We start from the raw sequence: 57,537 nt of genomic DNA, 5'->3' as shown, positions 1-57,537 counted from the left end.
CGGTGCCGAGGCATCTTGCTGATTGAATTACAATTAAGATGCCTCGGCACCGGCCGCCCGGCTGCGTCGGCATGACAAAAAATCACTCCTCCTCTGCTTCCGGCAGGAACGTCAGGTAACTCAACTGGCTCTCGTCGAACATCTCCTGGGCGATGTCCTGGAGCTCACTTGCTTTGACCGCCCGTATTTCGTTGAAGATGTCCGGGAGCGACTCCACTTTATTGATATCGAGCAGGCTTTTGGCCAGCATCAGCATGAAGCTCTGGTTACCTTCCTCCGCCATCGCCATCTGACCCATCAGTTGCTCTTTGGTATTGTGCAGTTGCAGGTTCGTCAGCGTTTTTTCGCGCAACTGCTTCAACTCCTTCAGAATGAGCGTATGGCTGCGGTCGAGATGTTTCTGATCGGTACCAAAGTAGATACCCAGAAACCCCGTGTCCAGGTATGGCGTGTAGCTGGCGTCGATGGAGTACACCAGGCCGTAGCGCTCGCGGAGGTTCATGTTTAGCCGGGAGTTCATGCCCGGTCCACCCAGCAGGTTAACGAGCATAAAGAACGGCAACCGCTTTGGGTCCGTGAGCGCGTAGGCTGGGCGGCCAATCGCCGACTGTGCCTGCGTAATGGGCCGTGTCACCTCAAGCCGCTGCGGCACATAGCCATTGGGTGCCTGGCGCAGTCGAGTCGTAGTCCGGTGCGGAACGTCCTTCAGGTACTTTTCAGCCACCTTAATTACTTTCTTGAACGGCCAATTGCTGACCGACGCAAATACCACCCGCTCGGTATCGAGGTTATCGTTGATAAACTGCTGCAGGTAGTCCCGGTTAAAAGACCGCACGGTTTCGGGCGTACCCAGGATATTACCGCCTAGGGGATGATTCTTAAAAACCACTTCGTCGAAGTCATCCTGAATGGCGTCTTCAGGCGAGTCGTAGTACATCGCCATCTCTTCCAGAATAACGCCCCGCTCCCGTTCGATCTGCTTTTCCGGAAATACGGAATGAAACGCTATATCGGCTAGGAGTTCCGTGGCCTTTTCAAAGTGGATTCCCAGCAGTGATGCGTGGAAGCAGATTTTCTCTTTCGTCGTATAGGCGTTCAGTTCGCCACCAACGGTTTCCAGCCGGTTTATAATGTGGTGTGATTTGCGTTTTTGAGTGCCTTTAAAGGCCATGTGCTCCCAAAAATGCGCCAGTCCCTGCTGGTGTGGCTGCTCATCGCGGCTGCCGATGTCCAGCATAAGGCCGCAATGTGCAATCTGGGTGTGTAGTATTTGTTTATGAGCAATGCGTATGCCGTTGGGCAACGTATGTAATTCGTACTCCTCCATTCTATCGTTACGACGAACCGTAAAATTACGCAACTTTGCGTACTTATGATAACCACAAGTTTTTACCGCCGGTTCCTTATCATTCAAACGGCTTTTATCGGCGATGTGATACTCGCTACCGCCCTGCTTGAAGAGGTCCGGCACCAGTTTCCCGAGGCAGTCATTGACATGATGGTGCGCAAGGGAAACGAAAGCCTGCTGGCCAATCATCCCCACCTGAATGATGTCCTGATTTGGCACAAAAAAGAAGGAAAATACAGAAGTTTATACCGGCTGCTGCGCACGGTCCGGCACCGGCAATACGATGCTATCATCAACCTGCAGCGCTTCGGCGCGACCGGCCTGCTGACCGCCCTATCGAAAGCAAACGTCACCATTGGTTTTGACAAAAACCCCTTTTCGCGATTCTATACCCATGCGGTACCGCACCGGATCGAACCGGGCGTTCACGAAGTAGACCGGAATGCCGCGCTGATGCGCCCGTTAGGAAATACACCCCAGCAGACACGGCCAAAACTATACCCCTCTCCGACCGATTACGAGGCTGTGCGGTATTACCAGCAGCAGTCCTACGTTTGTATCGCTCCCACATCAGTCTGGTTTACCAAGCAGTACCCGGAGGAGAAGTGGGTCGATCTGATTCAGCAGTTACCCGCCCACCACAACATTTATCTGCTGGGAGCGCCAAATGACAGCGCAGCCTGCGCGCGCATTGCTGCGCAGGCAAATCGTCCTAATATAGTTAATCTGGCCGGTAAATTATCGCTGCTCCAGTCGGCGGCTTTGATGCAGGGAGCCGCCATGAACTACGTTAACGACTCGGCGCCAATGCATATGGCGTCGGCCATGAACGCACCGACTACGGCTATCTTCTGCTCTACCGTACCCCAGTTTGGCTTTGGACCGCTGGCGGACCATTCCCGCACCGTAGAAATCAGCGAGCAACTGGATTGTAAACCCTGCAACCTGCACGGCCGCAAAGCCTGTCCCCTGGGTCATTTTCGCTGCGCCCACGGCATCCGGACGGAGCAATTGCTGGCATAACAAAAGCAAAAGGTCACCGCCTAAACGATGACCTTTCTGCCTCCTGCAAACTGGAGACTGCCTACTCCTTATACATGCTTTCGGAGATTACCTCCTTGATGTCCGAAATGATCTTATTCGCCAGGTAATCGGCGGTTGATTGGGTATCTGATTCGGAATAGATGCGAATAATGGGTTCAGTATTCGATTTGCGCAGGTGAACCCACTCCTTATCAAATTCAATCTTTACGCCATCGATGGTGTTGATGGGATTCCTGGCATACCGGATTTTGATGCGCTCCAGTACGGCATCGACATCAATATCCGGGGTTAGCTCTATTTTGTTCTTGGAGATATAATAACTCGGATACATCCGGCGCATAATGGACGCCAGTTTACCAAACCTGGCCAGGTGGCTCAGGAACAGCGCAATGCCAACCAGCGCATCGCGGCCATAGTGCAGGTCAGGATAGATGATTCCTCCGTTGCCTTCGCCCCCGATAACGGCATCCTTCTCCTTCATCATCTCCACCACGTTGACCTCACCCACCGCTGAGGCATAATGCTGGCCACCGGCCTTTTGGGTCACATCGCGCAGGGCAATCGTCGATGACAGATTGGATACGGTATTATTGGGCTTTCCATCCTGAGGCCGGTTCTTCAGCACGTAATCGGCTACGGCAACCAGCGTATATTCTTCGCCGAACGGCGAAGCATCCTCGCTGATGAGCGCCAGCCGGTCTACGTCAGGGTCAACCACAATGCCCAGGTCGTAATCGGATTTCTCCATCTCATTGATGATGTCACGGAGGTTCTCCGGAAGCGGCTCGGGGTTGTGGGCGAAGTTACCGGTCGGTTCGCAGTGTAATTTCGTAATGCGCTCTACCCCCAAAGCCTCCAGCAGCATGGGCACGGCAATCCCACCGGTAGAGTTGACGGCATCCACGACAATCCGGAAGTTCTTACGGGCAATAGCCTCCCGGTCGACCAGCGGGAGCGCCAGAATCATCTCAATATGTTTGCGTAACCAGGTATCGTCGGTGCTGTACTGCCCCAGTTTCTTGACATCAGCAAACTGGAAGCGTTCCTCCTCAGCGATGGCCAAAACCTCCGCGCCATCTTCGGCGGTTATGAACTCGCCCTGCTCATTTAACAGTTTCAGGGCGTTCCACTGTATGGGGTTATGACTGGCGGTCAGAATGATTCCCCCGGCGGCATTCTCGCCTACCACGGCCAGTTCAACCGTCGGTGTTGTCGATAGCCCCAGATCGAGAACATTCAGGCCCAGGCCCTGCAGCGTGGCCGATACCAGCCGGGATACCATCTCGCCCGACAGACGGCCGTCGCGCCCAATCACCACCGTCCGGTTGGCCGGCTGCCGCTGGAGCAGCCACTGTCCGAAGGCCGCCGAAAACTTCACTACATCTAAAGGCGTCAGCCCTTCTCCGCTGCGCCCGCCAATTGTTCCCCGTATGCCGGAAATAGACTTAATTAATGCCACGTGAATGGGTCAGGTAAACTTTTTTCGATACGCACAAAGATAAGCGCCCCCGTGAATTTCCTATAGGGCGCAGGCGTATTTAAGATAACTATTTAGCTAAAGCGTTAACATATGTCAGGAGATACCCAGGCTGGCTGGCGACCATATATCGACATGAGCGCGCAGGGACGACTGCGCCTTACCCAAAAACGTACCCGTTGCCGGGGCTGTCAGCTCCGGGCGGGCAGAAGAAGCCAGAAAGATATGTTTGTTAACCACCACCAGGTTTTCGGTAGGGTCGAATCCGCGCCAGCCGGCACCGGGCAGGTACACTTCGGCCCAGGCGTGTAGTTCGTGCTCCTGCTGGTGGCTACCGTACAGGTATCCGCTGACAAACCGGGCGGCTAACCCCAGGCTGCGGCAGGCAGCCATGAACAGGGTAGCATAGTCACGGCAGGAGCCACTGCGATTGAAAAGCGTCTGCTCGGGTGGGTAGGGTGCCCCATCTTCGCGAATTTCGTATTTAAACTGGCGAATGGTCTGGTTCAGGTACGTCAGAAACGCCACCGTCTGCCATTGTGCGGCAGCCGCCATCTGCCGCGCCCAGTGTTCAATGGGCTCGGTTACGCCGTCGCGCACCAGGTAGGGCAGCAGCAGTTGATGCACTGGGTCGGGATACCGGAAGGGCACCCGCTGCGTCTCGAACGGAAACAGCACAAAGTCCAGGGAGTTAAACTCCTCCGACTCCAGTTGTATTTCCGCCGTAATACTCAGGTAGTCTGTGGTGCCGCTAAAGTAAAGCAACTGCTGAATATTCCCTTCCACATCGATGTTCCGCACGATTTTGGCCGGTACCGGGTCAATGACCAGGCGGTAGTCGACCAACCGCTGGTAAGGAAACGTGCGGGGGTACAGATACAGCGTATGGGGATTCAGGGTGACAGCCTGATCATAGTCGTACTGAAGCTGATGCTTTACTTCCAGGATCATGCCGGTGATTTGTTTGCGTGTAGTTTATCGAAAATAGGGTCCATCCAGTATGTAGGCAGCTTCCTGACCGAATTATTGAGCAGTGCACTCCACTGGTACGAAATCTCGTCCATATCCTCTTTTTCGAGCCGGTACTCGGTCATGTGGAAGCTGTCTTTCTGATAGAGCAACACATCCAGCGGATAGTCGACATCGTTGGCGCTCACACGGGTTGCATCGTAGGCCAGAAAACCTATCTTTAAAGCCTCCTGCAAACTGCTTTCAAACGTCAGGTTCCGGTACAAAAGAGGTTTGCCATAGCCCGAATTACCAATGATAAAGAACGGGGAACCGGTGCCTACCTCCACCCAATTACCTTCCGGATACAGCAGATACAGTTTATGCTCCTCATCATGCTGCAATTGTCCACCCACAATGGCGTTCAGGTTAAAGTGCATGCCGCTGGCCTCTAGCGAGGCTTTGTCTTCCTGCGCTACCCGCTTCACCTGCTGCCCAAAGGCGTTAACGGCCTTATAGAGTTTATCGAACGACTGATCCTGTTCGGCAATAACCTCCTTGAAATAAGTAATCGCCTTGTCCCTCACCGACCGTAGGCCGGACGTCATGATGAAGAGGGAGTGATTTTCAACTTCGTGTACCGAAATCTTGCGATTCGAGGAAACTTCAGTGCCGGAGGTCAGACGGGTATCGGCGATCGCCACCAGGCCGGCGGCAATCTTTATGCCCAAACAAAAAGTCATTCGCGTAGTGGGGTAGTCAACGTGTATCTTAACAAATATAAGCGAAGAAAGCTATTATGTGCTATAGCCCCGGTAATTTACCCTGACCCCCTCTCTGCGTCGGTTTATTCCGGCGTTCGGGTCGGACCATGGCCAGCGTGCCGCGACCGCAAATTGAAGAACTCAAAACTCCGGCGCCCCAACTCCTTTTCCATATCGCTCAACTCTATTTTGAGTGCATTGATGGATATTGATATTTCAAAGACGGATAAGATGAGCGCCAGAATCTGCATCAGCAGCGCCGACCCGAATAACCACCGGGCGGAGGTCTGATTGCCCTGGAAGATGACCAGCATACAAATGGCGCTCAGCAGCAGGCTGATTACGCTCGAAATCTGAATGTTACGGATGATGAGCAGCCGCCGGTGCAGGTTCTGAATCTGGGCGACATACACCGTATCGGGTTTGGTCCGGAATTTCTCGTGCAAATCGCGAATCAGGCTGGCAATAGCCAGAAAGCGATTGGTAAAGGCAATCATCAGCAGCGATACGGTCGAAAACAGCAGGGCGGGCGTACTTATGGTCAGTTCCATGCTTCCACAGGAGGTCAACTTACTCCTGCAATATAGGACAAACGTGAACCCAACTGACCATAGCCAGGCAGATTACCGGATTAATCCACCAATGCGGAAGCTGTCTTTCTGAACTTGCGGAACAGGTGACCGAAGAACGTAAGCTCATCGGCAATGACCTCGCCATTCCCGCGCATACCGATGCGCAGCCTGTCTTTCATAGTTCCGGAGTCGGTTAATTGCACCTGCACGTTGAATAGTCCTTTCTCGTCCGGCGTGAGCGACACATGGCTGACCTGACCGTGGGCGGGTCCCCACTCGTAGACCGGATACGCATCCAGCTTCAGCACCACGGGCTGGCCCTCTGTGAGCTTCCCGATCTGGGAAGAGGTTACCTGGGTGTAGGCATACAGCGGAGTCTCCTCGTTGGTCATCCGGAGCAGTATTGTGCCGGCCGGCACCTCTTTTTCACCGTCGAACAGGAAGGAGATGGTGCCATTACGCTCCGCTTTCAGCAGCAGGTGGTTGTTTTCGGTAACGGAAAATGCGCCGTACATACCCTGAATGCGCTTTTGCCCGGTAACTAACTGACTGTTCAGGCGCTCTTTCTCCTGCATAAGCTCGGTGTTGCTCTTGGCAATTTTCGTTTCCAATGAAGTGATGGCCAGACGCTGTGCCACAATCTGTTGGTTCAGGGCGTTGCGCTGATCGAGGTAGTTCTGCTGAGCCTGCTCTTGAGCCGTTCTGGCTCGCATGTAGGTACCCTCCAGTTGCTTCAGGTCATTCCTGCTGATGTCGCCATTTTTGAACAGTTCAGTATTAGTCTGCCAGATTCGTTTAGCCTCCTGCTCATCGTAAGACAACCTGGCAGATTCCGATGCCCACTTGCGCTCCACAATCTCCAGTTGCGTTTGTTTCAGCGCAATATCTTCCTGGATCTGCCGGATATTCACTTCGGTCATTTTGCGTTCATTAGCCGCCGAAGCAGTCCGGAAGCGTTCAAAATTAGTGAGGCTGTGCCGGGCGGTTACCAGTTCATTGCTGATGGCCGCAATATCCGGGGCGCTGATTTCGAGCAGCACATCGCCGGCTTTCACCGCCTGACCGTTTTTAACGTGCATTTTTTCGATATACACATTGGAGGGAAACCGGTAAATAGCCTCCGCCCCTTCTGATTTCAGCACGAAGGGCGTTGTAATGGTATCGGGCAGCACAATCGCGAAGCCGGCTACAATCCCCACTAGCACCAGGGCTACAGCCCACCAGCCCGCCCGACTCAGGGCCTTCAGGCGCAGGTCGGCAATGGGTGCATCATCTACGTGATACAGATCCGTGTATTGAATTTCGTCAAGTTCCTGTAACAGCGTGTTCATGGCTTAGTAGTCAACGTAGGTTTTCATGAAATCATGGTAAATGCCTTTCTGCGCCAGCAGGTCGGCGTGTTTGCCCTGTTCGGCAATGGTGCCTTCGTCGAAAACCAGAATCCGGTCGGCGTTTTTCAGGGTGTGTAGTCGGTGCGCAATGGAAATAATGGTCTTGCCTTTGTAGCGTTCGTAAATATTCGCCAGGATTTTCTTCTCGGTCTCCACATCCAGCGCGCTGCTGGCCTCGTCCAGAATAATGACGTCCGGCTCAGGGCTGGTCACAAACAGCCGCGCAAAGCCAATCTTCAGCACCTGGCCACCCGAGAGGTTACTGCCGAAATTGCCGACCATATGGTTATACCCAAGGTGGTTGTTCTTCACAAAATTGTGCAGGTCGGCCAGTTGGGCGGCTTCCACAATCTGCTCCGTAGAAGCCGACAGGTTAGCAACCCGAATGTTTTCTTTTATGGTGTCGTTGAACACATAGGTATCCTGCGGGAACATGTGCACGTGCTTGCGCAACGTCTTCGGGTGAATGTCGCGCAGTTCGCTACCGTCGAACCAGATTTTCCCTTCGTACTCCGGATACAGGTTAACCAGCAGTTTCACGAAGGTCGACTTACCGGCCCCGTTGCGGCCTACGATCCCGATTCGTTCGCCCTTGCGGATTTCGCAGTTCAGGTTACGCAGGATGTATTTCTCGTCGCGGGCGTTATAGCGGAACGATACATTGTCGAACCGGATGACATCGGCGGAGAACGATGTTTTCTTCTCCTGGTAGTTGGTATCCTCCCGCTCCTCCATAAAGATTTCGTTTACCTTCTCGAAGCTCACGCTGGCCTGCGTAATCATCATCCATAGGCCGCTTACGCTGTTGACGGCGTTCATCACCGTCATGAAGATAGACGTAAAGGCCATGTACTGTCCAATGCTCAGGCTGCCGGTAAACACTTCATACGCCCCCACCCAGAAAATGGCTACCTGGCTGAAGATAAAGATGAGCCGCTGCACAGAGTTGATCAGAATCTGCCGCTGTTCGTCCTGCATCACCGAGTTGATCGATTCACGGTGCAGGTGCTTCCAGCGGACCAGCTTATATTTTTCGAGGGAAAGCAGCTTGACGGTCTTGATACCGAGCAGGGCATCCAGAAAACCGCCCATCGATGCCTGATTCTTGTGGTATACCTTGGCCCGCAGGTTCTTGACGATGGGGATGAAGTAAATGGTGGTAACACAGTAGGCCACAAAGCACACCAGCGCAATACTCCCCAGCGGCAGGCTGTAGGCCAGCAGCACCGGGAAATAGATGAGCATAAACGCAATATCGAGGAAGTTCTGGATGATGATCGGGTTGGTTACCTGCCGGATGCCCACGCTCTCCTGAAACCGGGCCATAAACTCCTCGCGCTTGCGGCTGTCGTAATATTTCTGCTTCAGGGAGATAAACCGGTCGAAGAATTTCGACATGAAATCCATCTCGAACCGGAAGCGGTAATGCACCATCAGCATACTGCGCGTGTAGGTCAGCACTACCTGCACCACAAATACCAGCATTAGCCCCGCCAGAATGCCCATTAGCAGCTTTTTGTTTTGATTCACCAGCACGTTGTCGAGCATGGTCTGCGTAAACAGCGGCAGCACCAGGCCCACCAACTCCAGGATGAGCGAGAACATAAAAATTTCCATCAGCACCCGCTTGTTCTCCCGGATAATGGGCAGGTATAGCTGCTTAAAAATGGATTGTTTCTCTTTTTTGTGTTCCTGAACAGCCTCTTTCAGCTCGGTGTTTTGGTAAAACTCCTCGGTCGGCTTCAGTTCCAGCACCACCCCGCTCCACTTGTTGGTAAACTCATCTTTGGTATAGCGCGTTTTGCCAAAGGCCGGGTCCGATACCCGCACATAGGTGTCGGTTGCTTCGTATACGACCACAAAGTGCTGGCCTTCGTAGTGAGCAATACAGGGCAACTGGATCTGCTGCAGATACGGATAGTCCAGTTCGTATCCCTCCGCTTTGAAGCCAAAACTTTCGGAGACTTCCAGCAGGGTATACAGGCTGGTTCCCTCCTGGGTAATATCCGCCAGTTTGGTGAGCAGGTGCCGGGTATCCGCTGCGCCATAGTGCCGGAAAATCATGGCCAGGCAGGTGGGGCCACAGTCCATCATAGCTCCCTGCTGGATATGCGGGAATCGGTCGATCAGGGCGTACGGGCTCATTTTGCCGCCCATTACAGTTTTCAACAAGTTTTTCATGAGTGGTGTGGCATTACGAGGGGCATTCGTATGTTGCTAGTGTGGAGAAGGAGAGTGGTCGGGTTGGCAATATTTTGAAGTAGCACAAACAAGTTGCGCCGGACTGGTGGCCCGGCGCAACGCGTTATTCAGCTTCTATTTCCGTCGGAACGACTCACGCGCCGATGTTGCGGATAACTGATTTTGCGCCTTTAACCTGGTCCATCTGAAGCGTGTTCAGCTTAGCGATTTTGGTTGTCTTGATGCCGGATTTTGCAGTTACCTTTTTCATGGTGTGTTTATTTGGTTTGTTTTTGTGTGCCTACTCTGGTCGGTTTTCGGCTGCCCCGTTGTCGGTTGACAGGTCAAAATTGGGGAGACAAACACCGTAACCAAAGCACAGCCTGCACCACTCGTAGAAATTCACACCTGATTTAACCAAATGCCGTACTGACTCGCTACTGATCACTTCCGGTAAAACGAAACTGCCACGTTTTACCGGAAGTGATTCTTTAGGTATTTACAGCGTTGTTTGCAGCCAGGTAATGACGCGCTGCCGGGCAGCCTGCTTAGCGGTCCAGTCGGCACCGTTGGCTGCCGATTTGGCTTCGTCGAACGAGTGATTGGCGTTGGCGTAGATTTCCATCTGAATGCTGGTACCGGCACCGTTGTAAACCGCCCGGTCATATTGTACCTGTGTACCGGCCGTCAGCTTGTCTTTTTCGGCCGCCAGAATCAGAAGTGGGGCGTAGTTGATGTATTTGCCGTCTTTGTAGTTGGTCAGGCTGCCGTAGTAGCTGAACAGATTACCACCGGGATAATAGGCCACAGCCGTTTTAAAGCCGCCCTGCGCCGGACGGGCAACCGGTCCCGGCACAATATACGATGTACCATCACTCCATACTTTCCACTGTGACCGGGTTACCAGGTCGGTATTCACCAGGGCAGACAGAACGGTGCTGCCGCCATGCGAGAGGCCTAATGCTCCGATACGGTTGCTAACAATTTCGGACCGGGTGCGCAGGTAGGCCAAAGCCGCGTAGGCATCGTACGTGCGCTCATAGGCGGGTGACAGTTTCGCATCCTGCGGTGGCGTTTTGTCACAGAACTCTTTTTCGTTGCGGGGCGTAAAGCTGTCGACAAACAGCGTTGCTATGTTCTGGTTTCTAAGCAGGGCAGACCATTCGTGCAGGCTGGCCTTGATACTGTCCAACTGTACGCTATCCTTGTACCACATGCCTCCGCAGCCGTGCATGATCACAACCGCCGGTACGCTTTCGCCCGATTGGCGGGCGGGCAGAAACAACTTGGCATTGAGGGTAATGCCTTTAGCGTTCTGGAAGGATACGTTCTCAACACTGGCGGCTATCAGCTGGCCGCCGGTTGTAGTCTGCGTGGTATTGGGATTGTCCTGTGAGGTGATCGATTCGGCCGGCACAAGATCCAGCGAACGGTCGCAGGCGGGTAACGTCAGCAGAGTAGCCAGGCCAAACAGGATAGCCGTATATTTTAAAGAGGATTGAACGCGTACTACATTTTTCATGATACTGATCGTGTGTTCTGATGGTGTGGAATTTAAAAGATTGCCTTACTCTGTTAACCGGTTTTCGGCAGCCCCGTATAATCAGCGCTTATTGAAGAATAATAGGCTTTTGCACAATAATTGGTACTCCGCCCGTTACGTTGTTCATCCGTGCCTTGCTAATCGGAGTTTTCGTCGGTTTGTCTGACTTAATAGTTACCTTTTTCATGGTGTGTTTATTTGGTTTATTTTTGTGTGCCTACTCTGATCAGTTTTCGGCGTCCCTGTTGTCGGTTGACACATCAAAGTTGCAACATGAGAGCGGGGGTTTACAAAAAAACACCGGCGAATGGTAGCCGAAATCGAAAGAACTGTAGGCAATCCGTGCTGAACGGCCTTACGGCTGGCCGGTGGAAAATGAACGCTCCCTGACGCTACTACCACAGAAAATAAAAGATCCCGCGCCGGGTAGGATGCGGGATCTGAATAAGATCTGTTTATACACAGGTATAGGCGTTTATGCGGCAACCAAGTAGCCCGAATCTGCGTTGACTGGTGCTGCATACCCAGCACGGGCACCGGCTATAAGCTCCAGACTTTCCAGTTTATGGGCAGGCTCTTCGGCCATATTCATAAAGATGAATTCATCGACATCGTATATTTCTTTAAGCGCCGACAACTCATCAAAAATATAAGTGGGTGAGCCAATAAGTTCATGTTCTATTCGGGACGGTTCTCGTAAACCAGCACGTATGCGTTGCGCTTCCTGTGTGGTTTCAGCACACACACCAGCAACTGAAATCGTAATTTCGGGCTCGCGCTGATGATGTTCGTAAAACTCAATCCGATACTGCGCCAGTTTCTCAGCCTCTCGTTTGTGGTCGTCAATCCTGTTATGAAAAACCGATCGGCAAAGCGAGGTATTCAACCGGGCCAGCGCCGAAACATTTTGCAGGCTGACCGTTAAAGACCACAGGGTGGGAACGGAGCCGTTTACCGGAATGACCTTATCGGCGTTGGTACCGCCATTCAAATAGTTGTGCAGAGCCGTACTATTTCGTTTGAAGGCCTCTGCCCATGCGGCTTGCCCGGATAAATCTATATCAGGCTGTAGCAAGGCGCTAAAATCGGCCGGAACACTCCCTTTGGCAACGCCCAGGTCGATCCGGTCCGGAAAAAGGCTGCTCAGTACTTTAAAGGCCGAGGCTACCCGGTACGGATTGTGATAAGCCATTAATACCCCCGCTACACCTACCCTGATCTGACTGGTCAGGCCGGCAATAATCGGCACCAGCACTTCCGGACTGCCGTAGGCGGCATAATTTACATAGTTCTCGGCCAGCCAAAAGCGGGTGAACCCTAACTCATCTGCGCGTTCGGCATAATTCAGCACATTTTCGACAATATCCAGCGGACTTTCACATCCTGATCCAAACTCAAGAAGACCGATTTTCATGACTGGTTTACGTTAATGGTGCCGATTTACTCAGCAGCCTGGTGTGAGATAGATTTTTGGGTTAAAAAAGTCCCACACCGCAATGATGTGGGACTCAAAAGAGGTCTGAATACAAGCTTAGCTTTTATATGTTTGCCTTAATCAATAACAAAAGGCTTGTGCATGCGTCCGCCAGCCAGGCTCTTAATTTGGCTTTTCGGCAGTGCGACCATTTTATCGGTCTTAATAGTCAATTTGTTCACTTGCTTTTTCATGGTGTGAATTGTTTTAATGGTTTGTTTTTGAGTGCCTACTCTGGTCAGTTTTCGGCGTCCCTGTTGTCGGTTGACACATCAAAGTTGCAACATTGGGGCAGCGGTTTGCAAAAAAACGCAGGTGAGTAGTAGACAGAATCAAAAGAGCCGTAGGCAATTGGCGTTAAACGGTCCAACTCTCTACGGCTCAACGGCTGAGCCCTGTGGTGTAAAACAACTACCAGGCTTATAACAGAGGCAGTTTCACGATAAACTGATCTTCCTCTTCAGCAATACTAATGGGCCGGTCGCTGAGGTAACTATACAGCGATTTCAGGCTGTCGAGGCCCTGCTGGTTGGAGGTTTCCACAAAATGCTTCTTCTGTAGGGTATTGGCTACACACAGATACTCATTGTCTATATACACCCGGATTACCAGCGGATTCTCATCGTCAATGATGTTGTGCTTGATCGCATTTTCAAATAAGTTCTGAAGCGTAACAGGAACAATATGACTAGACATGTACTGCTCAGGAACATCAATATTGATTTGCAACCCTTCTTCAAACCTGGATTTCTGCAAATCAATATAATGGTTGACAAATGTGAGCTCGTGCTCCAGGCTGACTGTTTCTTTCTCTTTATTCTGGAGAATATACCGGTAAATAGCCGATAGTTTCTGTAAAAAGCGGGAAGCCTGTTTCGGTTCGGTTATAATCAGGCTATTGAGCGACGTAAGGCTATTGAACAGGAAATGCGGATTCAGGTGATTGATCAGATTCTGGTACTGCATGGCCGTTTTATCCCGTTCCAGCCGGGTAGCCTGCACTTGCAGGTGATGCACTTGCTTCGTCTGCTGCGTCCGGTAGCGGTAGAACAGAATGATGAGGCCAACTAAACCCAACCCTAACAAGGCCCGAAACCAGAACATGTTGTAAAACTCAGTATTGACGTGAACAGCCAGCGTCGTTTCAGGAGTCTCTACCTCAGCCGCGACCGCTTTTACCCGAAACGTATAGTTCCCACCGGGTATTCTGGTGTAATTAGCCACCGTACGTGAACCGGCCTCTATCCACTTATCATCATACCCGTCCAGTTTATATAGATACTTATAGTTGCGCTGCGGCACCGTCATGACCGAATAATTAATACTAAAGGTGCGATCGTCAACATCCAGATCCACCGTAGGCATTCCGGCATAAACAAGCCGGTGAGTGTCGGGCAGGACCAGGCTACTGATCAGCACCTTGGCCGGTGGTGATTTAGCGTTGATCCGGTCCGGCATAAACTCAACCACATAGCCTTTCAGGGTGCTTAGAATATTGCCATTGCGCAACGAAAACATATAGTTCTCGTAGTAGGAACCTTCCGGAAAAACAGGTATGCTGAAATTCCGAAACTGGTTATTGACCGGATTAAACACTGAGAATTTATTATAGGCACTAATCCAGATTTTCCCGTACCGATCAGGGCACACCGCCTGCACCATATTTGCACCCAAACCATCATGCTCGGTCCAGAGCCGGTATGTGTTTGTCCGTGGATCATATCGCACCAGACCATAGCCGTTTACCGGCATCCACAGCTGATTATGCCGGTCTATTTTAAAAAAGAAAAAATTCTCTTCGTATTCGATTGCATTTCTGGGCGTAACAGCCAGAAACTTTCCTTCCTGACTGGAAAACCGGGCGAAACCGTCCGGAAATACATCCAGCCACAGGGTATTAGACGTATCAGTCATAACGGTGCGAACAAACGCCTTGGTCTGATCTTTGGACTTGTATGGCATGGGAACCTCTTTCCAGGTACTGGAGGGTATATGGTACCGAATGCTGCCTAGCTGCCGACTGCCAAATAGCCATAGATCGTCATCCTGCACCAGCATCGCACTCACCCCATTCAACCGCTTGATAAGGGTACCTGCGGAGGGCAACTGTGAGAATGTCAGGGACTTTTTATCGAAGACCCATAGCTCGGTACTCATCGCTACAAACAGCTTACGGCGGTCTTTTGAAAAACCCAGAACAGGATGCCCGAAGCCGCCTTCATCCGGTTGTGCCGATGGTATTTTGTACACCTTTAGCTGAGCGGTAGCAGGGTAATAATGCATTACCTCCTGGCTGGCGGTACTCAACCACCAGGAGCCGTCTTCGTCTTCAACAATACAATTAATGCCGCGATTGGCATTTACACCCGGAAAAAGGGCTCCAATATTATGGATGCGGTAAAAAGCCTTTTCGGGGTTTGTATAGGATATACCGTTGGTGGTGCCCAGCCAAACCGAGCCGTCGGGGTGCTGCCAGGCGGCTATAAAGTATTTGTCAGCCGGCGATGTCTTGTGATCTTCATTATAGGCAATTTCAGTTGTCCGGTGGGTTCTGGCGTCCCTATAATAAATGGCCCGGTTGCGCGAACTTACCCACAAATTTCCGCTGCGGTCCATCAGCAGAGCTGCGATCGGGAACGGCGATGTGCCAGTGGGAGTACGCAACCCAATGGTATCAGCAATAGTCCGGTTTTTGGTGTCGAACAGAACAATCCGTTCATCGTAATTGTCGGCATACATCACCCTACCCTGTTGGTCTACGCCCAAAGAGGAAGTGAAGTGGTTGTTAAAAATCGGGAGCTTGTCGGGATTATAGCGGGCGTTGTGAAACCGGCCGGTCGCTTTGTCGTAATAGTGTATACCCCGGTCCAGGGTAGTCATCCATATACCGTTGCGGTGCGGATCTTCGACCAGGCCGACCCTTGAGATATAGTTGGAGGCCAACCCCCATGCACGGCTTGTATCCGCTTTAAAATCAGCAAATCGCTTCGCTGTAACCTGATACCGGCACAAGCCGCGCCCCCGCTGAGAAAACCAGATGTCGCCGGTACGATCGCAAAGAATATTGACGCACTCCTCCAACAATTGTCCGTTTACCCGCTTAAAATTTATGAATCGGCCCGACTCATGATTAAACTGGCTGATACCTTTGCCTGTTCCCAGCCATATATGCCCTTCCCGATCCTGGCAAATGGAATAAACACTATTGTGACCAATTGAATTTGAATCAGCCGGATTATGCTTAAAAACAGTAAACGAGTTCCCGTCGAAGCGGTTTAGCCCGTTCATGGTTCCGACCCAAAAGTAGCCGTCGCGGTCCTGAAAAAAACAATTGATCTGGTTAAAAGATAATCCCTGCTGCTCCTGGATATGGTTGAATTCAAACGGCAGCCGGGCCGGCTGTGCCCATAGGCAGCTACTGATCAGCCCCCCGGCCACCAGCAGCATAAAGAAGGTTCTCAAACGCACCGTCATAGGGTTTAACGGTCCAGCCAGCGTTTAAAGGCAGGCGCTTTCTGCCGGCTGATATCCACGTCGATGGCATGATGAGGAGATTTCAGCTTTAAGATCAGCTTCGAGTTCTCCAGACTCTTGACGCTCTGGATGACATCGTTATTGACGATAAACTGGCGGTTGGCCCGGTAAAACTGACTGGGGTCCAGCAGTTCTTCAATCTGGTCCATGGTTTCGTAATCGACCGGATACCGATCATTCGTCTTGGTGACCATGAAATTGACGGCATCGTACTGGAAAAACGCAATGTCATTTACTTTAATGGGTACCCATCCGCTGCGCGAATTACCCAGAAACGTTTCTTTGTAGTTGGGCTTAAGCACTGTTCCCGGCTGCTGCAGCGCCTGCATAAGCTTTTGCAGATCAACGGGCATAGCGTTCTTTGCCTTGTTCAGCATACGCGCCTTGCCGATGGCTTTGCTCAGGTCATCGGTATCAACCGGTTTCAGGAGGTAGTCGATACCGTTGACTTTAAACGCTTGAATGGCGTATTCGTTGTAGGAAGTAACAAAGATGATGGGGCAGGATAGCTGAAACTTTTGAAAGATCTCAAAGCTCACCCCGTCGGCCAGTTGAATGTCGGCAAACACTACATCGGGCTCGGCATTCTCGCCAAACCACCGCAGTGCCGTCTTTACGCTCGGCAACGTTTCTACAATACGTACCTCGGCATCTACTTCGGCAATTTTATAGGCAAACTCGCGGGCCACCAGTTTCTCGTCTTCGATAATGACAGCATTCATAATCCGGCTCTTTTTAGGTAAGAATTAGCTCACTGGCAAAACTTACCGAAAGTAAAGAGAAGTGCAACTATTCCTGGTTAAATGGTAGCTAAACAGGAACGAATTGTAGCAAAAACCGGTCAATAAAAAGAGCTTGATAATTTGGGTTTCGCAGCTTAAACGGCAATCGTACACAATTCAACTGCCGGTTTTAACCAGTCAATTCGAAATTTTTGGCGACCTGTCCCGCTTTTCCGACATTCGTAGAAGGAAAATCCCGACTAACTTATATGATGACTGAGGAACAAATTGTGCTGGTGAAGAAGACCTGGAGGCTGCTGAGGGATGTTGATCCGGTGCTGGTAGGCAATGTGTTTTATTCCAGATTGTTTTTGATTGATCCTTCGCTGCGAAGTTTATTTAAATCACCGATGGAAGCGCAGTATACCAAACTGATGGCTACGCTCAGCCTGATTGTGGCTAGGCTGGACCGGCTGGATCAACTGACTGCCGACATTGCAGCTCTGGCGCAGCGGCATGCCGGTTATGGCGTAAAGCCCCAGCATTACGAAACTGTCGGTAAAGCCCTGCTCTGGATGCTGCAGCAAGGCCTTGGCCGCGACTGGAACCCGACCGTGGAGGAAGCCTGGAAGCAATGTTACACCCTATTATCCCAAACTATGCTGCAAAGTTTAAATCCGAGCCAGTCTGTGAGGACCTGATTTTCTACACTACTATCAACTGAAAATGCCTGCCATAGCTCTCGCGTGGCGGGCATTTTGCGTTAAGGTGCCAACGACTAAACGGGCGTAGGCTACGCTTAAACGGAGATTCAGGCCCGTTCAAATCAGAAAAATTGGCAACCTAAACGGGTACCCACAATTTTGCTGCATCACAATCTATTCACACAACTAGTATGAACGCAATGAAAATCAATTCGCTATCTGCCTTACAGACTCTGGCACTACGCATGCCGGGTGCCCTCACCGATTCGGACCGGGACTTACTGGAAGAACTGTATGAGCAGTCACTGGAGAACCTGGACGACTCGGCTAATCTGTTTACCTATATGCTCGTTACAGCCATGCGCCGTCGGCTGACAGGCGTACAGGCGGCAGAGCATATCTATCTGCAACGCTTCGAAATCCCGCAGATCCGGCTGTTTGAACTCCTGATTCAGCAGTTTCCGCTGGCCAATCTGAGCCAGCAATGCACCAACGCCCTGCTGATCGACGGCCTGAGCCGGCACCAGGAGCCGGTGCTGATGGACATCGGTGTTGGTACGGGTATGCAGGTCGTCAATATTCTAAACGGCCTCGCTCAGCACCCCACCAGTGCTATCCGGCATTTAACCATAGTGGGCATTGAGCCTTTTGAAGACGCTCTGGCAAGCGCCCAGGAAACCATTTCCGGCCTAGGGGCCAGCCTACCATTTACCATCAGTTTTGTGGCCAAACAGGCCTTCATCGAACAAGTAAGCCTTGCCGATCTACAGCAGTCGTTGCCCTCCAGGCACGACGGCGTATATGCCAATGCGTCGTTTGCCCTTCACCATATTCAGCGTGCAGAGGCCCGGAAGCAGGTGTTTACCAATCTGAAAGAACTACCCGTACAGGCGCTAGTCCTGAGCGAACCTAACTCCGATCACTACGAGCCAAATTATGGCAAGCGCTTCCGGAACTGCGTTAACCACTATGGCGCACTCTTCAACCTGATCGACCAACTGTCTATTGCCGATAAGGAAAGAGCCGCGCTGAAGCTTTTCTTTGGCCGGGAGATTAATGATGTACTTGGCAATCCGGAGGGTCAGCGGGTTGAGAAACATTACGCAACGCAACAATGGGTTGACCTGTTCCGGGAAACAGGCTTTCAACTGCACAAGCGCCCGGTACACCTGCCAGCCCTGGCGCTAAACGGCGCCCATATCTTCACCAATTTGCCTGATCGCTACGCTACGGCCTTTCAGGGCGAAGAAATTACCAGCCTGTTCTGGGCTGAATAATATAGTATCTCATCATCTATCCACATCCACACAACCATGCACGCTATTGAACTACTACCGACCGATCTGACCGCGGTCGAAACCTCTTTATGGCATGAATTAGGCACTAGTCAATCCATCCGGCTGGACCTGAACGAAATGCCGTTTGATTTACCCCAGGAGCTGAAGCAGCACATTGCCAACAAGCTGATCAGCCTGAACTGGAACCGCTACCCCGACTTTTACAACTGGGAACTCACCAGCCTGATTGCGGCCTCCGCCGGCGTGACCACCGATAGCGTGATTCTGGGTAATGGCTCCTCGGCCTTAATTCAGCAGCTTGTCAGTTGCTTCTCGAAGGTCTACGGGCAGGCCGTCCTCGAAAAACCTACTTTTGGTTTTTACCATCAGGTATGTGCCCAGGAGCGGCTGCCGTACCAGGAGTGGGTATTGGCCGAAGACGGTACCTACGAAATCGAGAACTTTCCCCGGCTGGCGGAGCCTACGCTGGTGATGCTCACCTCGCCCAACAACCCCATGGGCACCCTGCTGCCGCTAAAAGACCTGCGCCTGCTGCTGGCGGCCTACCCCGATTCGGTATTTGTGTTGGACGAAGCCTATTCCGAATTCAGCAATCAGTCGGCGCTTAGTCTGGTTCACGAGTTCGCCAACCTGATGGTACTTAAAACGTTTTCCAAAGGGTATGGTCTACCCGGTCTGCGCCTGGGGTATTTGGTGGGCAGTCCGTCGCTGGTTCGGTTGCTGAAAGCCAATACGGTTCCGTTTACGATCAACATCTTCACGGAATTGGTGGTGAAAGAGTTGCTCGCGAATCCGGCCTTTGCGCAGGCGGTCCGGATCAACCGGGAGCGGGTAAAAGGGCTGCGGGATTTCAGCCTGTACCTGTTGCAGGAACTGGCCGGCGAAGATCGCTTTATTGTCCAGCCCTCCGGCACCAACTTTCTCATGCTGCGCTTCCGTAATTCGGAACTCCATCAGTCGCTGAAGGACCTGTTTGCCCAACGAGGCATTCGGGTTAGTTATCCTATGCCGCTGACGATGCGCATCACCATTGGCACCGAGCCGCAGATGCACCAGCTGGTACGCCTGATTAAACATGTGGTTAATGTCAGCAAACCGGCTGCCTTAGCTGTATAAAATTGTGGTTGTTCTACTAAGAACGTAGTACGTTCAGCAAAAAAGCGGGCAATTGCCCGCTTTTTTCTTTTTTGTTCTCTTTACCGCCACCCGATATGCCGTTTCAGATCGCGAACGGAGCTGTTGGAGCTGAAAGTGTCGAACACGACGTAGTAGTTCTGCCGATCGGTTACGATTTCCCAGCCAGTTTTAGCAGCTTCCAGCCGGTATCTGTCGAAGGAGAACTGGCGGAGCAGTTCGGCCATCTGCGTGGCGGTGACCGGACGGTCGGGCAGTACATTGCGCAGGAACTCAAACTTCTCCTCGTCGAATGATTTGCGGCTCATTGTCAGGCGAATCCGCTCCAGTTCCTGGGGGGCAATTCCCAGCGGGGCCCGGCCATACGCATCGCGACCGTCTTCGTACTGTCCCGAACCACCCCGTCCGCCGGCGTACGGTCCCTCCCGGAACGGTCCTCTGCGGAAGTTGCTGTCCCAGTCGTAAGCCGCACTGGTGTTGGCGGTCAGCGGCACGGTGTTGATGATCCGGAAGCCGGCACGGGGTTCAAACTCCGCCACAATCCGGCTGTTGTTCCGAAAATCGACTATCTGCTGGAATACCTGCCGGTTGTTGAGGGCAATGGTCAGCCGGGCGCGACCCGCCGGCAGATCGAAGAACCGGAACCGGCCGTTGGTGACGGTGATCGACTGATCTTCGAGCTGCACGGTGTAGCGGCCGTTGTCGGCTATACGCAGGAAGAGTTCAGACTGGGCAAAAGCAGCGGTAAACGAAATCAGAAAAAGGGTGATGGTGTGGATAAGATACTGCGTTTTCATGATGGTGTGAATATTTATTTGTCAAAAGTATCGGTAAGACAGCGGAAGCCGCAGAGGGTTTAGTGACCACATAAAAAAAGTTCGCCTGCACAAAAAAAAAGCCGGATAATTTATCCGGCTCTACTGGGCAGTGAATGGATGGAATCAATTCGGGAACATTTTAGCCCCTTTCCAGCGCATACCCAATGTCGCAATAAATACCATCGTGGCCGAGCTGAGTGGCATCAGAATAGCAGCTACCACCGGTGACAGATTACCCGTGACGGCAAAGGACAGACCGATGCAATTGTAGATGAGCGAAACGGCAAAACTGAACCGGATCAGCCGCATCCCAAAATGACTGTAGTTCAGAAAATCGGGCAGACGGCGCAGCGCACTAGCTTCCAGAATGGCATCGCTCGACGGGGTAAATTGAATCGTGTCGTCCGTTACGGCAATACCCACATCGGCCTGTTTCAGCCCTCCGGCATCATTCAGTCCATCGCCGACCATCAGCACCCGGCGTCCTTCGGCCTGTAGCGATCGAATAACGTCCAGCTTCTCCTGCGGATGGCAGTCGAACACCATTTGCTCCTTGCCAGAAAACCACTTCTTCAGGTCTTTACTGGCCGGGCTGCGCAGAATGGCATCGTTATCGCCGGAGAGCAGGTATAGCGTATGGTTCTCTTTCAGACTCGCCAGCATGGTATCAATGCCGTTGCGGAACTGGTTGGGGAAGCGGAAGCAGCCGCGGTAGATATGGTCGATGCTGATGTGTACCACTGAGCCTTCAACCTCATTCGCACCATTGCCGGGCGACGGATGCACAAAGGCGCGGGAGCCAATCTTCACAAACTGCCCGTACACCAACCCTTTAATACCCTGACCCGTTACTTCCGTAAAGTTCTCGACCGGCAACGTCATGGCATCGGTGAGGTGGGTAAACAGCTTCCTGCTGAGCGGGTGCGCCGATTGCTGCACCAGCGAAGCCACCAGGGATCGATCCATTTCGTCGAGCGGTACGCTGAAGTCCTCAACCGGCTGGGTAGCCGTAGCGGAGGTCAGGGTACCGGTTTTATCGAACACAATGGTATCACAGGCAGCTATCTGCTCCAGCACATCGGCATTTTTCAGGTAAAACTTCTGCTTACCGAATATGCGCATACCATTACCCAGCGCAAAGGGATACGACAGCGACAGCACGCACGGGCAAGCCACAATCAGAATGGCCGTAAAGGCGTTGACCGCTTTGGTCGCATCGTTCAGGTACCAGTAGGTGCCGACCAGAAACGCCAGCGTCAATACCGTAATCGTAAAGTATTTACCAACGGCATCGGCAAAGGTACGAATACGACTCTGGGCACCTTTCCGGAACGCATCGTTATTCCACAACTGCGTCAGGTAGCTTTGCGATACTTCCCGCACCACTTCAAGCTCAATGGCTTCACCGATCTGCTTGCCACCGGCGTACAGTAAGGTACCCGGCTTTTTGCTTTCCGGCTCCGACTCACCCGTCACGAAGCTATAGTCAATTGTAGCATTGCCCTTATACAGGATACCATCCGCCGGAATCAACTCCTGGTTCCGTATCCGAATCCGGTCACCCTTTTTCAACGATGCAACGGGCACCGACTCTTCGCGAGTGGCTGAGTTCCCGGAACCATTCGCCAGGCGCGTAGCCGCCAGCGGGAAGTAGGATTTGTAATCACGCTCGAACGACAGGAAGTCGTAGGTGCGCTGCTGAAACCATTTACCGATCAGCAGAAAGAAGATCAGACCCGTGACGGAATCGGCAAAGCCGGCACCGGTCTGGGAGAGTACCTCGTACACCGTCCGGCCGTAGGCGGTAAGGATACCCACCAGAATCGGCAGGTCGATATTGATCATTTTTCGGCGCAGAGCCGCCCATACGGACTCAAAGTAACCCCAGCCGGAGTAAAAAACCACCGGTGTAGCCAGCAGCAGGTTCAGGTACCCGAACAGCTTCTGGAAAGCCGGATCATCCAGTCCCAGGTATTCCGGGAAGCTGAACAGCATGATGTTACCCGCGCAGAAACCCGCCACGGCCAGTTTGTACAGCAACGGCCGGTACGAAGGCTTCTCGGTCTCTTTTACTACATCGTTCAGGCTGATGAGCGGCTCATAGCCCAGTGAGGTCAGCAGTTCGGCCACCTGGCGCAGGCTGATGTCGTTATGGAAAAAGGTAACGTGAACGTGTTTTTTCAGAAAATCGACGCGGGAGGTCCGGATAGCCGGGCTAATCCGGTATAGGTGCTCCAGCAAGTACAGACAGGAACTGCAGTGGATAGACGGCACATAAAAGGTCACGTTGGATACCGTACCGTCGGTAAATTCAAGCAGTTGGTTGATGATATCGGGATGATCCAGAAACTCCAGCCGCGCAATCCGGGGTGATTGGCCGGGTGCCTGGGTCAGATCATAATACTGACAGAGCTGATTGGCATTCAGGACTTCATATACAGCCTTGCAGCCGTCACAGCAAAACGATTTTTCATCGAACACGATCGGGTGCTCGGGGCAGTCGTTACCGCAGTGATAGCAAGTCGTTTGGGTTAATGTCGCCGTACTCATGAGGAGAAATTTTGTGCAAGTTCGCCGGTTACCTGCCCATAACGCATGACGAACGTCAGCCGGGGGGCTGATACTTATTAGAAAGGTGGTGGGGGAATATCAGGGTACGGCGGAAAGTAAACCGGCAACTTTGTGGGGAGAACAGCCAATCGTATGAACACAACGCTTATCCAGAAATATAACGTACCCGGTCCGCGCTACACCAGCTACCCCACCGTGCCCTTCTGGGACAACACGACTTTTAGCGAGACCGCCTGGATCACCAACCTGCAACGGGCCTTCCGGAGTACCAATACCACGCAGGGTATCAGCCTGTACATTCACCTGCCCTACTGCGAAAGCCTGTGTACGTTCTGCGGCTGCAACAAGCGTATCACCCGCAACCACTCCGTGGAAGAGCCGTATATCGACGCCCTGATCCGGGAGTGGATGCTGTATTGCGACCTGCTGCCGGAGCGCCCCCGCATTGCCGAGTTACACCTGGGCGGTGGCACCCCCAGCTTTTTCAAGCCTGAGAATCTGGCGAAGCTGATGAAGGGGCTGTTCCTATTTGCCGATCAGGCCGATACCATCGAATATGGCTGGGAAGGTCACCCCAATAATACCACCCGTGCGCACCTGCAAACCTTATACGATTATGGCTTCCGGCGGGTGAGCTTTGGCGTCCAGGATTACGATCCTGTGGTGCAAAAGGCGATTCACCGTTTCCAGCCGTTCCAGAACGTGAAGAACGTAACGGAGTGGGCGCGGGAGATCGGTTATACCTCTGTTAGCCACGACCTGGTGTTCGGCTTACCGTTTCAGCACCCGGAGTCAATCCGAAACACTGTAGCCAAAACGCTGGAGCTTCGCCCCGACCGCATTGCCTTCTACTCCTACGCCCACGTGCCCTGGATCAAAGGCAACGGCCAGCGCGGCTTCCGCGACGAGGATTTACCATCGGGAGAAGAAAAGCGCATGCTCTATGAAATTGGCTTAGCCATGCTGGAAACCGGTGGTTACCACGAAATTGGCATGGATCATTTTGCTCTGCCGCATGATACCATGTACCAGGCCATGCAGACCAGCACCCTGCACCGGAACTTCATGGGCTACACCACCACCCGCACTCAGGTGCTGCTGGGGCTGGGCGCTTCTTCCATTGGCGATGTCTGGAGTGCTTTTGCCCAAAACGAAAAAGACGTTGACACCTACATAGAACGTGTTCAGGCCGGTGAACTGCCCCTCACGCGTGGACACGTGCTTAACCCCGAGGACCAGTGGGTACGGCGGCAGATCCTGAACATCATGTGCGGCTACGGCACCCAATGGGAGCTATCCGATTGGACACCCGACGAGTGGGAGCAGTTAGAAGCAAAACTCGAAGGCTTCCGGCAGGATGGTCTTATCGTGTACGACGAACAGGCCCTGCGGGTATTACCCGCCGGTATGCCGTTCCTCCGCAACATCTGCATGGCTTTCGACAAGCGTCTGCTCCGCTCCCAAACCCGCGAACGTCTGTTTTCGCAGACGGTTTAATGTACCGACCAGCGGGACGCGGGCCGGTACATTGGCCGCTACTTACTAAACCGCGCTACCCAGCCACCACCGGCCGCCATTGGGATAGTAACCGTTTCGCCTTTGCGAACGGTTTTTACTTCACGCACATAGTCGCTGCCGACGCGCTCGGCGTTGGGGCCGTCGCGGAAAACATCCATCTGGTAGGTACCGTCGACCAAAAAGTCGAGTTTGACGGAGAGGTCGCGGGCGGTCCAGTCGGTCATGGAGCCGAGGTACCAGGTATCGCCTTTGCGCCGGGCGATGGTTACGTAATCGGCTACTTTGCTGTCCAGCGGTACGACTTCATCCCAAGTGACGGGTACCGTGGTGAGGAACTTTAGCACATCCGGTTCGCGCTCGTAGGCGGTTGGGGCATCGGCCAGCATCTGCAACGGTGCGTGGTAGACCACAAACATGGCTAGCTGATGGGCGCGGGTGCCCTGGCTCATCGGCTGCTCAAAGATCATGCGCCAGTTATCTTTGTTCATGTTGGTCATCGCCCCCGGCGTGTAATCCATCGAGCCGGCCAGCATCCGGATGAACGGCAGCGTCACATCATGTTCCGGGGTAATGCCCTGCGGATTAAACTTGTTCCACTCCAGTCCTTTTACGCTCTCCCGGTTGATGTTGTTGGGAAACGTACGTTGCAGACCGGTGGGTTTATAGGCACCATGGTAGTTCACCAGCATCTTCCGCTTGGCCGCTTCGCGCAGCAACCGCTCGTAAAAGTTGACCACCACCTGGTCGTCGCGGTCCATAAAATCGACTTTTACACCCGCTATCCCCCATTTGGCGAACTGGTCGAGGGCGGGCAGCATCTGCCGGTCCAGTGTATGCCAGACGCACCACAGAATAAGGCCCACGTTCTTTTGTTTAGCGTAGCGGACCACCTCGTCCATATCCAGCTTACTCGCCGACTTCAGCAGGTCGAACTGATCCGACCAACCTTCATCCAGGTTTACATACTCAATGCCGTTGCGGGCGGCAAAGTCGATAAAGTATTTATATGTCTCGGTATTGAAACCTGATGTAAACGGCACGCCGGTCAGGTTATTTGCGCTCCACCAGTCCCAGGCCACTTTGCCGGGCTTCACCCACGACACGTCGCCCAGCTTGTTCTCCGACGCCAGCAGGTACACCAGTTGGTTGTTCAGCAGTTCTCTGTCATTCTGCGCCACCACCACCACCCGCCAGGGAAAGGCCCGCGTACCCACAGTACGGGCCAGGTAAGGCTCCCGCTCACGCACCAGCATATTAAATTTCATATGCCCGCCCTGCTCTACCCGTTTCGGGTAAGCCGGCAGCAAACCCATCAGGGTATTTGCCTGCGTCGAGTCACGCTTCAGGTATAAACCAGGGTAATCCAGCAAATCGGATTCCAGAAAGGCCAGCCGTACACCGTTGGGCACTTCAGCCAATAGCGGCAAACTACTCTGCTGCGTCTGCTGCGACAGGGGTTTGTACAGGTAATCCGATTCAAACGAGCCCAGAAAATCACTGGGGTGAAAATAGGCCGGCCAATCGCCCGCCAGCCGGTACTGCACCTCCTCACGCTGCACCCGGATGGAGTCCCGCAGATTGGTAACAAAGCGGTACGCCACCCCTTCATTATACGCCCGGAAAATGATCGAAAAGTTCTCGCGAAAATCCAGCCGCAGCTCATTATACCGCTCGGGAATGGTTTGGGTGATTCCGTAGAGCGGAGTCACCGCCCGGTTCGCATTGGCTACTGTCTGCTTCCGGAAGGTACTGTTCCGGCCCAGCGTACGGCCGTCGGTCAGGGTCATGGACAGCGCCGAGGGCTGGAGCAGGTCGAGACCGTTATGACTGACTCGGTAGCGAACCTGAGTTCCGACCTCAACTGTTATACGCAATTGCTGATTGGGCGATTGTACCTGGAACGTCCGGTCGGCACCGAGCAGGGATGGGACTGTTAGCCAGCATCCGAGAAAAGTCAACACAGTCAGGCGATACCGCATAAGAGCATGGAGAAATGAAAAAAGAGTTTGATTTGTTAAATTAAATAGGCACGCTTTTGTTCTTACTAAAGCAGGGCTTGATTTAAAAGCCTCATCAGAGCCGGTATTACCCAATGGCTATACGATCACAAGCAAACATTGTATTGGACAAAGGTACAGCGGCTTTCATTAGACAAGGTATTGGATAAAAACAGGAAAAATAATGTATGTCCTTCGGCAATCATCTTATAACTTTGTCGGTTAAACAACGCGACGCGTCTTTTTATGGATAAGTATTCGTATATAGCTAATTCTGACGCGGCTTACATCGACCAATTGTACCAGTCTTACAGACAAGACCCGGGTTCGGTGGATGAAAGCTGGCAGAAATTTTTTGAAGGCTTTGAGTTCTCTCAAACCTATAGTGAATCCACCAATGGCAATGGGAACGGCGCACCGACACCAACCAATGGTGTAGCTGCGGCTAAAGGCGCTCCGACCGAACTGGACAAAAACCACGTCGATAAAGAACTGCGGGTTCGGAATCTGATTCTGGGCTACCGGTCAAGAGGTCACCTGCTCTCCCTGACCAATCCGATCCGGAAACGCAAAGATCGTCAGCCGCTGCTCGACCTGAGCGATTTCGGCTTGTCGGAAGCCGATCTGGATACCGTTTTTGAGTGCGGGAATGAGTTAAAGATGGGACCGGCTACGCTCCGCGACATCCTCGACAAGCTGAAGAAGGTCTATACCAACTGCATCGGCTTCGAGTATATGTACATTCGGGAGCCGGCTATTCTGGAATGGTTCAAGGCTAAAGTGGAGAAGGAGATGCCGGAGTATAAGCCCTCACATGAGGAGAAAACCCGCATCCTGTCTAAACTGAACGAAGCTGTCGTATTCGAGAACTTCCTGCACACTAAGTACCTGGGTCAGAAGCGCTTTTCGCTGGAAGGTGGCGAAACGACCATTCCGGCCCTGGACGCCATGATTACCGCTGCCGCTGATCTGGGCGTCGAGGAAATCATGATCGGTATGGCCCACCGGGGTCGCCTGAACGTGCTGGCCAATATTCTGGGCAAGACCTACGATGCCATCTTCAACGAATTTGAAGGTAACCTGCCCGAAGAGATTTACGGCGACGGTGACGTAAAATACCACATCGGCTATTCCAGCCAGGTAGAGACGCCCACCGGCAAGCAGGTAAGCCTGAAGCTGGCTCCGAACCCCTCGCACCTGGAAGCGGTTAATCCGGTGGTCGAAGGCTTTGTGCGCGCCCGCGCCGACGGGTTATTCGACAGCGATTACGACAAAGTAATGCCGGTGCTGATCCACGGCGACGCAGCCGTAGCCGGACAGGGCATTGTGTATGAAGTAGCGCAGATGTCGAAACTGGCCGGTTACCATACCGGAGGTACCTTCCACTTTGTGATCAACAATCAGGTTGGCTTTACCACCGACTTCGAAGATGCACGCTCGTCGATCTACTGTACCGACGTGGCCAAAATCATTGATGCACCGGTGCTGCACGTCAACGGTGATGATCCGGAGTCTGTGGTATTCTGTATGAAGCTGGCCGTGGAGTTCCGGGAGAAATTCAACCGGGATATTTTCGTGGATATGGTTTGCTACCGCCGGCACGGCCACAACGAATCAGACGAGCCGAAGTTCACGCAGCCGACCATGTACACGGCCATTGCCAAGCACCCAAACCCCCGTGAAATTTACAACCGGGCGCTGATTGAGCGGGGCGAAGTTGACGCCGAGCTCGCCAGTAAAATGGATGCTGAGTTTAAGGCCAGTCTTCAGGAGCGGCTCGATATGGTGAAGCAGAAGGCGCTGCCCTACAAATACCCGAAGATGGAGCAGGAGTGGCGTAGCCTCCGCCGGTCGACACCCGAAGATTTCGACCAGTCGCCGGAAACTGGTGTGCCGCTGGAGCAACTCGAAAAAGTTGGTCAGGCGCTGGTGAAGATCCCGGAGGGTTTTAAACCAATCAAGCAGATTGATAAGTTGCTCAAAGACCGGCAGCAGATGCTGTTTGAGTCCCGGCAGGTCAACTGGGGTACCGCCGAACTGCTGGCTTATGGATCTATTTTAAGTGAAGATAAAGTTGTCCGGCTGAGCGGTCAGGACGTGCAGCGGGGTACATTTTCGCACCGCCATGCCGTGCTGCACGACAGCGAGACCAACGAATCATACAACAGTCTGAACTACATCCAGGACAACCAGCAACCGTTCCGAGTGTATAACTCGCTCCTGTCGGAATACGGCGTTCTGGGCTTTGAGTTCGGCTATTCACTGGCTAATCCGAACGCGCTGGTGATCTGGGAAGCCCAGTTTGGAGATTTCGCCAACGGCGCTCAGGTAATGATCGACCAGTTTGTGTCATGCTGCGAAACCAAGTGGAACCGCATGAACGGCGTCGTGCTGCTGCTGCCCCATGGCTACGAAGGCCAGGGACCCGAGCACTCCAACGCCCGCCCGGAGCGCTTTCTGCAGCTGTCGGCCGAGTACAATTGGGTGGTGGCTAATGTAACCACTCCCGCCAACCTGTTCCACATGCTACGCCGGCAACTGGCGTGGCCGTTCCGCAAGCCGCTGGTGGTGATGTCGCCGAAGTCGCTGCTGCGTCATCCGCAGGTAATTTCGCCCGTAGATGAGCTGGTCAATGGCCGTTTCCGGGAGGTGATTGGCGACAGCTACGCCGAGGCCAAAAAGGTAAAACGCGCGCTGCTTTGTACGGGTAAAATCTATTACGAACTCCTCGAAAGACAGCAGGCCGACAAGCGCGACGATGTAGCCATTGTACGCGTTGAGCAATTGCACCCGCTACCGAAGAAGCAATTGGATGAGGTACTGGGTCAATACAAAAAGGCGGAGGTGGTATGGGTTCAGGAAGAGCCGGAGAACATGGGCTACTGGACCTATATGTTGCGGGCAATGCCGGAGGTGAAGCTGCGGGTAATCGCCCGGGAAGCCTCGGCCTCACCCGCGACGGGCTACTCCAAAGTTCACGCCAAAGAACAAGCCGAACTTATCCAGAAAGCGTTTGAATAAAAGAGCAGGCAGTTTGCAATTGGGATCTGCCTATTGCAAACTGCCTGCTGTAAACTAAAAAAGAATGGCTGTCGAAATGAAAGTCCCCGCTGTAGGGGAGTCAATCACCGAAGTAACGGTCGGAACCTGGTACAAGAAAGAGGGCGATACAGTGAAAATGGATGAGGTACTCTGCGGCCTCGATTCCGATAAAGCAACGTTCGAGTTAACCGCCGAAGCCGACGGCGTCCTGCACATTCTGGCGCAGGAAGGCGACGTGCTGCCCATTGGGGCGGCTATCTGCTCGATTGAATCCAATGGAGCCGCCACTGGTGCTGCGCCGGCCCCGGCTGCACAGCCGGTCAAAGCCGAAGCACCGAAAGCCGCCGAAGCCGAGCCCCAGGCCGCTAAACCGACCATGCAGGCCGTTGCCGAACCAGCTACCGCTCCCGCATCGGCCCCGGCTGCTTCGACTATCGAAATGAAGGTACCGTCTGTAGGCGAGTCCATTACGGAAGTAACCATCGCATCCTGGAGCAAGAAAGACGGCGATCAGGTTCAGCTTGATGAAGTGTTGTGCGAACTGGAATCTGATAAAGCAACGTTTGAGCTGCCCGCCGAAGCGGCTGGTACGTTGCGCATTGTAGCGCAGGCCGGTGAAACGCTGCCCATCGGTGCGGTCATCGCCCGCATCGAAACCGGAGCCGCAGCTGTGCAACCATCGGCACCAGCTCAGCCGGCTCAGGCCGCCCAACCGGCCGAAGCCCCCGCCAATGGTCAGACCGGCTACGCAGCCAGTCATCCGTCACCGGCAGCCGCCAAAATACTGTCTGAAAAGGGCGTTGATCCACAGCAGGTACAAGGCTCCGGCGTGGGTGGCCGCATCACCAAAGAAGATGCTGTAAATGCGCAGGCTGCCGCTAAACCAGCTCCTGCACCTGCCCAATCGGCCCCGGCTCCCCAGCCAGCGGCCAAACCTGCTGCGCCATCACCGGCAGCTTCGGCACCCGCTCCGTCTGGCGAACGCAGCCAGCGTCGGGAGAAGATGACGTCGCTGCGGAAGACCATTGCGCGTCGTCTGGTAGCGGTGAAGAACGAAACGGCGATGCTGACTACCTTCAACGAGGTAGACATGAAGCCGATCATGGACCTGCGGGCCAAGTACAAAGACAAGTTCAAGGACAAACATGCCGTTGGCCTGGGCTTTATGTCGTTCTTCACCCGAGCCATTTGTATCGCGCTGAAGGAGTTCCCGGCCGTAAACGCGATGATTGATGGTGACAATATCGTCTATAACGACTACTGCGATATTTCCATAGCCGTTTCAACCGAGCGTGGTCTGGTGGTACCGGTGATCCGGAATGCCGAGCAGATGAGCTTCCCGCAGATCGAAAAAGAAATTATCCGTCTGGCTGGTCTGGCCCGTGACAACAAACTGACCATCGACCAGATGCAGGGCGGTACGTTCACGATCACCAACGGCGGTATCTTCGGCTCTATGCTTTCGACGCCGATTATCAACGCTCCGCAGTCGGCTATTCTTGGTATGCACAATATCGTAGAGCGGCCGGTGGTGGTGAACGGAGAAATTGTGGTCCGGCCGATTATGTACGTAGCACTTTCGTACGATCACCGGATTATCGACGGGAAAGAATCGGTCAGCTTCCTGGTTCGTGTGAAGCAACTGCTGGAAGATCCGACCCGAATTCTGCTTGATGTATAAGTAAAACGGTTTTGTAAACTGGTTTCCTGACGTTGCCCAGCTCAACCGCTATAAGGCAGCGCGAGGAAACGGTTTACAAAACCGTTTTACTTAAAATGCAAAAATTATACAACCTCTATGCAATACGATGTAATTGTGATCGGCTCGGGTCCGGGCGGCTATGTAGCGGCAATCCGTTGTGCTCAGTTAGGCTTAAAAACGGCCATTGTTGAGAAATATAAGACGCTGGGCGGGACCTGCCTTAATGTGGGCTGTATTCCGTCGAAGGCACTGCTCGACTCATCAGAACACTTTCATAACGCGGCTCATACGTTTGCCGAACACGGTATTCAACTGGCAGAGCTGAAAGTGGACCTCCCGCAGATGATTAAGCGGAAGCAGGGGGTAGTCGACGCTAACGTACAGGGCGTGCAGTTCCTGATGAAAAAGAACAAGATCGATGTTCATCAGGGGCTCGGCTCGTTCGTGGACGCCAATACGCTGAAGGTGAAGAAAGACGACGGCAGCGAAGAGCAGCTCACGACGAAGAATTTTATCATTGCCACCGGCTCCAAGCCGATGTCGTTTCCGTCGATGCAAATCGATAAGAAACGCATCATCAGCTCAACCGAAGCCCTGACGCTCACCGAAGTCCCCAAGCATTTGATCATCATTGGTGCCGGTGTTATCGGTGCGGAATTAGGCTCGGTATACGCCCGCATCGGCGCTAAAGTTTCCTTCGTAGAATATGCCGACTCCATGATTCCAACCATGGACAAAACTATGGGCAAAGAATTGCAGAAGGCCGTGAAGAAACTTGGTGTGGACTTTTACTTCAGCCACAAGGTGACCAGTGTCGTTAACAAAGGAGACCAAGTAGAGGTGATTGCCGACACGCCTAAAGGCGATCAGATTACCCTCACCGGTGACTACTGCCTGGTATCCGTCGGGCGCCGGCCTTACACCGACGGTCTGAACCTGGAAGCAGCCGGACTAAGCACAAACCCCAAAGGCCAGATTGAGGTAGACAACCACCTGCGAACCCAGGTCTCCAATATCTACGCCATCGGCGATGTAATTCGGGGGGCTATGCTGGCCCACAAAGCCGAAGAAGAAGGCGTCTTTGTGGCCGAAACAATTGCCGGGCAGAAGCCGCACATTAACTACCGGCTCATTCCGGGAGTCGTTTATACCTGGCCGGAGGTAGCCAGCGTCGGGTACACGGAAGAAGAAGTAAAGAAAGAGGGCATTCCGTATAAAGTCGGCTCGTTTCCGTTCAAAGCCTTGGGCCGTGCGCGGGCCAGTATGGACCTGGATGGCCTGGTAAAAGTGCTGGCGCATAAGGATACCGACGAGATACTCGGTGTCCACATCATCGGTGCCCGTGCCGCCGACATGATTGCCGAGGCCGTAGTAGCGATGGAGTACCGGGCTTCTGCCGAAGATGTTGCACGAATGTCCCACGCCCACCCGACGTACACGGAGGCTATGAAAGAAGCGTGTATGGCCGCCACTGAAAACCGGGCTATTCACATGTAATCTGGCTAAATTGACGTATAAAACCAGAAGCGGTGTCAGCAAAGGCTGGCACCGCTTCTGGTTTTAAAGCTGCTTATGCAAACACACCGGGGCAGATGCCCCATTTAGGTTTGAATAACGCCTACGTTGAATGGTCGGGTGATGGGTGCGTGGTTGGCGGCTTCAATACCCATCGAGAGGACCGTTCGGGTCTCCAGCGGATCAATTATGGCGTCGACCCACAACCGGGCGGCAGCGTAGTACGGCGACAATTGGGCGTTATACTGGTCGGTGATCTTCTGCAACTGGGCCTGCTCCTGTTCCGGCGTCAGTGGCTGACCTTTCGCTTTCATAGTAGCCACCTGAATCTGGAGCAGCGTCCGGGCTGCCGAGTTGCCGCTCATCACCGCCATCTGCGCGGTAGGCCAGGAAACGATCAGCCGGGGATCATAGGCTTTGCCGCACATGGCATAATTACCGGCTCCATAGGAGTTACCCACGACTACTGTAAACTTGGGCACTACCGAATTGGCCATAGCATTGACCATCTTGGCTCCGTCTTTTATGATACCCCCCTGCTCGGCCCGGCTGCCAACCATAAAACCCGTAACATCCTGCAGAAACACCAGGGGAATGCGCTTCTGGTTGCAGTTCATGATGAAGCGGGCAGCTTTGTCGGCAGCATCGCCGTAGATCACCCCGCCCATCTGCATCTCGGTAGGGGTGCCGGTGCGGCCTTTGGCTTTGACTACCTTCCGCTGGTTGGCTACGATCCCCACAGCCCAGCCATCGATCCGGGCGTAGCCGCACAGCAGCGACTTACCATACAGTTCTTTATACTCGTCAAACTCGGACTTATCCACCATCCGTTCGATAAGCTCCCGCATATCATACGGTTTTACACGATCGATGGGTAAAATATGGTAGATATCCTCCGGGTTTTTGGTGGGAGCGGCCGGGGCTACCCGGTCAAAACCGGCGGTTTCGCGGTGACCGGTCTTATCCATAATACGTTTAATAGCATCGAGACAGCTTTTGTCATCGGGGTATTTGTTGTCGGTCACGCCCGAAATTTCGCAGTGGGTGCTGGCTCCGCCTAAGGTTTCAGCGTCAACATCTTCGCCGATAGACGCTTTTACCAGATACGGTCCGGCCAGGAAGATGGAGCCGGTACCTTCTACAATCAGGGCTTCGTCGGACATGATGGGCAGATACGCGCCACCGGCAACGCAACTCCCCATAATAGCCGCAACCTGCAAAATACCCATGGACGACATATGGGCGTTATTACGAAACATCCGGCCGAAATGTTCTTTATCAGCAAAGACCTCATCCTGCAGCGGCAGATACACCCCGGCACTATCAACCAGGTAAATAATCGGCAGGCGGTTTTCCATCGCAATCTCCTGCGCCCGGAGATTCTTCTTCGCCGTGATCGGGAACCAGGCACCGGCTTTTACCGTAGCATCATTGGCCACAATCATACACTGCCGCCCCGACACATAGCCGATGCCGGCAACTACACCACCCGAAGGACAGCCGCCATGCTCGGCATACAGCCCCTCGCCGACAAACAGACCGATTTCCAGAAACGTCGTATCGGGATCGGTCAGGTAATCGATGCGTTCACGGGCGGTGAGTTTGCCTTTGCGGTGCTGGTCTTCGATCTTTTTCGGACCTCCTCCCAGTTTGGTCTGCCGACTCCGGTGGTGCAGTTCGTCCAGAAGTGGAGACATGGGTGTGTTTGTCGTTACCATGAAATCAGTTCGTTATGTATCGATGAAGTAGCCCCGAAATAGGGCATGAATTCCGAAAAAACAAAACCCCAGCCTAAGCCGGGGATTCGTCTTATAAGCGTGCCTTTGGCAACCGTTCTTTACTGGTCGGCTGTTTTGCCGGTAGAATCAACCCGGATGGATGTTGTAGTCGTTACCGTTGTCGTAGACGAAACCGGTGGTACGGGTGGTGCCGCCTTCTTTTTGTCCTTTCCACCAAACAAAGAGAAGTGGACATACCGCTTCGGATTCTCGCGCAGGTCAGTCAGCAGCCGGTCCAGACTGGCCGTGCTATTGGTCAGGTTCACATAAAGCGCCTGGTCATTGGCCAGCCGGCCCAGGGTTCCCTGGCCGCGTTCAATATCGGCCAGCATACCTTTCATGTTGTTAATGGTTCCGTTGAGGTTGTTCAGCGTCTGCCGCAGTTGCAGGGCATTCAGCGAATCCACAAAGGTGGTCGTCCGCGCCAGCAGCGGCCGGACCTGCCGGTCGGTTTCGACCAAATCGGCCGACAACCGGTTCATCGTTGCCAGCAGTGCCCGGATATTCGCCCGGTTTTCGGCAATGGTTAGCTGCACGGTACCGGTAGCCGTTTCGGCAGCTTTTAAGGTACGGTTCAGGACCAGACCCGTCTGGTCAAATTGCAGAAGTATGCGATTCATGTTGTGTGTCATCGAATCGATATTGTTCAGCACCGGTAATGTTTTTTCCCGGACCATTTCTGCAATTCCCGACTCCTGAGTACCCCGGAGTGTGTCGCCATTTTCCAGTTCGCGGCCGGTTTGGCTTACATCCAGCCGGATGACCTTCCCCCCTAATATTCCCCCATCCGCCAGAATCGCTTTGGTGCCTTCATTCAGCCTGATCTTGTTTTGGATGTCGAGGGTCACCAACAGCTTGTTACCCTGGTTCTGCAGGATCTCTATTTTTTTGACCCGCCCCACCGAGAGGCCATTTATAAGAACGGAGTTAGACGGTGCCAGTCCATCAATGCTATCGTATAAAACTACATATTGCCGGTTTCCGGAGAAGAAGTCAGAGCCTTTCAGGTAGTTAAAACCGAAATAAAGCATCGCCAGCGTCACAACCGCCAGTATGCCAACTTTGGATTCCCTTGATAATTTCATGTAAACGTGTGCGGAAAAACTTCGGCCTACCGACTACCACAGTCGTGCCAGTTATTGCTTATAACTATTATTCAGACCTGTTTGTCCCGCGAAACTACAACATTCAGTTCAATTGGCCGCTTCAATCTCCTGTTTGTACTGCCGAAAGGCCTTGACAATGGCTGTAGATATCTGATCCTGACCCGTTTCGGAGAGCAGGTACTGCTCTTCGGCGGGGTTGGTCAGGTACCCCGATTCAATCAGGACACTAGGCATGGTGGTCCGCCAAAGGACCAGAAAACCCGCTTGTTTTACCCCATTGCTGAGCCGGTCCGCGTTGGTTCGGAAACTACGCTCCACTTTTTGGGCAAAATTGATACTGCTACCCATAAACGCGTGCTGGTAGTTGGCCAGCATAATATGCGCCAGCGGAGAGTCCGGATTAAAGCCTTTGTACGTCTGCTGGTAGTTGGCTTCCTGCAGAATAACGGCGTTTTCGCGCTTGGCGACTTCCAGATTCCCTTCCGTTTTGTGCAGACCCATGGTGTAGGTCTCGGTGCCGTAAATGCGGGATGAGCGTGGGTTGGCGTTACAGTGAATGGATATAAATAGATCCGCCTTACTGCGGTTAGCTATGCTCGACCGTTCGGCCAGCTCAATAAACCGGTCAGTAGTGCGCGTGTATATGACGCGCACCTCGGGCATTTGGCTTTTGATTTTCTGCCCCACCAGCAGTGCCAGTTGAAGATTAATTCTCGCTTCACGGGAGCGACGGCCCATTGCCCCCGGATCTTTTCCCCCATGACCGGCATCAAGCACAACCGTCCGCAGCCGGTTCGGCGACTCCCCGTGGCCCGTGGCGGTGGTGTCTTGCACAACATCCTGGAAGGTGGGTTGCGGTAGAAATGTGAGCGCCAGCAGGGGCAGCAGCGCAACCAGTTGAACAAGTCGACCTAAGCGCGTTGTCTTCAAGGATTTAATAATTTTTAACAAGGAATTACGTTTCAAGGCAGTAATCGGTAAAAAGTTAGAAATAACTTTGTATATCCGGCCACAGCCGCTTATCCACAAATGTAATTTTTTGATAAAACTGGAAAATATCAAGTTTATTTTACGGAATATATTCATTCGGGCATTTATCCTACGGGTTGGCGCGAATATATTGCTTTTCTGCTTGTTAGCGGTACCGGTACTGGCTCAGCGGCCTACCCCCCGTACGATTCCGATAGCGCCCAACACGCAGTTTGGCCCCGGCCGGTCTAACAGTAATCCGGCTTCTACCCAGCCGAATGCCCCCCGGACCAACCAAACCGCACCGGTAAATGCCCCGGCAACGGTCGGAGCTAGTCGGGATACCATTACCCGCGATTCGCTACAGGCTGCCAGTGATTTCCGCACCACGGTTAAATACTCATCAAAAGACTCCAGTTTTTTTGACAACAACACCCAAACGCTGGAGCTTTTCGGGGATGCCGAGGTAAACTACGGCGACATTTCGCTGAAAGCCGACTATATCCGGCTCAACTACACCACCAACGAGGTGTACGCTAAGGGGCGCTACGACTCGACAACGAAAAAGATGGTGGGCCAGCCAGTGTTTAAAGACGGCGAAGGCCAGTATGACACGAAGGAGATTCGCTACAACTTTAAATCGAAGAAAGGGCTGATTCAGGGCGTGGTTACCAGTCAGGGAGAAGGCAACATCCGGGGTACCAACGTAAAGAAAGATGAAGAAGATAACCTCTACATCCGGGGGGCTATCTATACGACCTGTAACCTGGCAACTCCGCACTTTCACATCAACGCCAGCAAGATTAAGGTCGTGCATAATAAACAGGTAGTGGCCGGCCCCTTTAATCTTGTCATTAACCAGGTTCCATTACCGATTGGTTTGCCGTTTGGTTTTTTTCCTTTTCCCAAGAAAAAAGACATTGGCGTGTCAGGCGTCCTGATGCCGCAGTACGGCGAAGAGCCCAATGGCCGTGGCTATTACCTGCGCGACGGAGGCTACTACTGGGCCGTCAGCGAGAACCTGGGCTTACAGTTTAAGGGACAAATCTACTCACGCGGAAGTTGGGGACTAGGGGTTACGTCCGCTTATAACAAACGCTACCGCTTTAGCGGGAATATCGATCTGCGCTTTAACCGCAACCGCTCGGGCGACCGGATCGATACCACCCAAACGCCACGTAATGACTTCGCGGTCATCTGGTCGCACGCGCCCCAGTCGGTCGGCAAGCGGGGTACATTCTCGGCGAACGTAAACGTCAGCAGCAACAGCTATAACCAGTTCAACTCCTTCGATCAGCAGCGGTATGTCTCCAACGTGGCCGGGTCGTCGGTGCAGTACAGCCGCTCGTTTGGGCAGTACGTCAGGGCGAGTGCCAACGCCAGGGTCAACCAGCAGTTTGGTCAGGTAAACCGGGTTACCAACGTGCGCGAGAATGGGCGCACCGATGCATCGACCAACTTCAACCTGGGGGTCAACCAGATTGCGCCGTTTGCGCTCAAAGGTGGTAGCGGCCGCTGGTACGAGAGTTTCCGGGTTGGCTTTGATTTCAGCGGCTCAGCAGGGGTTAGCAACACCATCCGGAACCGGCTGGACACCACAGGTCTGGGTTTCCGGGTTGTGGGCCGCCAATCGATTAGCCGGGTTCAGTTGATTCGGGACAGTATTGCACGGGCGGAACGAATCCGCCGGGGCGAAACCGTTGCCGATCCCAATCTGATCGCCTTCAACATGGCTAACCTGCCAACTATTCTACGGAACGCGCAAATAGAAGGCCGGTACAGTATCCCCATTGGACTACCTAACCTGAAACTGCTCCGATACATCAACCTGACGCCGGGCTTTTCCTTCTCCGGCGACCTTTACACCAAGCGGCTGAATTATAGCTATCTGGGTGGCGATTCCGTTCGCGTTGATACGACCAAAGGGCTTTATACAGTATATAACTTTGCCGTCAGCGCCAGCATGAATACCCGGATGTACGGAACTGTTTTTCTGCGCGGTAAACGACTGGAGGCTATTCGTCACACCTTCGCACCCTCTGTTTCGTTCAGTTACGTACCAAACTTTTCAGATCCAAGCTTTGGGTTCTTCCAGGATTTATCGATGATACCGGGCCTGCGGACTACGCAACAGCGTGTTTCCCGCTTTCGGGGATTAGGCGGATCGGCCGGCAGCAGCCTGCCGGGTGCGTCGGCGTTTATTTCGTTTGGTATTGTCAACCAGCTGGAGATGAAGGTCCGCACCCGCGACGATACCTCGGGGCAGGAGTTCCGGAAAGTTCCGCTATTTGATAACATCAGTTTAACCGGCAGCTACAATATGCTGGCTCAGGAGTACCCGCTGTCGCCCCTGCAGTTGAGCGCCAACACCCAGATTTTCAAGAACATCAGCTTCAACTTTTCGTCGACATTCGATCCATATGCCTATCGGCTCTACGGCGGCAATTACACGTTCCTGTTTCCGGGCAGTGTTGTTCCCGAATACGTACAGGCACCGGTTGTCTCACAGCAGAACTTCACGCGTGTCAACTACTATGCCATTCAGGCCGGGCAGGGCTTATTGCGCATGACCAATATGCAGGCATACCTGAGTACCCGGCTGGCCCCTAAGAGTGCCAATAAGCCGAAACAAAGCCCCAATGCTTCAGATAATACGATGCGGGCAATTAATGCCAATCCGGAACTGTATGTCGACTTTAACGTACCCTGGACCCTGAACGTCAGCTACACGCTGGGTATCAACAAATTTACCCCGACAGAAAGCAGCGTCATTCAGGCGCTGACGCTCACTGGCGATTTCAGCCTGACACCCAAATGGAAATTTACGTTTAACTCCGGTTATGATTTCCAGGCTAAATCGCCATCACTCACGACCATCGGCATCAGCCGGGACCTGCACTGCTGGGAAATGAACTTCAACTGGACCCCCTTTGCCGGCAGCTCATTCCGGGCCAGCAACTACTCCTTCGACCTGCGTGCCCGTTCGGCCATTTTACAGGAACTTAAACTAAGCCGTCGGCGGACCTTCTACGACCGGGGCGGCTTCTAAACAAAAAAGCGCAGGCTTTAGGGCCTGCGCTTTTTTGTTTGAAATAGTCATTATTATACCGTTCCGCTCATCGGGTCCACGTAGGGCATGCCAGGCTGATTCAGCGAGGGCTCCTGAAGCCCCTGATCGGCCAGAGCCGTTGCCGGTTCCTGTGGTCGGCTGCTCGTCGACTGTGGCTGAGTCCCTGACTGCTGGTAGGCTGCCGGCTGAGATTTAATGCTGTTGACAGGCACTTCGCCGGTTTCCATATAGCGTTTGAAGCGACGAATATCCTCTCTGACCATCTCCTTAAAGAGTGGGTTGAACAACTTCGCGACGGCTCCACCCAAGGCACCAGCCGGCGGCTGGTAGCGGATGGTAGCATGTACTTCGGTCCCCCGGTTGTTGGGTGCATCGGTGAAGCGTACCTCACCGGCGTTGTCTACGGTAGCCCCCGGTACCGACTTCCAGACAATACGGCTGTTCTCTTCCTCTTCAATAATTTCGGCATCCCACTCCAGCGTACTTAACCCCGGAACATTTACCGGTTTAGCCTCCCAGTGTGAGCGTCTGGTATCAATCTGCGTCACCCGCTCCAGGTGCTGCATAAACGTGGGCAGATTCTCCAGCTGCCGCCAGAAGCGATACACCTCTTCGCGTGGTTTGTTGATCGTTACACTCCTGCTGATCTCCAGCGGTTCAACACCGTGTCTCTGGTCGCTCGTGGTGCTGTCCCGCCCAATGGCTTCGCTAACCGGGCAATACCCCGAAGCGCCCCGGAAAATCAGGTATCCACCCAAGAGGGCCACTACAGCACCACCCAAGGTTCCCCGTTGTACGCCGATAGCTGTCATGACTGCGCCCCCGGCAGCCGAAATAATACGTTCCGTGTCGCCCACGTTGATGCGACTTGACCCACTAGGATCTGGTGCAACGGCCGACATACCCAGTACATCCGACACCCTCTTCTGTTGTTCTGCCATATGAATCAGATTTACACAATTTCTATAGGTTAAGCATGATAATAGGTTGTAAGATTGCTTCTTACAGCGTCTACACCTGCCTGTTAGGCTAACCTGAGAGCGGTAAGATTGTTAGGAACTCCCGATTAAAATGAGCTTACCTATCTAAAGAATTCACCATTTCAGTGATAATAATGCAGCAGCGTAATCTCCGACCGCGCCCAGAAGCGGAAGGGAACGGTGGAGGTACCAAAGCCTTTGGAAACATACAGAAACGGCTTCTCTTCATTATACCAACCACTGACATACGTCCCTGCCTTTGGCGGCATGACCGGCGCAAATAACCCGAAGAACGTTACCTGCCCGCCATGATTGTGCCCGGCAAACAGGTAGCTGATCGTAATTTTATCAGCCTCGCTCCGGCCGGCATTAATGCGGGCCAGATCTTTCTTTAGCTTTTCCTGCTGCAGAGGGCTATGGATCAAGCCCAGGTGATGGGGTTCCTGCTTCACACCTTCCAGCGCCTGAAAAAGGTTGGCGTCACCTTCCAGTATATCGTCCAGCCCGGTGATCATAAAACGGGTACCACATATCTCATACGCTCTAGATTCGTTGACGAGCAGATCACCGTTATGCTTCCGGTACACATTTCGCAGGGCATCCAGCGAGATGTTGGCTGCGTATTCGTGATTACCAAGAATAGCGACTTTGGGTATTTCTTTAGGCAGGAGGTTCAAAAATTCGTCCAGCGGCTGATTTTCCCCATCGGCATCCACCGAATCACCGGCCATCAGGATCAGGTCGGGCTCTATCTGATTAATGGTTTCGGCCAGCCGGGTGTACCGCGGGTCGACAATGCGCTCCAGGTGCAGATCGGTCAGCAGCAGGATTTTAATCCGGGAGGCTTTGTCTTTGGCAGTTATATTACCGATAGCAAACCGTTTAATCTGGAAAAAATAACGTTCCAGCACCAGCGCATCCAGGGCGGCAATAGCCGCCCCGGCCAAGCCGGCATAAAACAGGGTCTGCTTATGTTTTTGTTGGAGCATGGTCTTGTTGGAAAAAGGTACCCTCTCTACCCAACTACCCAAACGACAAACCGGTTACTCAACGACAAACTTCTCCAGCCAGCGGGCCACACTGGCATTTGTCAGATTGAAGATCAGATTGGGAAACAGGCCCATCAGCAATGCGATAATCCCCAGTGGAATAAGCAGCCAGCGCTCCCGACTGGTCAGGTCAGGCAGGCTATGCGTGGCTTCATGCCGCGACCAGTACGGGCCAAAGAACATTCGCTGTAACGTCCAGAGGAAATAGGCAGCCGCCAGCACAATACCCAGGGTAGCCACAGCGGTCATCCAGCCGGGCAGCCAGAAGGACTGCAAACTCCCCATCAGCGTAAACAGTTCGCCCACAAACCCTGAAAATCCGGGCAAGCCTAACGAGCCGAAGAAGGCAACGGCGGTCAGCGTAGCGTACTGCGGCATGGGAGTGACCAGACCCCGGTAGCTGTCGATGCGCCGGTCGTGGGTGCGGTCGTATATGACCCCCGCGATCAGGAAGAGCATAGCTGATAATACCCCGTGGCTGACCATCTGGTAAATGGCCCCGTTAATCCCCTCCGACGTCAGCGACGCAACGCCCAGCAGCACAAAGCCCATATGCGACACCGATGAATAGGCAATCATCTTTTTTACATCCACCTGCGCCAGTGCGTTCAGGCCTCCGTATACGATGGAAATAACCCCCAGCACCGCCAGCGTGCGGGCGAATTCCGCGCCACCGTCGGGAAACAGGCCCCAGGCAATCCGCAGAAAACCGTAGCCGCCGATCTTCAGCAGCACACCCGCCAATACGACTGACACCGGGGTGGGCGCTTCTACGTGCGCATCGGGCAGCCAGGTATGCAGCGGCACAATGGGTAACTTGATGGCAAAGCCGATAAATACCGCCCAGAACGCCAGCATGCGGGTGGGTAAGCCTAGCAGGATAGTTTCACCGGATAGGCTAAGAAATGAACTCGGCAGGTAATTACCACCGTCGGCCATGTAGCGCAGATCGAAGGTATGCACAATCCCGGGCGGGCTGAGCTGAAAGTTGGCGAGTCTAAGCTGCACCAGCCGGATCATATCCTGCGTTACAGCAGCCGGATCATTCACCATGCCTGAGGCAACGGCGGTACCGACCGGATCCATGACCGACATATACAGGCCAATCATCACCAGCAGGATCAGCAGCGACCCCAACAGCGTGTACAGGAAAAACTTGATGGACGCATACTCCCGGCGCGGCCCACCCCAAAGCCCGATGAGAAAGTACATCGGCAGTAGCATGAACTCAAAAAACAGGAAGAACAGAAAAAAATCCAGAGCCATAAAACAGCCCATCACCGTGCCGGTCAGCAGCAGGTACAGCGAGAAATAGGCTTTTTCCCGGTGACGAATCGACCAGGACGCAACCACGCCGGCCAGCAGCACCACCGCCGACAGCACCACCAGCGGCAGACTAATACCATCTACTCCAACCAGGTAGTCAATGGAGGCAATACCGAAGTTACCCAAGGGAAGGGTGATCCAGTCGGCCTGTTCCAGCAGTTGGTAGTCGGGCTGCCGCCCGTCGAATGCCAGGTAAGCGAGCAGGCTCAATACAAGTTCAACGAGAGCCACACCTAACGCAATCCAGCGGAAACGGTCAGTCCAGCCGGCGGGTAGCAACGCTATTAGCAACGCCCCCAGCAGCGGTATAAAAATCAGAAAAGTCAGTATTGGTATACTCATAAGTCTTTACAGCAACCACCAGAGAAAAAGCAACAGACCCGCCACGGCCGTCGCGATATACGACTGCACCCGGCCACCTTGTACTGACCGGGCCAATCGACCCAGGCGACCCGTCAGCCAGACGGAACCATTGACAAAGCCATCGACAAACCACCGGTCAATCCAGTGGGTCATATGCGCCAGTACCACCGATCCCATGCCGGTACCGTCTACCACCCCATCAATCACCTCCCGGTCGGCACGGTACAGCAGCGATGAGACCAAGCGAACAGGGTTAATGATGCCGCGTTCATAAAATTGGTCCAAAAATCCATAGTCCACCGACGCCCGAACCCAGAACTTAGCCGGGCGGGGTTCGGCCATGCGGAAACCTAACCAGCCACCCAGCACTACGAGGGCTATCGACACGATAGCCAGCCACCAGGGAGCAACCAATTCGTTGCCGGGCAGCCAGTGAAAAAACCAGCTATCATGTGCCGAGAACGGGTTGAACGAAAACCAGAAAGCCACCGATAGCACCGCCAGCAGCAGCACCGGAATCCGCATCAGGTTATCGGGCTCGTGCAGGTGCGGATAAGCAACAGCCTCATTCCGGTAACTCCCGAAGAAAACCAGCCGCCACTGCCGGGCCATATAAAGAGCCGTCAGCCCCGACGACAGCAGCAGCACGTCGGGAATACCATATGCCAGGTTTGTCTCTTGTCCGGCCGCCCAGCCGAGAGCCCCGGCCAGTATGGCCTCTTTGGAGAGGAACCCCGAAAAGAAAGGCAGCCCGGCCAGTGCAGCCGCGCAGAGGGTATAGCTCCAGAAGGTAACCGGTAAGGCCTTTCGCAAACCACCCATCTGGTGCATATCCTGCGTATGTACCGCATGAATAACGGCCCCGGCGCTCAGGAAGAGCCCAGCTTTGAAAAAAGCATGGGTCAGCAGGTGAAACATTGCACCTGATACATTGCTGGTACCCATTCCCGCTACCATCAGTCCGAGTTGGGAGACAGTCGAAAAGGCCAGCACTTTCTTAATATCCGATTGAAATAAGGCAGCGTAGCCTCCCCACAGCGCCGTTATTGTACCAATGATGGTAATAACCAGCAGTGCATCCGGCGAAAACACCGGGTGAATACGCGCCAGCAGAAAAATACCGGTCGCCACCATCGTAGCTGCGTGCAGCAGCGCCGATACGGGCGTAGGCCCTTCCATGGCATCAGGTAACCAGGTCAGCAGCGGAAACTGCGCCGATTTGGCAACGCAGCCCATAAACAGACACAATCCGACTACCGTAGGCATACCACCCGGCGGCACCGCCATGCCAAAAGCCGACAGCTCGGTCGTGCCGATCAGGTGGTACATGGAGATGATTCCGAACAGGAAGGCGGCATCGCCCACCCGGTTCATCAAAAACGCCTTTTTGGCCGCCGACGTAGCCGCCGGGCGCTCGTACCAAAACCCAATGAGCAGGTACGAAGCCAACCCGACTAACTCCCAGAAAGCATACAGAATGATAAGGTTTCCGGCGAGCACAATGCCCAGCATGGCTCCGGTAAATAGTTGCAGATACGCAAAGTACCGGTTTAGCCGGGGTTCGTCGTGCAGGTAGGATATAGAATACACCTGCACCAGCAGGGCCACAAAATGCACGAGCAGCAGCATGAGTACCGCCAGGCGGTCCAGTTGAAAGCTGATCGATAACGAAACATCCGGCAGGCTAACCCAGTCGCGCCGGAGAAAGACAGGCTCGTCGGGTAGCAGTAGCGCCAACGCCAGGGATATGACCAGCCCGATCAGCGTCAGACCAGCCGCTATCCAGCCGGAACACCTGGTTGCCGGTAAATTTAGTACCACCAGAAAGCCGAAAAACGGCAGAAGGAGTACTCCAATCAGGAGGAATGTAAGAAGCGACAAGGGATTATCGGGCATCCGGGTAGCAACTAATGGCGGCAAATATCCTGATTAAACGGCCGCAAAGCAAACCGAACTCAGGCACCGGTCTTCAGCCAGCCTGTCAGGCTCAGCCGCTCCCGCGTTGCCGGGAGTACCTCGTGTTCCAGCCGGCCACTCTCAAAACAGACCAGCCGGCCTCCTTTGGGCAGGATGATTTCCGTACGTTCCTGCCCGTCTGTCTGCGGCAGGTAAATCGCCAGTTGCCCGCCGTCATTCTCCTGCCAGTCCTGGTTCAGGTAACAGATAACCGACAACTTACGCCGGGAGTCGGTGCGGAACTGGTCGAGGTGGCGCTTGTAGAACGTTCCGGGCGGATATAAGGCGTAATGGAATTCTGACTCGCGCAGGCCGAGAAAACAGGTACGGTTAACATAATGCATAAACTCCTCAACCCGTTGGACAAAGGCGGCTTCCTCCAGCGTCAGATCGGCTTCATCGAGCCAATGAATTTCGTCGCCCCGAATCCGGGTCTCCACCGTTACCTGCTGGTTGCCAATTCCCGCCGTACGGAACTGCCCCTGCGCCCGGCGTTCCCGCAAGCGAGTCGCTAATGCCGTGACTTCATCGGCCGACAGAAAATCATCGGCAATGCCATAGCCGACTTCCACAATTCCATCTATTAATGTTTCAAAGCGTTCTTCCAAGGTGTTCATAGCGGCAAGGCCCGAAAAGAATTTCCAGGGTACATTATTGCTTCATCTCGTTCAGTTCGTCCAGCTGCACCGTCTGGAAGTGCCGGTACACCTGAATAATAATGGCCAGGGCAATGGCCGCTTCGGCGGCTGCCACTATCATCACAAACAAAGCCAGCATCTGCCCCTGTAACCGGTCGGGGTCATACTGACTAAAGGCTACCAGATTCAGATTGACGGCGTTCAACATCAACTCTATACCCATCAACACCATAATGGCATGACGCTTCAGCAGCACAACAGCCAGTCCAATACTGAACAGGGCCGCAGCCACCAACAAATACCAGCCGAGGTTAATGGGTTCCATCCGAAGTGTTAGCTTTACGTGGGTAAGACAGATACGCAGCACCTACCAGCGCAGCCAGTAACAAAATACCAGCAATTTCAAAGGGTACTACATACTCCGTCATGAGCTGTTTGCCAATCGTATCCACGCTGGTTTGCCAGACGGCCGGCCGGTTAAGCAACACATAGGTAGACCGCACCAGCACACTGTACAAAGCACCAAACAGCGCGCCAGCCACCAGCAGGGCTACCAGCCAGTTCCGGTTCCGGGTCAGGATGTAATTAGGACGCTGGCTATCGTTTCCGCCTGCCGATGACGCCGTCTTGCTGGTCAGCATCACCCCAAAAATAACCAGCACCAGCACTCCACCTACATAGATCATAATCTGGGCAACAGCCAGAAAGTCGGCGCTGGCCAGCACAAACAGGCCGGCAACCCCCAGTAACGTCAGGAGCAGAAAAAAAGCGCCGTAGAGTACATTCCGGGTAAGTAGGACGGCCAGCGCCCCGATAAGGGTCAGGAGCGCAAATCCGTAAAAAGCCAGTTCAATCATCCGGGCAAAGATAGTCAGTCCGGTCTTATTCTCCTGCACCCGGTTCAGACTCCGGCGACTGGGAGGCAGTTGGCTTTGGTTTCATGGTCGGCCGGAACGCCGGACGCGGCTTGGGTGCTACGTCGGTAGGTTCTGCCGCCGGCGACTGGTCCGGAGCCGATTCTGTCGGTGGAACCGGAGCTTCAGCAGTTCCGGAACTCTTTGGCTTCATGGTTGGCCGGAAAGCCGGTTTCTTCGGCGGCTCAGGCGCAACGGATGCTGCCGGGTCCGGCGCCCTAGCTTCGAGAGGGGCTGATGTTGCTTCAGGCTGTGGTTCTTCAGCCTTCGGCTTCATGGTCGGCCGGAAGGCGGGCTTCTTCGGCGGCTCTGGTGCCGTTGGGGCAGCCGACTCCGGTGGTGTTGTCGGCTCCCCTGTCTCAGCCGCATCGGTTTTAGGCTTCATGCTCGGCCGGAAGGCCGGGCGAGTCGGTGCAGGCTTGTTGACGTCTTCGGTGACAGCAGCTGGCTCCGCTGGTGTTTCAGCATTGGCATTACCGGCCGGTATTTCGTCAGTGGCAGCAGGCTTTGTTAACGGCTTTTGCGTAGGCCGGAAGGCCGGGCGCTTCGGTGCCGGGATTTCAGCCTTATTTTCCGTTGGCCCGGCTGCGGGCGTAGGTTCCGTGACCGGCACTGTTTCAGTTGTACTGGCTGCCGGCTTCTGCGTAGGCCGGAACACCGGACGTTTGGGAGCCGCCGACTCAGCAGGCGGCTCGGCTTTTACTTTGGCGGCTGCCTGTTGCGCTTTTAATTCTTCTTTTTCACGCTGGAACTGCTCAATTAAGCGTTTCTTTTCTTCGGCCTCTTCAGGGCTCAGGTTCGAAAAGTTATAAGTGAGATTACCCAGTTCAAATACACTGTAGTCGAAGGTCTTTTCCATCGTCAGGCACTCGGTCGGGCAAACGACCGTGCAGAGGCCGCAGTAACAGCACTTGGCCATGTCAATGTCGAACTTGGAAGCATAAAGTCGAATAGGTGACCCGTCCGACGCTCTGCCAATCTCTTCCGTGGCTTTGATGGCTTCAATGGTAATACAGTCGACCGGGCATACCTTGGCGCACTTATCGCAGACGATGCAGTCGTCAATCTCATTGTGAAGCCGGTAGCGGCCGTTGTCCGGAATAGGCAACTTTTCGTGTGGGTACTGGAGCGTGACCAGGCCACTCTGCTGCTCAAAGTAATTATCCTCCGCCACCCCCATGGGTTTCCGGCGGCTGGTTGCATCGCGCAGGTGCTGCAGGGTCAGTTTTAAGCCTTGTAGCGTGGTGCTGATGCCTTCCTTTATATCGGTGAAGTAGCTACTCATGGTTAAAAATAAAAACGCAGAGAGCGCTCAGCGTTCCGGCAAAGTTCGCAAAGAAAACTATGCAAACCGCGCCGAAGACCTGGCATCCTCTGCGTCTAACAAAAAACCAAGCATTAAAGCTTCAATTCACGCAGGTTTAGTATAAGGCCGGGAAGCGCTGTGGTTCTGCCTCATGCATGATCTCGTATACCACATCCACCACATCCTCAACGTTCGGCTTCGAGAAGTAATCGCCATCGGAGCCATACGGCGGCCGGTGCGCTTTAGCGGTGAGCGTCCGCGGAGCCGAATCCAGATAACGGTAGGCATTCTGCCCCTCCAGTACCTGCTGCATCATGTACGCAGTTGCCCCACCCGGCAAGTCTTCATCGGCAAACAACACCCGATTGGTCTTCTTAACCGACTCGACAATGTAGTGATGAATATCGAACGGTAGCAGCGACTGCACATCAATGACCTCCACGCTGATGCCCAACGCCTGAAGCTGCTCTACGGCCTCCAGCACAATGCGGCACATGGAACCATAGGTTACCACCGTAACGTCGGTTCCCTGCCGGAGTGTTTCCGGTACGCCCAGGGGCAGACAGAATTCGGTCAGATTGGCCGGCAGTCTCTCTTTTAGCCGGTAGCCGTTCAGGCATTCGACCACCAGTGCCGGGTCATCGCCCTTGATGAGGGTATTATAAAAGCCGGCGGCCTGCGTCATGGTTCGCGGTACCAGCACGTGCATACCCCGCAGGCTGTTCAGCAGGGCTCCCATGGGCGAACCCGAGTGCCAGATTCCTTCCAGGCGGTGACCCCGCGTCCGGACAATGACAGGGGCTTTCTGTCCGCCCTTGGTGCGGTATTGCAGTGTCGCCAGATCATCGGTCAGCGTTGACAGGGCGTAGAAAATATAATCGAGGTACTGGATCTCAACAATGGGTCGGAGCCCCCGCATCGCCAGCCCGATGCCCTGCCCGATGATGGTTGTTTCGCGGATGCCGGTGTCGGTAATGCGGAGCTTGCCGTATTTTTCCTGCAGACCGGCAAACCCCTGGTTCACGTCTCCGATCCGGCCTACGTCTTCCCCGATAGCTACGACTCTCGGATCACGGCCGAACAGGCTGTCGAAATACCGTTGCATAATCAGGTAGCCGTCGAGCGCCGGACTTTCGTCGGTGTAGTGGGCCGCCACAGGCGTAACGTTCATCGGCGACTCCGGTGATTCGCTGTACAGATTCGAGCCAAACCGCTCTTCATTCTCCTGTTCGGCCTGCTCCAGCCAGTTAATCAGCGCCTGTTTACCAGCTGAATGATCATGCCGCAGCACCCGCAGGGCTTTTTTGACCGAGATGACGGCATCTTTGTACAGGGGATTGATAACCCGGCGCAGTTCCTCCCGGATCGCCATTAGCTCAGGAGCTTTGGGATTATGGCGGGCCGCCTGCTGAATCAGCGTAAGCGCTTCGTCGTGGGCGTTTTTCGTTGATTCCAGGAAGGCTTTCCAGGCATCTCCCCGGGCTTTCTTCGCCGTCTGCACGGCAGCCATCTCAATTTCATCGAGTTCCTCGGTAGAGGCTATACCGCTTTCCAGTAGCCACTGGCGGAACTTCCGGTTGCAGTCGTGTTCGGCCTCCCAGGCGAGTCGTTCCTTTGACTTATAGCGTTCGTGGGAGCCGGAGGTCGAGTGGCCCTGCGGCTGGGTCAGTTCCTGAACATGCACCAGAACCGGAACATGTTCGTCGCGGCAGATCCGGGCCGCTTTTTCAAACGTCTCGATCAGTGCCGGGTAATCCCACCCATTCACGGTAAAGATCGCAAAGCCCTTATCTTCGGCATCGCGCTGGAAACCGGCCATTGCCTTCGAGATACTCGCCTTGGTGGTCTGATACTCTACGGGTACGGAAATACCATAGCCATCGTCCCAGACGGACATCAGCAGTGGAACCTGCAAGACACCGGCAGCATTCATGGTTTCCCAGAACATACCCTGTGAGGTAGAAGCATCACCGATGGTGCCAAACACCACTTCATCACCGTTTCGCGAAAACTGAGTCAGCTCCTGTAATTCGGGGTTTTCGCGGTATAATTTAGAGGCATACGCCAAACCCACCGAGCGGGGTACCTGGCCCGCCGTGGGCGCAATATCACTGGCACAGTTATAGAGTTCTGTCTGGTTGCGCCACCGACCCTGATCATCCAGCCAGCGGGTGGCAAAATGCGCATTCATCTGGCGGCCCGCCGAGTTAGGATCATACGCCACATCGGGATGGGCATACAACTGGGCAAAAAATTCGGGCCAGGTAAGCTCCCCCAGGGCAGCCACTAGCGTTTGGTCGCGGTAGTAGCCCGACCGGAAATCACCCCGCCGAAACGACCGGGCCGCTGCCAGTTGAGCTACCTCTTTACCATCTCCAAAGATTCCGAATTTGGCCCGTCCACCCATTACGTCTTTCCGACCCAGCAGACTCACCTGACGGCTCTCCCAGGCCAGTCGGTAATCCGCCAGGATATTCTCCCGGCTCAATATATCAACCGTGCGTAGGTTTTCGTTTGCTACCACAGAACTGCCTTTAATTAAAGTGTTTAACTAACGTTTGCTGATGAAGTAGTTGCCGTCTTTTCTGAGCCAAACGTATACCGTTTGCTCGATACAGACCGGTATTATGCCGTATAAAAATAATATAAAAAGAGGCAGCTTTCAAAAAAACGAATTTTTACGTTTCTTTGTTAACAGGTCAGTGGCCGACATTTGTTTGGCTAAGCCACAACCGCAGTTTATATTTGTAGTGTGTAGCAACTAATTAACCAAACCTAAATTTATCAAATACCAATGAAAAAGTTTTTTTCACTATTCGTAGCTCTTTTTGTATTTGTTGCAGTTGGCTACGCGCAGAAGGGGGTCATGAAGTTCAAGAAAGAAACACATGACTTCGGCAAAGTCGAGCAGGGTAAGCCTGTTACGCACGTATTTGAGTTTACCAACACGGGTACTGATCCGGTTGTGATTGCCGACGCGGTAGCATCCTGCGGCTGTACAAAGCCTACGTTCTCCCGCGAGCCGATCATGCCGGGTAAGACTGGTTCCATTTCTGCTACCTACAATGCGGCAGCCATGGGTGGTTTCAACAAGTCGGTTACGGTAACCAGCAATGCTGAGACACCTTCGATTGTATTGTATCTGAAAGGCGAAGTTGTGGCAAAAGTAGCGGCTACTTCTTCTGCGGCTGATAAAAAAAAGGGGACAAAGTAAGTAAAGCCCCTGTAACTAAACGTACGAAGACTTCACGCTAACAAGCTGAAGGGTTAATTGATCGAGTAGTACCCCAAAGGCATCTGGCAATACCGGATGCCTTTTTTTGTAGCTGATTTTTGCCGTAATTTCTTTATCTAAAACAGACAACTACCATGTTTTTCATGACCTTAGGCGTATTCGCGCTAATTGCCGGCTATGCCGTTAATACCCCTGCGCTAGCCATCTCGCGCTTTTCCCGGCCGTTCAAGGTGATCGGCCTGCTTTTACTGATTATTGGTTTGCTGACCGCCAGCATTCGCCAGATCGATGCCGGCCATGTAGGTGTGGTATCGCTGTTCGGTAGTGTAAGTGATCGTTTTCTGACGCCCGGTCTGAACTTCGTAAACCCGCTGGCCACCGTAACTGAGGTAGATGTGAAGACACAGAACTACACCATGTCGGGAATGAATGATGAAGGACAGAAAACTGGCGATGACGCCATCCGGGTGCTCTCGGCTGACGGTCTGGAAGTAGTCATCGACCTGACCGTACTGTACCGCGTGGTTCCTTCTGAGTCACCCCGAATCTACCGCGAGATTGGTACAGACTATACCGATAAAATTGTCCGGCCTGTTACCCGCACCCGCATCCGTGACAATGCAGTCTATTACGATGCGGTAGCGTTATATTCTACCAAGCGTGATGAATTTCAGGGACGTATTTTTAAAGCCATCGAACAGGACTTTAAATCACGGGGAATGTTTCTGGAGCAGTTGCTGGTGCGGAATATCACACTGCCTACCTCCGTGAAGCAAACGATTGAATCTAAAATTAACGCGGAGCAGGAAGCTCAAAAGATGCAGTTCGTGCTCCAAAAGGAGCGCCAGGAGGCTGAGCGCAAGCGCGTGGAAGCACAGGGAATTGCCGATTACCAAAAGATTCTGTCTACCGGCCTCAGTGACCGGCAGTTGCAGTACGAGCAAATCAAAGCGCAACGTGAACTGGCCGCTTCACCCAACTCTAAAATCGTGATTATGGGCAGCCGGGGCAACGTACCCCTGATTCTGAATAACTAACAAAAAGGCCCCGACATCGGGGCCTTTTTTATCGGATCAGGTTTTGACTCTTCAGCCAGACTTTGCAACTCTCGGGCCAGTTGGCCAGTGAGCCTTTACCTTCGGTACGGAGAGCATAGCCGTGGCCACCGGTCGGGTACAGGTGCATTTCGGCCGGGACGCCGTTCTGTAGCAATGCCAGGTAATAATTAACGCTGTTTTCGACAGGTACGGCTTTGTCGTCCATCGAGTGAACCAGAAACGTAGGTGGTGTCTGATTCGTTACCTGTAGTTCGTTGGAGTAATAAGCGATCAGGTCAGCTGAGGTTTTGTTTGTGCCCAGCAATTTATCGCGGGAGCCGGTGTGGGCCTTATCCCCAAAAGTCACTACGGGGTACATCAGGATCGCAAAATCAGGCTTCGCATCCGCACTGGCCTGGTTGCCCCGGTAATAATGAGTGGATAAAGTAGACGCCAGGTGGCCCCCGGCAGAGAAGCCGATTACCCCTATTTTGTTCGGGGCAATGCCGTATCGGCTGGCATTCTGCCGGATCAGCTTCATCCCCTGCATGGCATCCATGAGCGGTACCTCATGCTGATTGGTCATCAGTCGCTCGTCGGGCAGCCGGTATTTGAGCACAAAAGCGGTTATGCCCAGATCGGCAAACCAGCGAGCCATATCGGCCCCTTCATGTCCGGAGGCCAGAATGTAATAGCCACCGCCCGGACAGATCATGATGGCCGCTCCGGTAGCCTTGTTTTTGTCGGGACGGTAAACAGTAAGTGTAGGAACCGAAACCTGACTGATGCGGAGAATACCATCCTGACCCGGTTCCGCCTTTTCCGGGAGGTTAGCGCCGGCAAGTGCGTTCGGCACGGCATTATCCGGCCAGAGCTTAATGATTTCGGGTTGAGTTTGAGCCGTGGCAGTGGCCATCAGAAAAGAAGCTAAGACGAGCGTCGCCAGACGACGAAAGAGGTTCATACGTAACAGGTCTGGATTTTTTGGCAACTTACCGCTTTATCGCCAAATCTGCTATTCCTAACCATTTGTTTAAAGCTCTACTTCGCCGTCCTCCTCGGGTCCGATGCTCTTATTGGTACTTTCCAGTACGTTGGCGATACCCTGGACATCAAAAACCAGACGATTCAGGCGGTTGCTGAGCATAATAACGACATATTCATGCCGGGGACTAAACCAGAACATAGCGTTATACCCTTTCCACCAGCCTGTATGATAGATATACTCCGGCTGCTCGTTGGCATCAAGGCGCATGCGGAAACCATAGCCGTAGTTTTTAATGCTCTTCTTTTCGAAACTCCGCGGAATAAAGGCTTCTGCCAGTGTTTTTTTGCGGAGCAGGCAGTCGCCATTGAGGGCCATATACCATTTGAACAAATCACCAACGGTCGAGTAAACCCCTTTATCGCCTAATACATCATCGTAATAATCCTTTGGAATACGCCTGTTGCCCTGGTAGCCGGCTGTTTTATTGACGGTGAACGATTCGCTCTTGGATGTAGCCAGGTAAGAGTTATTCATACCCAGGGGCTCAAAAATATTTTTTTGAACGAATGTTTCAAACGGCTGGTTAGCCACTTTCTCGATAATGGACGCCAGCACCATGTAGTTAGTATTGCTGTAGCTGAAGGTACGGCCGGGAATATTATAGCGTTTGGGCGTTGGCTTCACCGTAGCAAACCAGTGCATAATGGTGGCGTTGGTCGGATACGGTTTGTCGCGCTTGTAGAAGTTAATCTTCATGCTGTCATCGAAGGCATAGGCGTAGTTCGGCAGTCCGCTCCGGTGACTCAGTAAGTCGTGGATGGTAATGTTATGGTACGGAAAATCAGGGTAAAATTTCTGAATGGTGTCTTCAAAGCTCAGCTTGCCGGCTTCGACCAGCTTTAGTGTCGCTACAGCGGTGAAGGTTTTGGATAAAGACGCCAGCTGAAATTTCGAATCTTCAACTATGGTATCGCGGAGGTGCTTTTCGATATGCCCTAACCCATTCCAGCCTTTATAGAGAATTACCCCTTTTTGAGCGACCAGAATACTGCCGTTCAGGCCGGCCCGGAATTTGGCGCGGGCGATCTCCTTAATGCGCTGAGCCTTCTGATCGGCCTTTATTTCCTCCCGGATGCGGGCCTCCTCCTGCGCTGACAATTCAAGTTCCTTGGCGCAGTTCCGCATGGCCGTTGCCGAGCGGTTCAGCTGCTTCTGGTCATTATTCGACTCACAGGACGAGCAGACTATTGTTAACGAAATAAAAGTAATCCAAACATTGAGAAAATTCATCGTCAATACCCTTGCCCTGCGGGTTTTAATGTTTAGTAAACGGTACCTAGTAAATAGTCAGCCGCCATTTTTGTTTTAGCAGCCTCTATGTATTTATCGTACAGCAGGTTGGTTTGTAAACTGCGTTAATTACCTGTTCTGGATGAAATAAACGTATTTCCACCGCTACAAAGGTATAGATTGGTACCCAACCGTCAACACTATTTGGCAAAATCTATGGAGTGACTGCTCTTATACTTTCTATCATAAAAAACCCCGACGGGTGGTCGGAGCTGCATTGTCAGGCATCATAGCTGAGCACCGGGGCCAACCAGCGCTCGATCTCTTCTACCGGCATGGCTTTCCGCTGGGCATAATCCAGGACCTGATCCCGGCTGATCTTCCCAACGGCAAAGTACCGGGAGGCCGGGTGCGAAAAGTAAAAGCCGCTTACCGACGAAGCCGGATACATAGCAAAACTTTCCGTCAGCGTAATACCCGCCTGTCCGGCATCCAGCAGGTCAAACAGAAGCTGTTTCTCGGTATGGTCCGGGCAGGCCGGATAACCGGGTGCGGGCCGGATGCCCTGGTATTTTTCAGAAATGAGGTCTTCGTTCGACAGGGTTTCATCGGGCTGGTACCCCCAAATCTCTTTACGAACCCGCTGGTGCATCAATTCAGCAAAAGCTTCGGCCAGCCGGTCAGCAATGGCTTTGATCATGATGCTGTTGTAGTCGTCGTGATCCCGCTCATACTCCTCAATCAGCTTTTCAATACCGATACCGGCCGTTACGGCAAACATACCGATGTAATCTTCCCGCCCGGTCTCCAGCGGAGCGACAAAGTCGGCCAGGCACAAGTTGGGCAGATTAGCAGCTTTCTGGTTCTGCTGACGCAGGAAGTGTATCACGGCTTTGGTATCGTATACCAGTGCTCCGGCGGTACGGGTGTTGGGAACGGATTGCAACTCCGTTCTACTGAGTTTGTACTCCAGGTGGGTGTGGGAGCCATGCCGTTCGCAGGGGATTTCCCGGATTACTTCGTCGAACTCATGCAGCAGTACGTCGTCATCGGTTGAGTTAGCCGGGTAGAAGCCGACCACGGCATTTGCCTTGAGCAGCTTCCTGTCAATGACCTCCTGTAACAGCCGGTTGGCATCGTCGTATAACTTACGCGCTTCGGCTCCGACGGTGGTATCATCAAAGATTTTGGGATACTTGCCGTGGAGTTGCCAGGTCTGGAAGAAAGGTGTCCAGTCGATGTATTTGGCAATCTCGGCCAGGGGATAATCCTCAAAAAGCCGGTTACCTAAAAAAGCAGGCTTTACAGGCTCAAACTCCGACCAGTCAATGGCGGTGCGGTTGTCGCGGGCGGCTGCGATACCGATATAGTTCTTTTCCTGACGCCGTTTCGCGTGTTCGTCGCGCAGCCGCGCATACTCGGCTTTTATATCGTTAAAAATCTCGTCACGTGTTGCCGCTTCTTCGCTGGTCAGCCGCCCGGCTACCGGTACGCTCCGGCTGGCGTCCAGAACGTGCACAACAGGGCCGGAGTAATGCGGATCAATTTTTACAGCCGTGTGAATGCGGGAGGTAGTAGCGCCACCAATCAGCAGCGGAATGGTAAAGCCTTGCCGTTCCATTTCCTTAGCTACGCTTACCATCTCGTCGAGCGAGGGGGTAATCAAACCGCTCAGTCCGATAATGTCGACGTTGAGCCGCCGGGCTTCATCCAGGATCTTCTGGGTCGACACCATTACGCCCAGGTCGATGATTTCGTAATTATTACAGGCCAGTACCACGCCCACGATGTTCTTACCGATGTCGTGAACATCGCCTTTTACCGTCGCCAGCAGTATTTTACCAACCGGTCTGGCTTCTCCGCCACCCTTTAGTTTTTCTTCTTCGATGAAAGGAATTAGATAGGCAACGGCTTTTTTCATCACCCGCGCCGACTTCACTACCTGCGGCAGAAACATCTTACCCGCCCCGAACAAATCACCGACCACGTTCATACCGTCCATCAGCGGCCCTTCAATCACCTGCAGAGGTTTGTCAAATTGCTGCCGGGCTTCTTCAATATCCTGGTCAATGTAGTCGGTAATGCCCTTCACCAGTGCATGCTTCAGGCGCTCACCCACCGGATCGCTGCGCCAGCTTTCATCCTGCACGACTTCCTTGCCCTTCGCTTTTACGGTTTCGGCAAATTCAACCAGGCGCTCGGTAGCGTCGGGCCGGCGGTTGAGCAGGACATCTT

General features: G+C 53.4%; 40 protein-coding genes (1 of these 40 cut by a window edge). 11 read left to right on the top strand and 29 right to left on the bottom strand.

Translation table 11 applies throughout. The features are described from left to right. Window positions 1-82 precede the first annotated feature (82 nt). Window positions 83-1,327: a M16 family metallopeptidase gene (locus ABD949_RS22385; protein ID WP_345247208.1), complete on the bottom strand. Its 1,245-nt coding sequence runs from the start codon at window positions 1,325-1,327 to the stop codon at window positions 83-85. Window positions 1,328-1,372: 45 nt separating this feature from the next. On the opposite strand from ABD949_RS22385, the gene ABD949_RS22380 reads away from it, so the two are divergent. Continuing rightward, entirely contained in the window at window positions 1,373-2,371 is a 999-nt protein-coding gene (locus tag ABD949_RS22380) for a glycosyltransferase family 9 protein (RefSeq protein WP_345247206.1), read from the top strand. 61 nt (window positions 2,372-2,432) lie between these two features. On the opposite strand, the gene glmM is transcribed toward ABD949_RS22380, so the two are convergent. The 10 genes from glmM to ABD949_RS22330 form a co-directional block, all read right to left on the bottom strand. Further along, the gene (gene glmM, locus ABD949_RS22375) at window positions 2,433-3,851 is read right to left on the bottom strand and encodes a phosphoglucosamine mutase (RefSeq protein WP_345247204.1); all 1,419 of its coding nucleotides are present in this window, start codon (window positions 3,849-3,851) and stop codon (window positions 2,433-2,435) included. A gap of 114 nt (window positions 3,852-3,965) precedes the next feature. Continuing rightward, window positions 3,966-4,820: a transglutaminase family protein gene (locus tag ABD949_RS22370; protein WP_345247203.1), complete on the bottom strand. Its 855-nt coding sequence runs from the start codon at window positions 4,818-4,820 to the stop codon at window positions 3,966-3,968. Beyond that, the gene (locus ABD949_RS22365) at window positions 4,817-5,560 is read right to left on the bottom strand and encodes a proteasome-type protease (RefSeq protein ID WP_345247202.1); all 744 of its coding nucleotides are present in this window, start codon (window positions 5,558-5,560) and stop codon (window positions 4,817-4,819) included. Before ABD949_RS22365 ends, ABD949_RS22370 begins: the two co-directional genes overlap by 4 nt. A gap of 104 nt (window positions 5,561-5,664) precedes the next feature. Next, complete coding sequence (locus ABD949_RS22360; RefSeq protein WP_345247200.1) at window positions 5,665-6,132, bottom strand: DUF2721 domain-containing protein; 468 nt, start codon at window positions 6,130-6,132, stop codon at window positions 5,665-5,667. Window positions 6,133-6,212: 80 nt separating this feature from the next. Then, on the bottom strand, window positions 6,213-7,484 hold the full coding sequence (locus tag ABD949_RS22355) for an HlyD family secretion protein (protein ID WP_345247199.1): 1,272 nt from the start codon (window positions 7,482-7,484) through the stop codon (window positions 6,213-6,215). A gap of 3 nt (window positions 7,485-7,487) precedes the next feature. Beyond that, window positions 7,488-9,725: a peptidase domain-containing ABC transporter gene (locus tag ABD949_RS22350; RefSeq protein ID WP_345247197.1), complete on the bottom strand. Its 2,238-nt coding sequence runs from the start codon at window positions 9,723-9,725 to the stop codon at window positions 7,488-7,490. A gap of 499 nt (window positions 9,726-10,224) precedes the next feature. Further along, window positions 10,225-11,247 carry a dienelactone hydrolase family protein gene (locus ABD949_RS22345; RefSeq protein WP_345247195.1) on the bottom strand — a complete coding sequence of 341 codons (1,023 nt, stop codon included), beginning with the start codon at window positions 11,245-11,247 and terminating at the stop codon, window positions 10,225-10,227. Window positions 11,248-11,743: 496 nt separating this feature from the next. Beyond that, the gene (locus ABD949_RS22340; protein ID WP_345247194.1) at window positions 11,744-12,682 is read right to left on the bottom strand and encodes an LLM class flavin-dependent oxidoreductase; all 939 of its coding nucleotides are present in this window, start codon (window positions 12,680-12,682) and stop codon (window positions 11,744-11,746) included. 480 nt (window positions 12,683-13,162) lie between these two features. Then, complete coding sequence (locus tag ABD949_RS22335) at window positions 13,163-16,204, bottom strand: ligand-binding sensor domain-containing protein (RefSeq protein ID WP_345247193.1); 3,042 nt, start codon at window positions 16,202-16,204, stop codon at window positions 13,163-13,165. 17 nt (window positions 16,205-16,221) lie between these two features. Continuing rightward, window positions 16,222-16,998 (bottom strand): LytR/AlgR family response regulator transcription factor, encoded by a 777-nt coding sequence (locus tag ABD949_RS22330; protein WP_345247192.1) that lies wholly within the window; start codon window positions 16,996-16,998, stop codon window positions 16,222-16,224. A 269-nt stretch (window positions 16,999-17,267) separates the two neighbouring features. On the opposite strand from ABD949_RS22330, the gene ABD949_RS22325 reads away from it, so the two are divergent. The 3 genes from ABD949_RS22325 (at window position 17,268) to ABD949_RS22315 (ending at window position 20,116) form a co-directional block, all read left to right on the top strand. Further along, window positions 17,268-17,699 (top strand): globin domain-containing protein, encoded by a 432-nt coding sequence (locus ABD949_RS22325; protein ID WP_345247191.1) that lies wholly within the window; start codon window positions 17,268-17,270, stop codon window positions 17,697-17,699. Between the two features lie 194 nt (window positions 17,700-17,893). Continuing rightward, window positions 17,894-18,979, top strand: coding sequence for a GRAS family protein (locus ABD949_RS22320; protein WP_345247190.1), 1,086 nt, complete (start codon window positions 17,894-17,896; stop codon window positions 18,977-18,979). A 36-nt stretch (window positions 18,980-19,015) separates the two neighbouring features. Continuing rightward, a complete protein-coding gene (locus tag ABD949_RS22315; RefSeq protein WP_345247189.1) occupies window positions 19,016-20,116 on the top strand; it encodes a pyridoxal phosphate-dependent aminotransferase in 1,101 nt (366 codons plus the stop codon). 80 nt (window positions 20,117-20,196) lie between these two features. On the opposite strand, the gene ABD949_RS22310 is transcribed toward ABD949_RS22315, so the two are convergent. After that, a complete protein-coding gene (locus ABD949_RS22310; RefSeq protein ID WP_345247188.1) occupies window positions 20,197-20,931 on the bottom strand; it encodes a proline and serine-rich protein 1 family protein in 735 nt (244 codons plus the stop codon). A gap of 144 nt (window positions 20,932-21,075) precedes the next feature. Further along, window positions 21,076-23,502 carry a heavy metal translocating P-type ATPase gene (locus ABD949_RS22305; RefSeq protein ID WP_345247187.1) on the bottom strand — a complete coding sequence of 809 codons (2,427 nt, stop codon included), beginning with the start codon at window positions 23,500-23,502 and terminating at the stop codon, window positions 21,076-21,078. A 153-nt stretch (window positions 23,503-23,655) separates the two neighbouring features. On the opposite strand from ABD949_RS22305, the gene hemN reads away from it, so the two are divergent. Next, window positions 23,656-25,020 carry an oxygen-independent coproporphyrinogen III oxidase gene (gene hemN / locus ABD949_RS22300; RefSeq protein ID WP_345247186.1) on the top strand — a complete coding sequence of 455 codons (1,365 nt, stop codon included), beginning with the start codon at window positions 23,656-23,658 and terminating at the stop codon, window positions 25,018-25,020. Window positions 25,021-25,058: 38 nt separating this feature from the next. Here hemN and ABD949_RS22295 read toward each other — a convergent pair whose 3' ends face one another. Further along, window positions 25,059-27,002, bottom strand: a complete 1,944-nt coding sequence (locus ABD949_RS22295; protein WP_345247184.1) for a glycoside hydrolase family 97 protein — start codon at window positions 27,000-27,002, stop codon at window positions 25,059-25,061. Window positions 27,003-27,284: 282 nt separating this feature from the next. Between ABD949_RS22295 and ABD949_RS22290 the strand changes: the two genes are divergently transcribed. The 3 genes from ABD949_RS22290 to lpdA all read left to right on the top strand — a co-directional run bounded on the left by ABD949_RS22290 (window position 27,285) and on the right by lpdA (window position 33,279). Continuing rightward, window positions 27,285-30,059: a 2-oxoglutarate dehydrogenase E1 component gene (locus tag ABD949_RS22290; RefSeq protein ID WP_345247183.1), complete on the top strand. Its 2,775-nt coding sequence runs from the start codon at window positions 27,285-27,287 to the stop codon at window positions 30,057-30,059. A gap of 64 nt (window positions 30,060-30,123) precedes the next feature. Continuing rightward, window positions 30,124-31,761, top strand: coding sequence for a 2-oxoglutarate dehydrogenase complex dihydrolipoyllysine-residue succinyltransferase (odhB, locus tag ABD949_RS22285; protein ID WP_345247181.1), 1,638 nt, complete (start codon window positions 30,124-30,126; stop codon window positions 31,759-31,761). 117 nt (window positions 31,762-31,878) lie between these two features. After that, window positions 31,879-33,279 carry a dihydrolipoyl dehydrogenase gene (gene lpdA / locus ABD949_RS22280; protein WP_345247180.1) on the top strand — a complete coding sequence of 467 codons (1,401 nt, stop codon included), beginning with the start codon at window positions 31,879-31,881 and terminating at the stop codon, window positions 33,277-33,279. Window positions 33,280-33,383: 104 nt separating this feature from the next. Here the strand turns inward: lpdA and ABD949_RS22275 are convergent, their stop codons facing one another. The 3 genes from ABD949_RS22275 to ABD949_RS22265 all read right to left on the bottom strand — a co-directional run bounded on the left by ABD949_RS22275 (window position 33,384) and on the right by ABD949_RS22265 (window position 37,243). Beyond that, window positions 33,384-34,994, bottom strand: a complete 1,611-nt coding sequence (locus tag ABD949_RS22275) for an acyl-CoA carboxylase subunit beta (protein ID WP_345247214.1) — start codon at window positions 34,992-34,994, stop codon at window positions 33,384-33,386. Window positions 34,995-35,134: 140 nt separating this feature from the next. Further along, entirely contained in the window at window positions 35,135-36,160 is a 1,026-nt protein-coding gene (locus ABD949_RS22270; protein ID WP_345247179.1) for an MlaD family protein, read from the bottom strand. A gap of 108 nt (window positions 36,161-36,268) precedes the next feature. Next, window positions 36,269-37,243, bottom strand: coding sequence for an N-acetylmuramoyl-L-alanine amidase family protein (locus ABD949_RS22265; protein ID WP_425576793.1), 975 nt, complete (start codon window positions 37,241-37,243; stop codon window positions 36,269-36,271). A gap of 70 nt (window positions 37,244-37,313) precedes the next feature. On the opposite strand from ABD949_RS22265, the gene ABD949_RS22260 reads away from it, so the two are divergent. Further along, the gene (locus tag ABD949_RS22260) at window positions 37,314-40,199 is read left to right on the top strand and encodes a putative LPS assembly protein LptD (RefSeq protein ID WP_345247177.1); all 2,886 of its coding nucleotides are present in this window, start codon (window positions 37,314-37,316) and stop codon (window positions 40,197-40,199) included. Between the two features lie 53 nt (window positions 40,200-40,252). Here the strand turns inward: ABD949_RS22260 and ABD949_RS22255 are convergent, their stop codons facing one another. From ABD949_RS22255 to ABD949_RS22215, 9 genes are all read right to left on the bottom strand, one after another. Beyond that, window positions 40,253-41,161 (bottom strand): SRPBCC family protein, encoded by a 909-nt coding sequence (locus ABD949_RS22255; protein ID WP_345247176.1) that lies wholly within the window; start codon window positions 41,159-41,161, stop codon window positions 40,253-40,255. Window positions 41,162-41,322: 161 nt separating this feature from the next. Further along, window positions 41,323-42,189: a metallophosphoesterase gene (locus ABD949_RS22250; protein ID WP_345247175.1), complete on the bottom strand. Its 867-nt coding sequence runs from the start codon at window positions 42,187-42,189 to the stop codon at window positions 41,323-41,325. 54 nt (window positions 42,190-42,243) lie between these two features. After that, the gene (locus ABD949_RS22245; RefSeq protein WP_345247174.1) at window positions 42,244-43,917 is read right to left on the bottom strand and encodes a complex I subunit 4 family protein; all 1,674 of its coding nucleotides are present in this window, start codon (window positions 43,915-43,917) and stop codon (window positions 42,244-42,246) included. Between the two features lie 6 nt (window positions 43,918-43,923). Further along, window positions 43,924-45,834: an NADH-quinone oxidoreductase subunit 5 family protein gene (locus tag ABD949_RS22240; protein WP_345247212.1), complete on the bottom strand. Its 1,911-nt coding sequence runs from the start codon at window positions 45,832-45,834 to the stop codon at window positions 43,924-43,926. Between the two features lie 59 nt (window positions 45,835-45,893). Beyond that, window positions 45,894-46,511, bottom strand: coding sequence for a 2OG-Fe(II) oxygenase (locus ABD949_RS22235; RefSeq protein ID WP_345247173.1), 618 nt, complete (start codon window positions 46,509-46,511; stop codon window positions 45,894-45,896). A gap of 34 nt (window positions 46,512-46,545) precedes the next feature. Further along, entirely contained in the window at window positions 46,546-46,857 is a 312-nt protein-coding gene (gene nuoK / locus ABD949_RS22230; RefSeq protein ID WP_345247172.1) for an NADH-quinone oxidoreductase subunit NuoK, read from the bottom strand. Next, window positions 46,844-47,389 carry an NADH-quinone oxidoreductase subunit J family protein gene (locus ABD949_RS22225; RefSeq protein ID WP_345247211.1) on the bottom strand — a complete coding sequence of 182 codons (546 nt, stop codon included), beginning with the start codon at window positions 47,387-47,389 and terminating at the stop codon, window positions 46,844-46,846. Before ABD949_RS22225 ends, nuoK begins: the two co-directional genes overlap by 14 nt. Before the next feature lie 25 nt (window positions 47,390-47,414). After that, window positions 47,415-48,731, bottom strand: coding sequence for a 4Fe-4S dicluster domain-containing protein (locus ABD949_RS22220; protein ID WP_345247171.1), 1,317 nt, complete (start codon window positions 48,729-48,731; stop codon window positions 47,415-47,417). Between the two features lie 136 nt (window positions 48,732-48,867). Beyond that, on the bottom strand, window positions 48,868-51,276 hold the full coding sequence (locus ABD949_RS22215) for an alpha-ketoacid dehydrogenase subunit alpha/beta (protein ID WP_345247170.1): 2,409 nt from the start codon (window positions 51,274-51,276) through the stop codon (window positions 48,868-48,870). A 270-nt stretch (window positions 51,277-51,546) separates the two neighbouring features. Here ABD949_RS22215 and ABD949_RS22210 point away from each other — a divergent pair, with 270 nt between their 5' ends. Then, on the top strand, window positions 51,547-51,966 hold the full coding sequence (locus tag ABD949_RS22210; protein ID WP_345247168.1) for a DUF1573 domain-containing protein: 420 nt from the start codon (window positions 51,547-51,549) through the stop codon (window positions 51,964-51,966). A gap of 155 nt (window positions 51,967-52,121) precedes the next feature. Then, entirely contained in the window at window positions 52,122-53,024 is a 903-nt protein-coding gene (locus tag ABD949_RS22205) for a prohibitin family protein (protein ID WP_345247166.1), read from the top strand. Window positions 53,025-53,052: 28 nt separating this feature from the next. On the opposite strand, the gene ABD949_RS22200 is transcribed toward ABD949_RS22205, so the two are convergent. The 3 genes from ABD949_RS22200 to metH form a co-directional block, all read right to left on the bottom strand. Continuing rightward, window positions 53,053-53,988, bottom strand: coding sequence for an alpha/beta hydrolase (locus ABD949_RS22200; protein WP_425576792.1), 936 nt, complete (start codon window positions 53,986-53,988; stop codon window positions 53,053-53,055). A gap of 69 nt (window positions 53,989-54,057) precedes the next feature. Continuing rightward, a complete protein-coding gene (locus ABD949_RS22195; RefSeq protein ID WP_345247164.1) occupies window positions 54,058-55,302 on the bottom strand; it encodes a serine hydrolase domain-containing protein in 1,245 nt (414 codons plus the stop codon). Window positions 55,303-55,582: 280 nt separating this feature from the next. Further along, window positions 55,583-57,537: the 3' portion of a methionine synthase gene (gene metH / locus ABD949_RS22190; RefSeq protein ID WP_345247162.1), read on the bottom strand. Its footprint extends 1,840 nt past the window's final position; 1,955 of the gene's 3,795 nt are visible here — the last part of the coding sequence; its start codon lies off the right edge, out of view; the stop codon is at window positions 55,583-55,585.

Origin of the sequence: Nibrella saemangeumensis, from assembly GCF_039541915.1 — a bacterium.
Lineage (GTDB): Bacteria > Bacteroidota > Bacteroidia > Cytophagales > Spirosomataceae > Nibrella > Nibrella saemangeumensis.
The sequence above is the reverse complement of the archived record's forward strand: the minus strand, read 5'-3'. Positions and strand labels throughout refer to the sequence as shown.

Excerpts from the sequence above, each read along its gene's own strand:
- lpdA (WP_345247180.1), top strand. The coding sequence starts at position 31,879 with ATGCAATACGATGTAATTGTGATCGGCTCGGGTCCGGGCGGCTATGTA.
- ABD949_RS22220 (WP_345247171.1), bottom strand. The coding sequence starts at position 48,731 with ATGAGTAGCTACTTCACCGATATAAAGGAAGGCATCAGCACCACGCTA.
- ABD949_RS22340 (WP_345247194.1), bottom strand. The coding sequence starts at position 12,682 with ATGAAAATCGGTCTTCTTGAGTTTGGATCAGGATGTGAAAGTCCGCTG.
- ABD949_RS22195 (WP_345247164.1), bottom strand. The coding sequence starts at position 55,302 with ATGAATTTTCTCAATGTTTGGATTACTTTTATTTCGTTAACAATAGTC.
- ABD949_RS22210 (WP_345247168.1), top strand. The coding sequence starts at position 51,547 with ATGAAAAAGTTTTTTTCACTATTCGTAGCTCTTTTTGTATTTGTTGCA.
- ABD949_RS22290 (WP_345247183.1), top strand. The coding sequence starts at position 27,285 with ATGGATAAGTATTCGTATATAGCTAATTCTGACGCGGCTTACATCGAC.
- ABD949_RS22240 (WP_345247212.1), bottom strand. The coding sequence starts at position 45,834 with ATGCCCGATAATCCCTTGTCGCTTCTTACATTCCTCCTGATTGGAGTA.
- ABD949_RS22325 (WP_345247191.1), top strand. The coding sequence starts at position 17,268 with ATGATGACTGAGGAACAAATTGTGCTGGTGAAGAAGACCTGGAGGCTG.
- ABD949_RS22315 (WP_345247189.1), top strand. The coding sequence starts at position 19,016 with ATGCACGCTATTGAACTACTACCGACCGATCTGACCGCGGTCGAAACC.
- odhB (WP_345247181.1), top strand. The coding sequence starts at position 30,124 with ATGGCTGTCGAAATGAAAGTCCCCGCTGTAGGGGAGTCAATCACCGAA.
- hemN (WP_345247186.1), top strand. The coding sequence starts at position 23,656 with ATGAACACAACGCTTATCCAGAAATATAACGTACCCGGTCCGCGCTAC.
- ABD949_RS22345 (WP_345247195.1), bottom strand. The coding sequence starts at position 11,247 with ATGAAAAATGTAGTACGCGTTCAATCCTCTTTAAAATATACGGCTATC.
- ABD949_RS22355 (WP_345247199.1), bottom strand. The coding sequence starts at position 7,484 with ATGAACACGCTGTTACAGGAACTTGACGAAATTCAATACACGGATCTG.
- ABD949_RS22310 (WP_345247188.1), bottom strand. The coding sequence starts at position 20,931 with ATGAAAACGCAGTATCTTATCCACACCATCACCCTTTTTCTGATTTCG.
- ABD949_RS22380 (WP_345247206.1), top strand. The coding sequence starts at position 1,373 with ATGATAACCACAAGTTTTTACCGCCGGTTCCTTATCATTCAAACGGCT.
- ABD949_RS22360 (WP_345247200.1), bottom strand. The coding sequence starts at position 6,132 with ATGGAACTGACCATAAGTACGCCCGCCCTGCTGTTTTCGACCGTATCG.
- ABD949_RS22305 (WP_345247187.1), bottom strand. The coding sequence starts at position 23,502 with ATGAGTACGGCGACATTAACCCAAACGACTTGCTATCACTGCGGTAAC.
- ABD949_RS22270 (WP_345247179.1), bottom strand. The coding sequence starts at position 36,160 with ATGAAATTATCAAGGGAATCCAAAGTTGGCATACTGGCGGTTGTGACG.
- ABD949_RS22370 (WP_345247203.1), bottom strand. The coding sequence starts at position 4,820 with ATGATCCTGGAAGTAAAGCATCAGCTTCAGTACGACTATGATCAGGCT.
- ABD949_RS22205 (WP_345247166.1), top strand. The coding sequence starts at position 52,122 with ATGTTTTTCATGACCTTAGGCGTATTCGCGCTAATTGCCGGCTATGCC.
- ABD949_RS22255 (WP_345247176.1), bottom strand. The coding sequence starts at position 41,161 with ATGGCAGAACAACAGAAGAGGGTGTCGGATGTACTGGGTATGTCGGCC.
- ABD949_RS22200 (WP_425576792.1), bottom strand. The coding sequence starts at position 53,988 with ATGAACCTCTTTCGTCGTCTGGCGACGCTCGTCTTAGCTTCTTTTCTG.
- ABD949_RS22250 (WP_345247175.1), bottom strand. The coding sequence starts at position 42,189 with ATGCTCCAACAAAAACATAAGCAGACCCTGTTTTATGCCGGCTTGGCC.
- ABD949_RS22275 (WP_345247214.1), bottom strand. The coding sequence starts at position 34,994 with ATGTCTCCACTTCTGGACGAACTGCACCACCGGAGTCGGCAGACCAAA.
- ABD949_RS22320 (WP_345247190.1), top strand. The coding sequence starts at position 17,894 with ATGAACGCAATGAAAATCAATTCGCTATCTGCCTTACAGACTCTGGCA.
- ABD949_RS22235 (WP_345247173.1), bottom strand. The coding sequence starts at position 46,511 with ATGAACACCTTGGAAGAACGCTTTGAAACATTAATAGATGGAATTGTG.
- ABD949_RS22350 (WP_345247197.1), bottom strand. The coding sequence starts at position 9,725 with ATGAAAAACTTGTTGAAAACTGTAATGGGCGGCAAAATGAGCCCGTAC.
- ABD949_RS22245 (WP_345247174.1), bottom strand. The coding sequence starts at position 43,917 with ATGAGTATACCAATACTGACTTTTCTGATTTTTATACCGCTGCTGGGG.
- ABD949_RS22225 (WP_345247211.1), bottom strand. The coding sequence starts at position 47,389 with ATGATTGAACTGGCTTTTTACGGATTTGCGCTCCTGACCCTTATCGGG.
- ABD949_RS22365 (WP_345247202.1), bottom strand. The coding sequence starts at position 5,560 with ATGACTTTTTGTTTGGGCATAAAGATTGCCGCCGGCCTGGTGGCGATC.
- nuoK (WP_345247172.1), bottom strand. The coding sequence starts at position 46,857 with ATGGAACCCATTAACCTCGGCTGGTATTTGTTGGTGGCTGCGGCCCTG.
- ABD949_RS22385 (WP_345247208.1), bottom strand. The coding sequence starts at position 1,327 with ATGGAGGAGTACGAATTACATACGTTGCCCAACGGCATACGCATTGCT.
- ABD949_RS22330 (WP_345247192.1), bottom strand. The coding sequence starts at position 16,998 with ATGAATGCTGTCATTATCGAAGACGAGAAACTGGTGGCCCGCGAGTTT.